We start from the raw sequence: 56815 nt of genomic DNA, 5'->3' as shown, positions 1-56815 counted from the left end.
TCCAGCACCACGTCGGCCTCCTTCGCGTTGTTGAACAGGAAGGGGGTGTCCCAGATCGCCATTTCCTTGGTGATGCCCACCAGCGTGGCGGTGGAGCCCACCATCATCTCCTGCGCACCGCCGACCAGCGCCTGCTGCATCTGCACGTCCGAGCCCAGGGCGGCGGCGCCGATGGCGCGCACCTTCATCTTGCCGCCCGAGGCCTTTTCGACCTCTTCGGCGAACAGCTTGGTGGCACGCCCCTGGTTGGACACTTCGTTGAGGCCGTAGCCAAACCGGATGATGCGCGGCTTGAAGTCCTGCGCGGCGGCCTGGAACGAGCAGGCAAGGGCGGCCACCGACAAGGCGGCCAGAAGGGTGCGGCGGAAAGTTTTCATGGTTGTCTCCATTAGCGGGTGGGAAAGGAAAAAAGAGGGGAGGAAACGGGCGGTCAGCGCAGCCACACCACGGGGGCGGTGACGATCTGTGGAAAGGCGACCAGCAAGGCCAGGATCAGCACGTAGGTGAAGAGGAACGGGTTCACGCCCTTGATCACGCTGTGCATCGATATCCGCCCCACCCCGGCCACCACATTGAGCACCGTGCCCACCGGCGGCGTGATGAGGCCGATCGCGCCGTTGAGCACGAACATCAGGCCGAAATACACCGGGTCGATGCCCGCCTTCACGGCAATGGGCAGCATCACGGGCGCGAAGATCAGGATGGTGGGCGTGAGGTCGAGCGCCGTGCCGATCAGCACCAGCACGATCATCATCACCGCCATCAGGAGGCGGGGGTTCTCCACCAGCGGACCCAGCCAGCTGGTCAGCACATTGGGCAGGTCGGCCAGCGTGATCATGTAGCTGGCCACCTGGGCGCCCGCGCAGAGGAACATCACGATGGAGGTGGTCTTGGCCGCACGCACCAGCACGCCGTAGATTTCCGCGATCTTCATTTCGCGGTGGACGAACAACGCCACCACCAGCGCGTAGAACGCGGCCACCACGGCGGCCTCGGTGGGCGTGAAGACGCCCGACTTCATGCCGCCGATGATGATCAGGGGCATCAGCATGGCCCAGAAGGCACGCACCGTGGCGCGCAGGCGGTCCTTGACGGGCAAGGGTTCGCCCTGCGGCAGGTCCATGCCGCGCAGCACCCAGCGCCAGGCGAAGATGAGGCCCGCGCCCATCATCAGGCCCGGCACGATGCCGGAGACGAACAGCGCAGAGATCGAGGTGTTGGTCGTCACGCCGTAGATGACGAACGGCATGGAGGGCGGGATGATGGGCGCGATGATGCCGCCCGAGGCGATCAGCCCGGCCGACGTGTTCATCGGGTAGCCCTGCTGGCGCATCATGGGCAAGAGGATGGTGGCCAGCGCGGCCGTATCGGCCAGCGCGGAGCCGCTCATGCTGGCCATGAGCACCGCCGCGCCGATGGCCACGTAGCCCAGGCCGCCCCGGATGTGCCCGACCCAGGCCTGCGCCATGTCGATGATGCGGCGGCTGATGCCGCCCGAGTTCATCAGCTCGCCAGCCAGGATGAAGAACGGCACGGCCAGCAGCGGAAAGCTGTCCACCCCCGCCACCAGGTTCTGGGCCAGCAGCTGCGCATCCCAGAAGTCGAGCACCCACGCCATGCCCGCGCCCGTGAGCACGAGGGCCAGGCCCATGTTCATGCCTGTGCCCATGAGCACCAGCATGCCCACGGAGAAAACAATAAAAGCCTGCGCTTCGGGTCCCAGGGACATCATCGGTTACTCCACCTCGGCGCCGTGACCCAGGTCCAGCGGCTTGCGTTGAATCAATTCGATCAGCGCCATGACGCCGATGGCGACAGCGCACAGGAAGGCGGGCAGCGGCAACAGGGCCGCCGGGTAGCCCAGCACCACGGAATGGCTGTCCATGCCGACGATCACCTGGTGCCAGGCGCCCCAGGCCAGCATCGCGCAGGCCGCGATCACCAGCAGCCGGATCAACGCCGTGAGCGCGCCAAATGCCAGGGGACGCTTGGCGAGCAGGCCCGCCAGGCTGGTGAAGGCCATGTGCTCGCCGGCGGGGTAGGCCGCCGCGGCGCCAATGAAAACCATCCACACGAAAAGCAGGCGCGAGAGTTCTTCGCTCGCCACGACGCCACTGCCAAAGCCGTAGCGCAGCACCACATTCACGAACACGGCCACGGCCATCACGGCCAGGCAGGCGGCCATGAGCACCTGGGAGGCGGCGACGTACCGGCTGGGCCGCACGGGGGTGGAGTCTTCCGGGGTGGTCATGCGGCCTCCGTGGCGGCGATCCAGGCCGAGGCCTGCTGTTGAAGAACGGCCAGGGCGGCCAGTGCATCCAGCCGCAGCACTCCCGCCTCGCCCACGGGCGACTCGAGCGTGGCGAACTGGCTGTCCACCAGCGCGCTGGAAAAGAAATGGGTCCCGGCACGGTCGGCCACGCGCTGGCCCGCGCTGGCACGGTCGATCTCCAGGAAAACGAACCGCAGCCCCGGGCAGGCATCGCGCAGGCGGTCCCGGTAGGACTTCTTGAGCGCGGAGCACGTCAGGACCGCGCCATGGGGCTGCGCCTGCAGCAGCTGCCCGAGCGTGGCGAGCCACCCCTCGCGGTCTGCATCGGTCAGCGCGATGCCCTGGCGCATCTTTTCACGGCTCGCCGGGCTGTGGTGGTCGTCTCCCTCGATCAGCGGCAGGCCCTCGGCTTGCGCCAGGGCCGAGCCCAGGCTCGACTTGCCGCAGCCCGCCACGCCCATGACCACCAGAAAAACCGTCGACGGCAAAACACTCATATTGGTAGCGCTATCCAATTGATCCATAAAAAAGGCACCCTGGCTGGATGCCGCAATAACCGTGGCAACTTTTGCAACTTCGTCCAAAATGGGCGTCAATGCCTTGTCCCATCGTTTGGACAGCGCTATCCTAACCACATCCATCCGCACCCCAATGAGGGTTAACCCTTGAACAAACCCGAGACAAGGCGCCGCTCCAGCGGCCGCATGACACTGAGCGACGTGGCCCAGGCCGCCGAGGTCAGCCCCATCACCGCCTCCCGCGCGCTGCGCGGCGAGCGCGGCGTGGCGCAGGAACTGGTGCAGCGCGTGAAAGACGCCGCCCAGCGGCTGGGCTACGTGCCCGACCCCGCCGCCAGGGCCCTCGCCTCCCAGCGCAGCGTGCAGGTACCCGTGCTCGTGCCCCTGCTGTCCAACGCCCTGTTCGTCGACGTGCTGGAAGCCGTGCACCGCGCGCTGTTCCCCCACGGCTACCAGGCGCTGATCGGCGTGACCCACTACGACCCGCAGGAAGAAGAGCAGCTGCTGCGCACCTACCTGGCTCACCGCCCGGCGGGGCTGCTGGTCACCGGCTTCGACCGCACCGAGGCATCGCGCCAGATGATCGCCGCCAGTGGCGTGCCGTGCGTGCACCTGATGGAGATGACCTCCGCGCCCGGCGTGTACTGCGTGGGCTTTTCGCAGCAGGACGGTGGCCACGGCATGACGGCCCATCTGCTGGCCCGGGGCCGTCGCCGCGTGGCGTTTGTCGCGGCCCAGCTCGACCCCCGCACCATGCAGCGCGCCGAAGGCTACCGCCGCTGCCTGAAGGAAGCGGGCCTGTACGACCCGAAGCTGGAACTGCTCAGCCCCCAGCCCTCGTCCATGCGGCTGGGCGGAGAACTGCTGGAGGAACTGCTGCGCACCCGCCCGGGCGTCGATGCCGTGTTCTTCTGCAACGACGACCTGGCGCAGGGCGGCCTGCTGGCAGCGCAGCGGCTGGGCCTGCAGGTGCCCGGCCAGGTCGCCATCGCGGGCTTCAACGATCTGGCCGGCAGCGACCAGATGCTGCCGCCGCTGACCACGGTGCGCACGCCACGCTCGGCCATCGGCGAGGCCAGTGCGCGCATGCTGCTCGCGCTGATGCGCGGCGAGGCGCCCGAGCGGAACTCGGTCGACCTGGGCTTTGAGTTGACCGTGCGGGGGAGCACCTGAAGGGAGGAGCAGCACAGGGGCCGGAAACCCTGGGTTTCTAGCCTTTTTGGCCTCCAGCCCTCATGCACAAAGCGCTAGCCGCTATGGTTTTTGATTTCATCAAGAACCCCGCCGCGCCCCCAGCCCACATCCTCAGCCCGCGCCCATGGCCTCGTGCCAATACCCGACCGTTGCGCCCCGGGCCAGAAGGTGCGCCACGGCCGAGCCAGGAGCCACCCAGCGAATGTAGGGCGTGGGGTCGCCAGCCAGCACCTTGAGGCCCACGGCCGTGCCAGAGGAGCCGGGCACGCAGGGGATGGGATTGGCCAACGTGCCCGGCACCAGTTCGGCGTATTCCGCCAGCGTGTCCTCGTGCTCGCGATAGCCGCGGTAGCGGTCGTATGTTTCGCGGTCCACCCGGGCCCAGCAGATGAAACCCAGCGGCTTGAGGTCATCGGCCTTGAACGGGACCTCCAGCTCACAGCTGATGAAGTACTGCTCGTCGCCGATGCGGCAGGTGAAGTCGTCGTCGAACACGAGTTCATGCTCACGCTCGAGGGCCGGGTCCGGCAGCCGCCACATCATGTAGGGCGAGAGTTCATCGTGGTCCTTGCCGCAGCTCGCGCAGGTGTATGCCATAGGGATCGACTCCTGTGATGTGCGCACTATGCACCGGCGTGGCGTGCCACGGACACCCGCGCGTCCTGGTACGGCAACAGCGGCGTGCCGCTTGGCCACGCCTTCAGCGCACCGGCCCGCACAGGGCGGCTGCCCAGCTTGCCGACGCACTCCAGCCCCCGGCCACGGGCCGATGGAGGTACGGCTGCACCAGGCACCAGCCCTGCGCCGCACAACGGTGCCTGCGTTCTCTTGCAGCAGGCGCGCACGCAGCCATGCAGGCAGGTCGCGATGAATCGTTCGGTGGTTGAAACTGCCATGGTCTCCATCAGCAGGCAGGCACCCGCGCCCTGCCCTGGCCGCGAAGGCTACCGCACACCGCCGGCCGCGGCCACCCTACCGGCGGGGGGCGGGCGTGCAAGAACCCATGTCCCGCGAGGCCGTGGGCCGCCGCCCACGCAACCGGCCGCCCGGCGCCTGTCAGACGGGCGCCAGCGCGCGGCTGGAAGACTTTGCCGCCTGGCCGCCCTTCATCTCCTTGCGCAGCGCCACCGCATCGCGCGTCTGCGCGGGCGCCGAGGCATCGATGCGGAACACCTGCACCGTCTCGGTCATGGTCTGGGCCTGGCCGTTGAGCTGCATGGCCGACGCGGCGTTCTCCTCCACCAGCGCGGCGTTCTGCTGCGTGATGGTGTCGAGCTGGGCCACCGCCGAGTTCACCTGCGAGATGCCGCTGAGCTGTTCGTTGGACGCGCTGTGGATCTCGCCGATCAGCGTGTTCACCCTGCGCACCAGCTCCAGCGATTCGGCCATGGTCTTCTGCGCGGCGTCGGTTTTTTCATGGCCCTCGCTCACCTTGGTGGCGGAGTCGTCGATCAGCTGGCGGATTTCCTTGGCGGCGGACTGCGTGCGGTGCGACAGGCTGCGCACCTCCGACGCCACCACCGCGAACCCCCGCCCCTGCTCGCCCGCGCGCGCGGCCTCCACGGCCGCGTTGAGCGCCAGGATGTTGGTCTGGAACGCGATGGAGTCGATGAGCTGCGTGATCTCGCTGATGCGGCCCGACGCGGCCTGGATCTGCTTCATCGTGCTGGCCACGCCATCCACGGCCTCGCTGCTGCGCTCGGCCACCCCGGTGGCCTGCGTGGCCAGCACCGTGGCCTGGCGCGCCGACTCGGCGGTTTGCTTGACGGTGCCGGTGATCTCCTCCATCGACGCGGCCGTCTGCTGCAGGTTGCCGGCCTGCGCCTCGGTGCGCGCCGACAGGTCCTGGTTGCCCTGCGCGATCTCGCGGGTGGAGACCTGCATGTGCTCGCTCTCCTGGCGCGCGTCGCGCACGATGGACAGCAGGTTCACGTTGAGCTGCGCCAGCGCCTTCTGCAGGTCGCCCACCGTGTCGCTGCGCGTGGCGCTGATCTTCTGCGTCAGGTCGCCTGCCGCCATGCGGTTGGCCCAGCGCAGCATCTGCGCCAGCGGCGCGACCGTGACCTTGTGCAGGTAGGCCGCCATGGCCAGCGCCAGCAGCGCCACGGCCACCCACGCCACCCCGGACGCGAGCGTCACCGCATGCCCGCCCAGCCATGCGGCCCCGAACGAGGCGAGCACCAGCAGCAGCGTGCAGAGCATCATCTTGCCCAGGGGCCCCAGGCGCACCCAGCCGGCGACGCGCCCCCAGGACGTGTTCTTCACCAGCTGGCCCGCGCGCAGCACGTGCACGGACGTGCCGGCCTGCTTCTCAGCCTGCATCTGCCGGTACAGCCGGTCGGCCGCCTGGATCTCTTCGCGCGTGGCCTCGGTGCGCACCGACATGTAGCCCGTGGGCTGGTCGCCCTGCATCAGGGGCGTCACGTTGGCCATCACCCAGTAGAAAGAGCCGTCCTTGCGCCGGTTCTTGACCGCCGCCGACCAGGGTGCGCCGCTGGCGATGGTGTCCCACATGTCGCGAAACGCCTCCTCGGGCATGTCCGGGTGCCGGATCATGTTGTGGGGCTGGCCCAGGAGTTCTTCCTTTTCGTACCCGCTGACCTCGATGAACATCGGGTTGCAGTACAGGATGCGCCCCTTGAGATCGGTGGTGGACACCAGGGTCTGGCCGGCGGGAAACGCATATTCCTGGGTGCTGACGGGCAGATTGACGCGCATGGTGGGTCCCTCATCAAAGAATGGGAATAGGCCGTTGCTCGGTCCACCGCCCCCTGGCACCACGAGACACGCCAGGCACGGATGCAAACCATGCTAATCCAGGAACTTGCAATCCTGAAACAAATTCGGGCCGTGCCGCGCCAAAAATCCCCAAACAGGTGCATCGCGCCCACACCGGGTTGGTGCGTTGCGCTGCACCATTCCAGGCACCCCGCCGGCCGGGCACCCATCCCAGCCGCAGCGAACGCTGGCGCATGACGGCGCCCGGGCTGGGTTCCTTTTGCGCTTTGGCAATGCACCGGCTTGGCACAGCCATTGCTTGAGGAAGCCTGCGGCCAATGCGGGCCGCGTGTCAGCCCGGTGCAACGGCGGATTGGGCGAACAGGACGTTGGCGTCTTCATGGGCAGGCACAGGCTGGGACACAGCCCGAGCAGTCCATGCAGGCGCCTTTTTGTTTTTCTGCCCGGCTGGGGTGTGCTTGCGGCAGGCACCACGGCCCTTTTGCGCAAGATCGCCATGCTTCAATTTCGCGAGTTCCTCAAGTCCGGCCACGCGCCCACGCTGTGGTCGTCCTTTCTGTATTTCGGTTTCTCGTGCGCAATCTGGGTGATCAACGGTGCCATGGCGCCGTTCATCCGCGAGGCCTTCCAGCTCACACCCACGCAGATGGGCATGATGCTGTCCATCCCCATCTTCGCGGGCGCGCTCATGCGTTTTCCGCTGGGCATCCTGGCGCAGTACATCGGCCGCAAGAACGCCACGCTGGTCGAGATGGCCGGCATCTTCCTGGCCATGGGCTTTGGCTACATGTTCGTGCACACCTACAACGACCTGCTGGCCATGGGCATCCTGCTGGGCGTGGCGGGCGCCAGCTTTGGCGTGGCGCTGTCGCTGGGCTCGGGCTCGTTTCCGCCGCGCTACAAGGGCCTGGCCATGGGCATCGTGGGCGCCGGCAACGTGGGTACGGCGGTGGCCGCCCTGCTCGCCCCCGCGCTGGCGCAAAAGTTCGGCTGGCAGGCCGTGTATGGCTTTGCCGCCGTGAGCGTGGCCATCCCCGCGCTGGTGATGGCCGTCTACGCCAAAGAACCTCCAGACCTCGCGGCCCACAGCAGCTTTCGTGAACACATTGCCTGCCTGTTCGAGAAGGACGGCTGGGCCTTCAGCCTGATCTACGCCGTGACGTTTGGCGGCTTCATCGGCCTGACCGCCTTTTTGCCCAGCTACTTCTACGACCAGTTCAGCGTGAGCAAGGTACAGGCGGGCCAGCTCACGATGATGGCGGCCTTTCTGGGCGCGGCCCTGCGCGTGTTCGGCGGCTGGCTGTCGGACCACTGGGGCGGCGTCAACACACTGACGGGCGTGCTCGCCATCACGGCCGTGAGCATGGTGCTGTGTGGCCTGGCAGAGAACTCGCTGCCCATCACCATGCTGCTGTTCCTGGTGTGTTTTGCGGCGCTGGGCGCGGGCAACGGCGCACTGTTCCAGCTGGTGCCGCTGCGCTGGCCGCTGACCACGGCGGTGGCGGGCTCGATGATCGGTGAGATCGGCGCGCTGGGCGGCGGCCTCATCCCCAACGGCATGGGCATCTCGCGCCAGTACACAGGCACTTACCTGTGGGGTTTCGTGGGCATCGCAGTGTGTGCGCTGGCCATGCTGCTGCTGCTGCGCGTGATGCAGATCCGCTGGACGCGGACCTGGGCCGAACGCGGCGGACGGGCCAGGACTTCCTCCTGAGGCGTTGCGGCCTTGCCTTGTGCCTGCCCACGGAGGCGCGGGCACGGGCCGCCCGAAAGGAAAAGCCCCTGCCCGGCATCCCCGCAGGGGCCGGGGCGGCTTCAGAGGCCGCGCACCACCGCGATGTTATCTTGAAGGAAAAACAGGCCCTGGCGCTTTCTCCATCAGCGCCGGCAGCTATGTTTTCAATAGCAATCAACCACCATTGCCGCCCCCTACCGGGGCAGGAACAGCAGCCAGTAGATCAGCAGCAGGTTCACCAGCACGCTCACCGCGAGCGCGATCTTCCACAGGGCCGTGGCATCGCGCTGCATCAGGGGCTGGGGGCCGGGGGCCGACAGGGGCCGCGACGCGCCGCGCTCCAGGGCCAGCAGCAGCTCCTCCGCCGTCTCGAAGCGCTGCGCGCGGTGGCGCGCCACGGCCTTCAGGGCGATCTGGTCGAGCCAGATGGGCACGCCCGGGTTGTGGCGGCTGGGGGCCACGGGGTCGCGGTGGTAGCGGCCCAGCTGGTACTGCACCACCTCGCCATAGGGCAGGCGCCCGTGGCTGAGCAGCTGGTACAGCGTGACGCCCAGCGCGAACAGGTCGCTGCCCGCGTCGGGCAGCTGGCCGGCGGGATCGCCGTTGCGTTCGTAGCCCGGCCACTGCTCGGGGTTCATGTAGCTGGGGGTGCCCGCGTGCAGGCGGCGCGTGGCCTCGGGTTCGCGGCCCGAGAGGGCCACGCCCAGGTCCAGCACGCGCAGCACGCCGTCGTCGCCCAGGTGCAGGTTGTCGGGCTTGATGTCGCGGTGCACCACGCCCTGGCGGTGCAGCCAGCCCAGCACGCGCGCGGCCTGCACGGCCACCGTCACGGCCTGCCCCACGGCCAGGTGCTGGCGGTGGCGCAGGCGCTGCCCCAGCGTGTCGCCGGAATGCCAGTCGTACAGCAGGTAAAACGCGCTGGCCCCCGCGCCGTCGCCCGTGCCGGTGGCGCCCAATGGCCAGTCGTTGAGCCGCGCCAGATGGGCTGCGGCCTGGCCCGACTGCATGCGCCGCGCCACCCAGGCCTCGTGCGCCAGCGTGGCCCGCTCCTGCGCGTCGTGGGCGCGCGCGGGCAGCAGGGTCTTGAGGGCATACAGCCGCTGCGTAGCCCCGTCGCGCACCTGGTAGATGCGGTGGATGCCGCTGTCGGCCACCAGGGCCGTCACCGTGAGGCCATCCACGGTGTCGCCCACCTTGAGCAGGGGCAGCACGGGCAGGTCCTGCGCACGGCGGGATTCATCCTGCAGCGTGGCCTCCAGAACGCCCTGCACCTGCACGATCAGCGCGGTCACGTTGTCGCTGCTGCCTCGGCGCAGCGCGGCCTGCACCAGCCCGTCGCTCAGGGCCTGCGCCGGCCCGCCCTGGCGCAGCAGCTGGCGCAGTTCGCGCACGGGAAGGCTGCCGTGCACGCCATCGGAGAGCAGCACGAACAGGTCGCCGCTGTGCAGTTCGCCCTGGCTGTAGTCCACCACCACATGGTCATCCAGGCCCATGGCGCGGGTGAGCTGGTGGGCGAAGTCGTGCTGCGACATCACGTGGTCGGCGGTCAGCTGCTGCAGCCGGCCGCCGCGCAGCAGGTAGGCCCGCGTGTCGCCCACATGGGCCAGCGTGTACGACTGGCCGCGCAGCACCAGCGCGGTCACGGTGGTCAGCCCCACCGCGGGCTGGCGGCGCCGGTTCATGGACGCGAGCCAGCCGTTGTGGGCGGACAGGATGCGGTCCAGCGCCACCGTGGTATCCCAGGTGTCGGGCGTGGCGAAGTAGTCGTTCACCAGCGTGTTGACCGTGGTCTGGGCGGCCTCGCGGCCGTTGCCGCCCGTGCTCACGCCATCGGCGATGGCGGCGATTGCACCCCGCTCGCGCTCGCGCCCCTGCCCGGACACCAGCGCGGCGAAGTCCTCGTTCAACGCCTTGCGCCCGGCCTGCGAGGTGTAGCCAAAGTCCAGTTCAAAACTCATGCACCAGCTCCATGCAGGTTTCATGCCCAAGGTGGTGCATGCCGCGCCCGCCGGGTGCGCGGGGCGGCACGGGTCCGGCCCCGGCCTGCCCCATTCTCCGGGCCCGGCGCCAGCCCGCGCCCCAGATGCGTGCAGGGCGACTGGCACAAGCATTGCTTAACGTAGGCAACGACCCTGCGGGGTCCCGCAATTCAGCCGTGCAATGGCGCACCGAGGAGTTGTACGGACAAAGGCGTCCCCACATGCCGTTTCGAATCGCATTCGAAGCAGCATCGTGTGGACGCCTTTTTTGTTTTTCGCGCCGCCCCGGCGGCGCAACGGACGGAGTCACGATGAAAAAGCTCAAGCTGGTGATGGTGGGGAACGGCATGGCCGGTGTGCGCACGCTGGAAGAGCTGCTCAAGATTGCCCCCGATCTGTACGACATCACGGTGTTCGGCGCAGAGCCGCACCCCAACTACAACCGCATCCTGCTCTCGCCCGTGCTGGCCGGCGAGCAGACCATCGACGAGATCATTCTGAACGACTGGTCCTGGTATGCCGACAACCACATCACGCTGCACACCGGCTTCACCGTGACCGATGTGGACCGCGTGCGCCGCGTGGTCAGCGCCACCAGCAAGGACGGCACGGTGGTCACCGCCGAATACGACCGCCTGATCCTTGCCACGGGCTCCAACCCCTTCATCCTGCCCATCCCCGGCAAGGACCTCCAAGGCGTGCTGGCCTACCGCGACATCGCCGACACCCAGGCCATGATCGACGCCGCCGCCACCTACAAACACGCCGTGGTCATCGGCGGCGGCCTGCTGGGCCTGGAGGCCGCCAACGGCCTCATGAAGCGCGGCATGCAGGTCACCGTGGTGCACGTGGCGGGCTGGCTCATGGAACGCCAGCTGGACGACGTGGCGGGCAAGATGCTGCAGGATTCGCTGCAGCAGCGCGGCATGCAGTTCCTGATCGGCGCGCAGACGCAGGAACTGGTGGGCAACGCCGATGGCCGCGTGGCAGGCATCAAGTTCAAGGACGGCACCGAGGTGCCCGCCGACCTCGTGGTGATGGCCGTAGGCATCCGCCCCAACACGCAGCTCGCCGAAAAGATGCGCCTGCACGTGAACCGCGGCATCGTGGTGAGCGACACGCTGCAGACCACCACCGACGCGCGCATCTACGCCGTGGGCGAGTGCGCCGCGCACCGGGGCATCGCCTATGGCCTGGTGGCCCCGCTGTTCGAGCAGGGCAAGGTGCTGGCCAACCACCTGGCCGAGTTCGGCATCGGCCGCTACCAGGGCTCGCTCACCTCCACCAAGCTCAAGGTCACCGGCATCGACCTGTTCTCGGCCGGCGACTTCCAGGGCGGCGAAGGCACCGAGGAAATCGTGATGAGCGACCCCTTCGGCGGCGTGTACAAGAAACTGGTGCTCAAGGACGACAAGCTCGTGGGCGCGTGCCTGTACGGCGACACGGTGGACGGCAGCTGGTATTTCAAGCTGCTGCGCGACGGCCGCACGGTGAGCGACATCCGCGACCGGCTCATGTTCGGCGAATCCAACATGGGCGACACGGGCCACCAGGGCCAGAGCAAGGCCGCCGCCATGCAGGACAGCGACGAGGTCTGCGGCTGCAACGGCGTGACCAAGGGCGCCATCTGCAAGGCCATCAAGGAAAAAGGCCTGTTCACGCTGGACGAAGTGCGCAAGCACACCAAGGCCAGCGCATCCTGCGGCTCGTGCACCGGGCTGGTGGAGCAGATCATCATGTTCACGGCGGGCGGCGACTACAGCGCCACGCCCAAGACCAAGGCCATGTGCGGTTGCACCGACCACGGCCACCAGGCCGTGCGCGATGCGATTCGCACAGCCAAGCTGGTGACCATCGCCGACGTGTTCAGGTTCATGGAATGGAAGACGCCCAATGGCTGCGCCAGCTGCCGCCCCGCGGTCAACTACTACCTCATCAGCACCTGGCCCAAGGAGGCCAGGGACGATCCGCAAAGCCGCTTCATCAACGAACGCAGCCACGCCAACATCCAGAAAGACGGCACCTACAGCGTCATCCCGCGCATGTGGGGCGGCGAGACCACGGCCGACGAACTGCGCCGCATCGCCGATGCGGTGGACAAATACAAGATCCCCACCGTCAAGGTCACGGGAGGCCAGCGCATCGATTTGCTGGGCGTGAAGAAGGAAGACCTCGTCAACGTGTGGAAGGACATCGGCATGCCCAGCGGCCACGCCTACGCCAAGGCCCTGCGCACCGTGAAAACCTGCGTGGGCAGCGAGTGGTGCCGCATGGGCACCCAGGACAGCACGCAGATGGGCAAGGACCTGGAGCGCGCCATGTGGCGCATGTACGCCCCGCACAAGGTCAAGTTCGCCGTGAGCGGCTGCCCGCGCAACTGCGCCGAGGCCGGCATCAAGGACGTGGGCATCATCGGCGTGGACTCGGGCTGGGAGATGTACGTGGCCGGCAACGGCGGCATCAAGACCGAGGTGGCGCACTTCTTTACCAAGCTCAAGACGTCGGAAGAAGTGCTGGAGTACACGGGCGCGTTCTGCGAGCTGTACCGCCAGGAGGGCTGGTACCTGGAGCGCACCGTGCACTACGTGGACCGCGTGGGCCTGGACTACGTCAAAAAACGCATCCTCGAAGACCACGAAGGCCGCAAGGCCCTGTGGGAGCAGCTGCAGTTCGCGCTCGACGGCGAGCCCGACCCCTGGTTCGAGTTCGACAAGGCGGCGGTGGACACCCGCCAGTTCGCCCCCCTGGGCGCCTGAGTCCCCACGGAGCACATCCCATGCAACGCAGAACCCTCCTGACCGCCGCGGCCTGCGGCGCCCTGGCCCCGCTGGGCAACGCCCACGCCCAGGTCACCGACCTCAACGACGCCATCAACAAGGCCGGGCGCCAGCGCATGCTGAGCCAGCGCGTGGGCAAGGCCTGGCTGGCCCTGTCCCACAAGGCCGACACGCCCACGGCGCGCCAGGTGCTGGGCCAGTCCATCGCGCTGTTCGAGCGCCAGCTGGCGGAGCTCAAGGCCTTTGCGCCCTCGCCCGCCATCCGCGAGACCTATGTGAAGCTGGAAACCGCCTGGGCCGCCCACAAGGCCACGCTGGCGGCCGAAACCTCGTCCGCCGACAACGCCAGCGCCATGCTGCAGGCCGATGCCAAGGTGCTGGCCCTGGCCCATCAGGGCACCACGCAGTACGAAGCCGCGCTGGGCAAGCCCGTGGGCCAATTGGTCAACGTTGCGGGCCGCCAGCGCATGCTGAGCCAGCGCATGGCCAAGTTCTACCTGGCCGCCATGCTGCCCGTGGACGCGGCCACCGCCACCACCGAGATCGCCAAGGCGCGCGGCGAATTCATCGCCGCCACCGAGCTGCTGCGCAACGCCCCCCAGGCCACCAGCCGCATCCGCCAGGAGCTGCAGCTGGCCGACGGGCAGTGGGTGTTTTTCGACGCCGCGCTGCAGCGCATGCAGGGCGGCGGCAACGTGAACCGCCAGGTGGCCGAGGTGTTCGTGGCCAGCGAGAACCTGCTCTCCAGCATGGACCGCGTGACCGGACTGTACGCCGCGCTTTCCGCCTGAGCCCGGCTGTTCGTCCGGTACCCCGTCCCACGGCCCCCACGCCCCCGCAACACAAAAAATCGAAGGAATCATCGCCATGACCATGACCACGACCACCCCCGCCGACTGGAAGCTGATCTGCCGCGTGGACGACATCCCCGAGCTGGGCTCGCGCCGCGTGGCGCGCCCCCAGGGCCTGGACGTGGCCGTGTTCCGCAACGATGCCGGCGGCGTGTTCGCGCTGCTGGACCGCTGCCCGCACAAGGGCGGCCCGCTGTCGCAGGGCATCGTGTTTGGCACCCACGTGGCGTGCCCGCTGCACAACTGGACCATCGGCCTGTGCGACGGCCAGGCCTCGGCGCCCGACGAAGGCTGCACGCCGCGTTTCGCCGTGAAGGTGGAAGACGGCAGCGTGTACCTGGACGCCACGGAACTGGCCTCGCACGCGCTGGACCTGGCACGGCCGCTGGCCGGGCCCGCGCGGCGCGGCGTGGCGGCGTGAAGAAGAAGCCCCGGAGCCAGCTCCGCGCCAGAAGGCCTGTCGCCCGAAAACGCTAACAAATTCATAGCTTTCAGCGCTTACCACACAAGCGCTGGAGCACAAAAACACCGGAATCCACGCCATGCAAGAAACCAAATCCACCTGCCCCTACTGTGGCGTAGGCTGCGGCGTGATCATCGAAAGCGACGGCCCCCAGATCACCGGCGTGCGGGGCGACCCGGACCACCCCGCCAACTTTGGCCGCCTGTGCACCAAGGGCTCGACCCTGCACCTCACCGCCAGCAGCCCCATCACGCTGCAGACCCGGTTGCTGCAGCCGCAGCAACGTCTGCAGCGCAGCGATGCTCCACGCGCCATCTCATGGGACACGGCCCTGGGCCTGGCCACCGAGAAGTTTGCCCACACCATCCAGCAGCACGGCCCCGACGCCGTGGGCTTCTACGTGAGCGGCCAGTTGCTGACCGAGGACTACTACGTCTTCAACAAACTCGCCAAGGGCCTGATCGGCACCAACAACATCGACACCAACTCGCGCCTGTGCATGAGCAGCGCCGTGGCGGGCTACAAGCAGACGCTGGGCGCCGACGCACCACCCGCCTGCTACGACGACGTGAAACACGCGCAGTGCCTGTTCATCGTGGGCAGCAATGCGGCCTGGGCGCACCCCATCCTGTTCCGCCGCATCGAGGACGCGCGCGCCGCCAACCCCGGCATGAAGGTCATCGTGGCCGACCCGCGCCGCACCGACACGGCCGGCATGGCCGACCTGTTCCTACCCATCCAGCCGGGCAGCGACGTGATGCTGTTCAACGGCATGCTGCACATCATGCTGTGGGAAGGCTGGATCGACGCCGCCTACATCGGCGCGCACACCACGGGCTTCGACGAACTCAAGGCCCTGGTGCGCGACTACACACCCGAACGCGTGGCGCAGACCTGTGGCATTTCGGTGGCCGACCTGACCACCGCCGCCAAGTGGTTTGCGCAGTCCAAAGCCACGCTCAGCCTGTACTGCCAGGGTCTGAACCAGAGCAGCAGCGGCACGGCCAAGAACGCAGCGCTCATCAACCTGCACCTGGCCACCGCGCAGATCGGCAAGCCCGGCGCGGGCCCGTTCAGCCTGACCGGCCAGCCCAACGCCATGGGCGGGCGCGAAGTGGGTGGCCTGGCCAATCTGCTCAGCGCCCACCGCGACCTGGCCAACCCGCAGCACCGCGCCGAAGTGGCCGCGCTGTGGGGCGTGGCCGATGTGCCCAGCAAGCCGGGCAAGACGGCCGTGGAGATGTTCCAGGCCGCCGCCGACGGCGAGATCAAGGCCCTGTGGATCGCCTGCACCAACCCCGCGCAGAGCATGCCCGACCAGGCCACCGTGCGCCGCGCTCTGCAGCGCGCCGAGTTCGTGGTGGTGCAAGAAGCCTTTGCCACTGCCGCCACCTGCGCCTTTGCCGACCTGCTGCTGCCCGCCACCACCTGGGGTGAAAAGACCGGCACGGTGACCAACAGCGAGCGCCGCATCTCGCGCGTGCGCACTGCCGTGCCCGCACCCGGCCTGGCGCGCCACGACTGGGCCATTGCGGTGCAGTTCGCGCACCAGCTAGAGGCCCGCCTGCGCCCCGGCCAGCCCACGCTGTTCCCCTACGCCACTGACGACGCCGACCAAGGCGCCGAAACCGTGTGGAACGAGCACCGCGAAAGCACGCGAGGGCGCGACCTGGACATCACCGGCCTGTCGTGGGAGATGCTCGAATCCCAAGGGCCACAACAGTGGCCGCTGCCCGAGGGCGCCACCACCGGCAAGGCGCGCCTGTACGAAGACGGCGTGTTCCCCACCGCCGACGGCCGCGCACGTTTTGCCCCGCACGCCTGGTTGCCCACGGCCGAACAACGCGAATCGCGCTACCCCTTCAGCCTGACCACGGGCCGCCTGCGCGACCAGTGGCACGGCATGACACGCACCGGCACGCTGGGACGCCTCTTCGGCCACGTGGCCGAGCCCAGCGTGCAGCTGCACCCGCAGGACATGGAGCGGCGCGGCCTGAAGAACGGCGACCTGGTCTATGTGACAAGCAAGCGCGGCACCATCGTGGTGCCCGCGCAGGCCGACACCACGGTGGGCCTGTCGCAGGCCTTCATGGCGATGCACTGGGGCAGCGAGTTCTTGAGCGGCTGCTCGTCCACCGGCGAGCGGCTGGCGGGCGTGAACGCACTCACCACCTCGGCCTACTGCCCCACGTCCAAGCAGCCTGAGCTCAAGCACGCGGCCGTGAAGGTGCTCAAGGCCGAGCTGCCCTGGACGCTGCTGGCCATGGCCTGGCTGCCCGCCAGCAGCGCCCAGGCCACGCGCGAGGCGCTGTCCGCGCTGATGGCGCAGTTTCCGTTTGCCAGCTGCGTGCCCTTCAGCAACAACACGCCGCTGGGCGAACCCGGGCGCGAGCGCGTGGGTGTGCTGCTGCGCGCCGCCGCGCACGAAGCCCCGCCGGACGCCACGGTGGAACACATCGAAGCCCTGATGGGCCTGGCCACCACCGACACGCTGCGCTACGCCGACAAGAAACGCGGCCAGCGCCGCGCCGCGCGGCTGGCACGCCACGGTGACACCACCACGCTCGAAGGCATCGTGCTGGCAGGCGACACCAGCGCCGAGGGCTGGCTCAAGACCCTGCTGCAGGAAGAGCTGCCCGCGCAAACTTATGGCCGCCTGCTGCTGGTCCCCGGCGCCAAGGCACCCGTGGCGGTGCAGTCGCGCGGCAAATCAGTGTGCACCTGCTTCAACGTGACGGACACCGCCATCACCGCCGAGCTGGCGCGCTGCCACGGCACCGACGACGACCGCCTGGCCCAGTTGCAAGGCAAGCTGCGCTGCGGCACCAACTGCGGCTCGTGCCTGCCCGAACTCAAGCGCATGGTGCGCGCCACCGGCCCATTGGCGTCCAAGCCCCTGGCGCAGGCCACCATATAACCAAAAGTTCTCTGGGTTGCAGGAAAATAGCGGCTCAGTTCCCCCTAGAACCCCCACAAGGACTTGTGCAACAGGGCTCCAGCTAGGCATTTTCGGCGCAGACAGTACGCCTGTACGGCAAGCCGAAATAACGACGCTGGAGCCCTGTTTCACAAGTCCCGCAAAAAAACACCATGGGCATCAGTCAGTACATCAAGGAGATCGGGCGCGGCGCGCGCGGCGCCAAGCCGCTCGCGCGCGCGCAGGCCACGGATCTGTTCGGCCAGGTGCTGGATGGGCAGGTGAGCGACCTGGAGATCGGCGCCTTTTGCCTGGCCATGCGCATCAAGGGCGAGACCTCGGAGGAGATGTGCGGCTTTCTCGATGCCACGCACCAGCGCCTGGCCCTGCTGCCCGCCACCGACCGACCGCTCATCGTGCTGCCCAGCTACAACGGTGCGCGCAAGCTGCCCGTGCTGACGCCGCTGCTGGCCCTGCTGCTGGCGCGCGAGGGCCTGCCCGTGCTGCTGCATGGCATGCGCACCGAGGCGCGCCGCATTCTGGCATCGGATGTGCTGCTGGCGCTGGACGTACCTGCGCTGACAGCTCCTGAAAAGATAGCAAATGGCACGGTGCGCCACATCCATACCCAGCACCTGCACGCGGGCCTGGCGCGCCTGCTGGCCGTGCGCGAGGTGGTGGGCCTGCGCAACCCCGGGCACAGCGTGGTCAAGCTGATGAGCCCGTGCGCGGGGCCCTCGGTGGTGGTCACGGCCTACACCCATCCTGAATACTTCGAGATGCTGCAGACCACCTTCCACACGCTGGGCATGAGCGCGCTGCTCTCGCGCGGCCTGGAAGGCGAGGTCGCCACCGACCCCCGCCGCACGCCCCGCTACGACGGTTTCGTGCACGGCGTGCACAAGGTGCTGGAAGCGCAGCAGCCCGGCACGGCCAGCGAAGTGCCGGGCCTGCCGGCCGAGATCGACGTCGCCACGACCGCCACCTACACGCGCCGCGTGCTGGCGGGTGAGTTGCCGGTTCCACCCGCGATTGCGCGCCAGGTGGAACATATCTTGCAACTTGCCGATCAAACAGTTTCGGAGACATCCCCATGAGCCGCCCCACACCCCCCGCCACCCTGCCCCCCTCCAAGCCCCACCTGGGCACCGGCGGCAGCTGCACGCTGGTCGGCGCGGGCCCGGGCGACCCGGAGCTGCTGACGATCAAGGCCCTCAAGGCGATCCAGGCAGCCACCGTGCTGCTGGTGGACGACCTGGTGAGCGATGCCATCGTGGCCCACGCATCTCCCACGGCACGCATCATCTACGTGGGCAAGCGCGGCGGCTGCAAGAGCACGCCGCAGGCCTTCATCGAGAAACTGATGCTGATGGCGGTGAACGAAGGCGAGAACGTGGTGCGCCTCAAGGGTGGCGATCCGTTCATCTTTGGCCGTGGTGGTGAAGAAGTGGAGCACCTGCGCGCCGCCGGTGTGCCCGTCACCGTGGTCAACGGCATCACGGCGGGCCTGGCGGGCCTGACCTCGCTGGGCGCACCGCTCACCCACCGTGAGCATGCCCACGGCGTGGTGTTTGTCACCGGCCACGCCAAGCCCGGCGACGCGGGCACCGACTGGCGCCAGCTGGCCGCCACGGCCCGCGACGCCAGGCTCACGCTGGTGATCTACATGGGCGTGAGTGGCGCTGCCACCATCGAGCAGGAGCTGCTCACCGGCCTGCCGGCCGACACCCCCGTGGCCATCATCCAGCACGCCAGCCTGCCGCACCAGCGGCAGGCCGTGACCACGCTGGGAGCGCTGCATGCCACCATCACCCACGAAGGGCTGGCCAGCCCGTCGGTGATCGTGGTGGGCGATGTGGTGCGCGGCGTGGCCCTGGCATCGCAGGACGCTCCCCTGGCGCGCCGCGCCGTGTAGGCCGCGGACGCCACGCCGCCTCCCCACCGTCCCGGGGCCCCCGCCCCGCCGCACCGTGCGCCCCGCCGCCAACGGCACGCCGCTGGCGGTGCGCCGTGGCCACGCCTCATCCCATCGTTCCCCCGCACGACGACCATCCGGCGGCCACGCGCTGGCCCGGCTATTGCTTGAAGTATGTATCTGAATGCAATGAGCACAAGGACCACCATGGCAGCCTATTCCCTCTCCCCACGCCCGGGCACGTCCGCACCGCCTTCCACCCTGCCCATGCCTTCGCCACCGGCGGCACGCGATGCCGAGATGTCGCTGGTCAACCTCGCCGCCCGCCAGCGCATGCTGTCCCAGCGCATGGTGCTGCAAACCGTGCTGGCCGCCGGCGGCAGCGACCTGCACCTGAAGGCCGCGCGCGGCACCCTGGCCCTGTTCACCGCCAGCCAGGCCCGGCTGGTGGACACGCCCCGCCATTTCAACGCTCCCGACGCCGACCGCATCCGCAAGGTGTATGGGCAGCCCGGAGGCGTGGGCACCGTCATCGATGCCTTTGCCCAGCAGGTCGCCACCGCGCTGGACCTGACGGAGCGCCGCAGCCCACGCGTCGAGGAAGTGCTCGCGCGGCTGGTGGAGACCACCGACGGCGTGCTGGAGGCACTCAACACCGCCACCACGGTGTTCGACCAGGTGGGCAAGGCCCAGTCCGAAACCCTCATGACGGAACTGGCGGGCATCGTGGAGTCCATCCAGACGGTGGCCCGCGAGGCCAAGGTGGTCAGTTTCAATGCGCAGGTCATGGCGGCGCGCGCGGGCCAGCACGGGCGGGAATTTGCCGTGGTGGCGAACGTGCTTTCGGGCATCACCCATGAAATCGACGGCCTTTCGCTGCAGGCCGTGTCGCTGGCAGGCCGCACCCGCAACGCGGCCTGACCCCCATTCCGCAAAGATGGCGCGAACGTCCCGGAAGACCGCGAACAGCCTCTTACAATTGGCATCCATGGAAACGCCGCCGGTGCGCGGGGCGCCCACACTGCGAGAGCGCAGGCCCGCCCGCCAGGGGCCTTCCCGCTGACTGCCAGACACAACACCATTTTCGGGAGATGCGCGAGCCATGAAGATCACCACCCTGTGCAAGAGCCTGGCGTTGGCCGGCTGCCTGCTGGCCAGCGCTAGCGCGGCCTGGAGCTACGAAATCAACGCCGGCAAGGTGCTGGACGGTGCGGGCAAGGCCATCCAGCTGCGCGGCGTGAACTGGTTTGGCTTCGAGACCAACAACCATGTGGTGCACGGCCTGTGGGCACGCAACTGGACCGACATGATCACGCAGATGCAGGCGCAGGGCTTCAACGCCGTGCGCCTGCCCTTCTGCCCCGCCACCTTGCATGGCTCCGCCACGCCCAGCAGCATCGACTACGGCCGCAATGCCGACCTGCAGGGCCTGTCGGCCATCCAGGTGATGGACAAGGTCGTCGGCGAGCTGAGCAACCGCGGCATGTATGTGCTGCTGGACCACCACACCCCCGATTGCCAGACCATCAGCGAGCTCTGGTACACCCCGGGCTACAGCGAGCAGCAGTGGATCAGCGACCTGACCTTTGTGGCGCAGCGCTATGCGGGCGTGCCCGGCGTGATCGGCATCGACATCAAGAACGAACCCCACGGCGCGGCCACCTGGGGCACCGGCAACAACGCCACCGACTGGAACCGCGCGGCCGAGCGCGCCGCGGCGGCCGTGCTGCAGGTGGCGCCCCAGTGGCTGATCGCGGTGGAAGGCATCGGCGAAAACCCCAGCTGCTCGGGTGGCAACGCGCACTTCTGGGGCGGCAATCTGGAACCCCTGGCCTGCACGCCGCTGAACATCCCGGCCAACCGCCTGCTGCTGGCGCCGCACACCTACGGGCCGGATGTCTACGTGCAGCCCTACTTCAACGCCTCCAACTTCCCGAGCAACATGCCGGCCATCTGGGACCAGCATTTCGGCCAATTCGTGCAGGCGGGCTATGCCGTGATGCTGGGCGAGTTCGGCGGCAAGTTGGGCCGTGGCGATGCGCGCGACGTGCTGTGGCAGAACGCGCTGGTGGACTACATGGTCGGCAAGGGCATGCGCAGCGGCTTCTACTGGTCGTGGAACCCCAACAGTGGCGACACCGGCGGCATTCTCGATGACGACTGGACCACCGTGCGCGCCGACAAGGTCCAGTTGCTGCAACGGCTGTGGGGCGATGCAACCACCCCGGCGCCCACACCAACCCCTACGCCGACTCCGACCCCCACCCCGACGCCAACGCCCACCCCGGCCGCGAACTTCTCCGTCCTGCAGACGACGGACAGCGACTGGGGTTCCGGCTATTGCCAGCGGGTCCAGATCGTGAACACGGGCACCACCCAGGGCAACTGGGCCATCACCGTCCCGGTGAGCGGCACCGTCAACAACCTGTGGAACGCCACCTGGTCCCAGGCGGGCAGCAACCTCAACGCCTCTGGCGTGGACTGGAACAAGACGCTCTCTCCCGGAGCGGCGGCCGAATTCGGCTTCTGCGCCGTCCGCTGATCATCACCCCGCGCCGCCGTCGCGCGGCGGCGCGCATACCGCCAGCCAGCCCGTCCATCAAGCCGTCAGGTGCCCGCCGACTCGCGCACCTGCTGGAAGCGTTGCGCCAGCTCTTTGCGCAGCGCCTTGCGCAGCAGGGCCGCTTCCCAGCGGCGGCGTTCGTCGGCCGTGGACGGCGACAGCGCCGGCACCGTCACCGGCTTGCGCGATTCATCCACCGCCACCATGGTGAAGAAGCAGCTGTTCACATGGCGCACCACCTGCGAGCGGATGTCCTCGGCCACCACCTTGATGCCGATCTCCATGGACGATGACCCCGTGTAGTTCACGCTGGCCAGGAAGGTCACCAGCTCACCGACATGGATGGGCTGCAGGAACATCACCTGGTCCACGCTGAGCGTGACCACGTAACACGCCGAATACCGGCTGGCGCACGAATAGGCCACCTGGTCCAGCAGCTTGAGAATGGCGCCACCGTGCACATTGCCCGAGAAATTGGCCATGTCGGGCGACATGAGCACGGTCATGCTGAGTTGGTGGGAAGGGATGTTCATGCCGCGATTCTAGGGGCCGCACCGTCTCGGCGGCACAACGCCACGGCCGCTACACTCCCGCCACACAAGCCAGTTCAAGGCACCTGGTGCCGGAGGGAAAACATGCTCGAAATCGACAAGCTCAATGAATTCACCGAAAGCCACGGCGCGCTGCGCACGGGGCGCGGACTGGTGTCGGGCGTGATCGCGCTCACGCTCGCGATCCTGTGCTTCCTGGGCGTGCTGGCCTTCCACTTCCCCGAATACCTGACCACGCCACAGCTGCGCAAGAGCTACGACGTGACGGTGATCCGCACCATCATGCTGGCGGCCATGGCGATCGCGGGCGGCATCTCGCTGGTCAACATCCTGTTCAACCGCTCGCGCTGGCTGGCCACGTTTGCCTTCGCCATGGTGGCGCTGGCCGCCTTCCTGGGCGGCCACAAGGTGGAGGTGGACCCGAACTTTCCCGACAACACGCCCTACATCGGCCTGGACTGGTTCATCCTCGACCTGCTGGGCAGCTCGCTGATCTTCATCTTCATCGAGAAGCTGTTCGCGCTGCGCAAGGACCAGCCCATCTTCCGCGCCGAGTGGCAGACCGATTTCCACCACTTCATCGTGAACCACATGGTGGTGGGCTTCGTGCTGCTGGCCACCAACCTGCTGGTGCACAAGTTCTTCGGCTGGGCCGCCAACGACGGCATCCGCGGCTGGGTGCAGGGCCTGAACTTCTGGGTGGCGCTGTTCCTCATCGTGCTCGTGGCCGATCTCGTGCAGTACTGGACACACCGCGCCTACCACGAGGTGCCGCTGCTGTGGCGCCTGCACGCCGTGCACCACAGCGTGAAAAGCATGGACTGGATGGCCGGCTCGCGCCAGCACATCCTGGAGCTGCTGATCACGCGCACCCTGGTGCTCGCGCCCATCTACGTGCTGGGCTTTTCCAAGGAAGTGATCGACGCCTATATCGTGGTCGTCGGCTTCCAGGCGGTGTTCAACCACGCCAACGTGAGCGTGCGCCTGGGGCCGCTGCGCTACGTGCTGGTCACGCCCAACTTCCACCACTGGCACCACAGCCAGGACCAGGAGGCGCTGGACAAGAACTACGCGGCGCACTTTGCTTTTCTCGACTACCTGTTCGGCACCGCCGTGAAAAGCACCAAGCTCTGGCCCGAGCACTATGGCGTGCTGGGCGACTACGTGCCCAACGGGTTCGTCAAGCAGTTCAAGTTCCCGTTCACCTGGAAAGGGTGAGGCGGGTTCGTCCGACGCACTACGGCTTGCCGAGCTCGGCTTCGAGCGACTTCAGCTGGTTGCGCAGCTCGTTGGTTCGCGCCTCGCACGCGGCCTTGTCCTTGTCGGCACCGGCGGCGCGCTCCTGCGCGAACTGGGAGCCTGAGGCCAGGGTGCTGCGCCGCAGCGGGCCGGCGTGGGCCACGGCGGTATCCGGCGCCGTGGCCGCACATTCCTGCTGGCTGCGCTCGACGGCCGCGCGCGCCTGGGGCACGCCCTGGTTCTGCAGATAGTGCTTGCGCTGCCAGGTCGCGCCGAAAGCGCCTTCCTTCGCGGTGGAAGGGGCAGGCTGCACGGGGGTGGCGCCCTGCATGGCGGGCCGCACCTCGACCTTCTCGCCCTGGCCCGGGCAGGGCCCGTCCTGGAACGACACCTTGCCATCGGCGTCCGTGCATTTGTTGATGGCCCAGGCCGGGGCCAGAAAGCCCAGCAGCAGCAGGGCGCAGGCGGCATAGCGGATCGGATTCATGGAACAGTCCTTGGCGGATGGATGGCGCATGCTAACGCCCCGCGCGGCCAGTCCCCCGGGCGACGGTGCTTGCGGGGAAACCCCGTGGCCGCCCGCGCGGCAACCTTCCTACCATGGGCTCCCCCTGCCGCCCCTGGAGACCCCATGCCCGTTGTGCCGCCCTCCGACGCCCGCCTCGCCCTTGCCGCCAGCGCCGCCCGCGCCCCCTTCGGCCCATGCCGCCGCACCCTGCTGTGCTGGGCCGCCGCCGCGCTGTCGCCACTGCCGGCCATGGCCCAGGCGCAGCCCCGCGCAGACGTGAGGGGCGACATCCTGATCGGCAGGTCCACCGCGCTGTCGGGCGGCATGGCACCGTTTCTGCAGCCCATCCATGAAGGCCAGGATGCCGCCATCGAGGACGCCAACGCCAAGGGCGGCATCGGGGGACGCAAGATCCGCCTGGTGACCATGGACGATGGCTTCGACCCGCGCCGCACGCTGGAAAACGCCGTGCAGCTGAGTGAAAAAGAAGGCGTGGTGGCCCTGTTCGGCGTGTCGGGCACCTCGCAGGTCATCGGGCTGCTGCCCTACCTCGCGCAGGCCAGGCTGCCGCTGATCTCCGTGTACACCGGCAGCCCGGCGGTGCGCGCGCAGCAGCACCCGTACCTGTTCACCACGCGCGCCAGCTATGCCGATGAGCTGGTCAGGATCGTGCGCAACCTGGTGGCGGTGCAGACCCTGCGCATTGCCGTCGCCTACGAGAACAACGATTTCGGCAAGCTGCTGCTGCCGCTGGTTGAAAAAACGATCGCGGCCGAAGGCGCCACCATGGCGGGCTCGCACGCGCTGGACCCCAAAGGCCAGGACGCCGCCGATGCCGCCAAGGCGCTGGCCGCGCACAAGCCACAGGCCGTGCTGCTGGTGGCGGCGGGCCCTCCGGTGGTGGCGTACGTGCGCGCCAACCGCGCACACCTGGGCGTGCCGGTGTATACCTTGTCGCTGGGCGCGGGCTCGGCGGTGCTGCGGGCGCTGGGCGAAGACGCGCGCGGCCTGGCCGTGGCACGCACGGGCCCCTCGCCCAGCCGGCCGACCATCGCGCTCACGCGGGACTTCCAGGCGTCGATGAAGCGCCACGACAAGCCCGTGGACTACGACCGCTACACCGGCTACATGGATGCGCGCGTGCTCATCGAGGGCCTGCGCGCAGCGGGGCCCGGCGTGACGCGCGCGAGTCTGGTGCAGGCCATGCAGGGGCTGGGCAACCTGGACCTGGGCGGCTACGGCTACCAGTTCAGCGCACAGAACCACCACGGCTCGAACTTCGTGGACATCGCGGTGGTGGGCTCGGGTGGCGTGTACCGGCAATAGGCACCGGTTCGAGGGGCCTACCCGCCCCGTGCGAACGCTGCGGCGACAATGGCGGCCCGCCAACGCCGCCTTCGCCCCACCGTGCCCCACGCTTCCTCCCCTCCATTCGACGTAGTCATCATCGGCGCCGGCGCCGCCGGCCTGTTCTGCGCCGCCCAGGCGGGCCAGCGGGGCCTGAAGGTGCTGCTGATCGACCATGCCGAGAAGGTGGCCGAGAAGATCCGCATCTCGGGCGGCGGGCGCTGCAACTTCACCAACCGCGACCTCGATCCCGCCGCGCCCCACAAGCACTTCGTGGGGCAGAACCCGCAATTTTGCCGCTCGGCGCTCTCGCGCTACACCCCCGCCGACTTCATCGCGCTGGTACAAAAACACGGCATCGCGTTCCACGAAAAACACAAGGGCCAGCTGTTCGCCGACCGCTCGGCCGAGGACATCATCGCCATGCTGCTGGCCGAGTGCGCGGCGGGCCAGGTGACGCACTGGCAGCCTTGTGCGGTCAAGAATATAGTGTTTTCAGCCCCTGGCGCTGATCCATCAAGCGCTGGCAGCTATCAAATTGATACCGACCGGGGCCCGGTGCGGGCGCGCTCGCTGGTGATCGCCACGGGCGGGCTGTCCATTCCCAAGATCGGCGCGACCGATTTCGGCTACCGGCTGGCGCAGCAGTTCAACATCCCGCTCATCGAACGCCGCCCGGGTCTGGTGCCGCTGACCTTTGATGGCGCGGGCTGGGCGCCGTATGCGCAACTCGCGGGCTTGGCGCTTCCGGTGCAAATCAGCACCGGTGCCAAGAAAGCCCGTATGGCCTTCGACGAAGACCTGCTGTTCACCCACCGCGGCCTCTCGGGCCCGGCCGTGCTGCAGATCTCCAGCTACTGGCAGGAGGGCACGCCGCTGGTCATCGACCTCGCGCCCACGGTGGATCTGCCCGCCGCGCTGGCGCAGGGCAAGGCCCGTTCGCGCAAGCTGATCGCCAACGAGCTGGCCGCCCTCGTCCCGGGCCGCCTGGCGGACGCCTGGGCCCAGCGCGAGGCCGACTGGCAGCGCCCCATCAACGAGGCCAGCGACAAGGCCCTGGCGCGGCTGGCCGAACAGCTGGCGCGCTGGGAGCTCACGCCCACCGGCACCGAGGGCTACAAGAAAGCCGAGGTCACGCTCGGCGGCGTGGACACGCGCGTGCTGTCGCAGCAGACCATGGAGTGCAAGACGCAGCCGGGCCTGTACTTCATTGGCGAAGTGGTGGACGTGACGGGCTGGCTGGGCGGCTACAACTTCCAGTGGGCCTGGGCCAGCGCCCATGCCTGCGCGCAGGCGCTGCCGCTGGCGGCGCATTGAGGCGGCGGAGGACGCCTGTGCAGGTGGCTCCCCGGGGATGGCTCCTGCACTCCGGTCAGACACACAAACAAACGCTTTACCAGCCATGGGGAGCCTCGGCATGGACGGATTCGAACGCGCGGAGAGGTGGCAAGCGGCTGCCACGGCCACGGGCGCGCTGATCGCCCTTGTACCGGCCGCAAGCATGGCCGGGAATATCTTCATCGCGATCCTTGCGGCACTGGGCATGGGGTCGCTGGCCGGGGGCGCGGTGATGGTGCGGTGGCTGCTCACCGAAGAAGGTGACGCCTACCTGCGGGCCGACTCGCGCATTTCGGGCCGTTCGACCTCTCGCCTCTCCCTGTGTCTGGGCAATTTCTCGCCAGGCGCCCTCCTGGTCGGGCTCGCCGTTGCGCTGCACATCCGGCTCGCATGATGGGGACCACGGCGGCATTGAGGAGACATCATCCGGCCAGCGAGGCTGGCTGAATGCACTCGGAAGCCAGCCCGCGCACTGGCGCGCCATGGAGCACGCAGTGCTGCAATGCCCAGGCGAGCAGGGCCTCGGGCGGCAGCGGGCGGCTGAAGTGGTAGCCCTGCAGCTCCTCGCAGTCCAGCGCACTCAGCACCTGGGCCGTGGCCAGGTCTTCCACGCCCTCGGCCACGATGCGCAGCCCCAGCGTGTGGCCCAGGGCGATGATGGCCCGCGTGATCGCCATGTCGGCGGGGTTGCTCAGCATGTCGTGCACGAAGGACTTGTCGACCTTGAGCCGGTCGATGTCAAAGCGCTTCAGATAGGCCAGGCTGGAGTAGCCGGTTCCGAAATCGTCGATGGACAGCTGCACGCCCAGCGACTTGAGCGCGGCCAGCTGCTGCTCGGCCGCGTGGGCGTTGTCCATGAGCTGCGACTCGGTGATTTCCAGTTCGAGCCGGTGGGCGGGCATGCCGGTGCGGGCCAGCAGCGCCTCGATGTCGGCCACCAGTTGCGGGTCCGCCAGTTGCGCGGCCGAGAGGTTGACCGAGATGGAGACGTCCGACAGCGGGTGGGCCGGCGCACGCCCGGCGGGATGGCCGGCGGGCGGTGCCTGCCAGCGCGCCCACTGCTCGCAGGCCTGCTGCAGCACCCAGCCGCCCATCGCGCGGATCATGCCGGTCTCCTCGGCGATGGGGATGAACTCGCTGGGCGGGATGGCGCCCAGCGTGGGGCTGTTCCAGCGCAGCAGGGCCTCCACCCCCAGCAGGCCGCCGCTCTTGGCGCTCACCCGGGGCTGGTAGTGCAGGCTCAGCTCATGGCGCTCCAGCGCGCGGCGCAGGTGCTGTTCCATGGACTGGCGGGCCAGCGCGCGCTGGTCCGTTTCGGCCGAATAGAACAGCGCCATGTCGCGGCCCGTGGTCTTGGCCTCGTACATCGCCGCATCGGCGCGGCGCATCAGCTCGTCGATGTCGCCGCCGTCCTCGGGGTACACGGCGATGCCCACGCTGCATGACACATTGAGTTCATGCCCCTCCACCGGGTGGCTCTGGCGGATGAGGGGGATGAGGCGCCGCTCCACGAGCTGCTGCACGTCCTCGCGCCCGGCCACGTCGCGCATCACCACCACGAACTCATCGCCGCCCAGGCGGCTGACGGTGTCGCGGCTGCGCACGGCCTGCGTGAGGCGCCCGGCCACCGAGCGCAGCAGCCCGTCGCCGATGTGGTGGCCCAGCGTGTCGTTGATGGCCTTGAAGCGGTCCAGGTCGATGAACAACACGGCGACCTTCTCGCCGGTGACGCTGGACTGCGCCAGCGCCAGCTGCAGGCGCTGCACGCACAGCGAGCGGTTGGGCAGCTCGGTGAGCACGTCGTGGTGCGCAAGGAACTGGATGCGTTCCTCGCTGCGCTTGCGGTCCGTGATGTCGATGGCGATGCCGATGTGGTTGGCCACGGCGCCGCCGCCCTTGCCCTCGCGCACGGCCGACACCATGAGCCAGGCCGGGTAGGTTTCGCCCGAACGGCGGCGAAACCGCACCTCGCCCTGCCAGGACTCCTTGTCGAGCATGGTGCGGCGGATCTGGGTGGACAGGGGCTCGCCGCCGGACTCCTCCAGCAGGAAGCCCAGATCTTCGCCCAGCACCTCGTAGAAGTCGTAGTGCGTGCTGCGGCAGAACGCCTTGTTCACGCTGATGATCTGCTGGTCGGCATTCATGATGATGATGCCCTCGGACGACGCCTCGAACACCTTGGCCCACAGCTCCAGGCGCTGCTCCATGACCTTGAGCACGTTGATGGGCGTGAAGGCCGTGAGCACCGAGTCGCGCCCCTGGAACTGCAGCCGCCGCGCCGACAGCACCGCCCAGGAGGGCTCGGGGCTGCCCTTCCAGCGCACCTCGAACTCGTCCACCGAGCCCTGGTCCGCCAGGCGCTGGAAGAAGCGCGCGCGCACGCCCGGCTCCAGCCCTGCGGCCCAGGGGTCGGTCTTGCGGTCATTGAGCCAGTGGGCGGCGGGGGCGTTGGAATGCAGCACCTCGTGCTCGGGGATGGAGGTGACGACCATGGGGATGGGGAAGGCCTCCACCAGCTCGCGCTGGGCCTCGGCCGCGCGGGCGCTGGCCGCCAGCTCCTGCTGCAGCAGGCGTTCGCGGTCCAGCTGGGCCAGCATGTCGTTGAAGGCCGTGACCAGCCGGCCGATCTCGTCGCTGCTGCTCCAGTGGGCCCGCAGGGTGTGGTCGCCGCTCTTGCGCACCTCATCGGCCACGCGCGCCAGTTGCTGCAGCGGCTTGGCGATCTGCCGGGCCACCAGCGTCACCAGAGAGAGGATGCAGCCCAGCAGCACGAGCGCGGTGCCCAGGTGCAGCCACATGCGCGCGTACAGCCCGTCCACCCGGCGGTTGAGCAACCGCTCCAGGTCGACGATGCCCACCGCCCAGGCATCGCGCAGGGCGCCCAGCACCTGCGCCTGCTGCGCCCCCACCTGGGCCAGGGTCAGGCGCGATTCGCCCGCCGCCACGCCCTGCAGCAGCGCCTGGAAGCTCTCCAGCGAGGCCTTGAGCGCCTCGCGCTGGCCCATCAGGGCCGTGCGCATCTCGGGAGAGCCCGCGATGAAGGCCTGGTTGTAGTCCGACTCGATGCCCTGCATCACCGCGTCGAGCCGGCCCACCAGCGTGAGCAGCTCGGAAGACCACTGCGGCCCGCGCCCCGCGGGCGCGGCATGGAGAAACACCACGGTGTCGTGCACCGCCTGCAGCAGCTCGGGGAAGCGCAGCACCACCAGCGACATGCCGTAGTAGCTGTCCAGGTCCGGGTCCAGGATCAGGTTGGACTGGTTGCCCACGGTGGTGAGCAGTTCTCGGCCGTCGCGCAGCAGCTGGCTGCGCAGCCGGGTGAGGGACGGCGCATCGGTGGCCGCCGGCGGGTGGGCGGCCAGCTGCTGCAGCACCCCGCTGAAGCGCTCGCCCTGCTCCTCGGTATGCAGCTGCTCGTCGTGGGCCGCACGCACGCCCGCCAGCCGCGCAAGAACGTCCGCCACGAGCGGCGGCTGCTGCGATGCATCGAGGAACTGCCCCATGAGCCCGTCGCGCAGCACCGCCGCATAGGTGGTGCCCACGATTTCCTTGCGCGTGAAATCGATGGCCACGTACTTTTCGTGGATCAGGATGCTGGAGACATAGATCACCGCCGACAGGTCGAGCAGATAGATGAGCATGAGCTTGCGGCCCACACTGAGGCGGCCCAGCCAGCCCGATACGCGGTGCATGAATGCCATGGTGTCTGCGGCGAAGGCCTGCCCGGGCGGATGACCCGGGCAGCCCACCGACGGTGGAAGATGAGTGTTACAACATGAAGCAATTTCCACGCCATTTCGCCGATCCGCCTGCGATGCGCCCGATTCGCCGACGCCGCGCCCCCCGGAAAGTCGGCGCGGCCCTGCCAGGGAGCCCGTGCCGGGCGATTGGCGGAGCCCAGCCGCCCGTGCCGCGAGAGGGGGGAAGCACGAAGCACCCCAAGGCGGAACCCGCTTCAGCTATAATCTCCGGCTTTGCTGGCAATGCCCCGTCGGCCAAATACTAGTTACAGACGGGGAAACCGCCACGCACGGTCTTGAGGCCCGATCTCCCCAAGACCCTCTGCGGGCAACATTTTGGAAACCATTAGCTAATGACTACGATCCGCGTAAAAGAAAACGAACCCTTTGACGTCGCCCTGCGCCGCTTCAAGCGCACCATTGAAAAGCTCGGCCTGCTGACCGACCTGCGCGCCCGTGAGTTCTACGAAAAGCCCACCGCCGAGCGCAAGCGCAAGAAGGCAGCCGCCGTGAAGCGCCACTACAAGCGCGTTCGCAGCATGCAACTGCCCAAGAAGATGTACTGATGGATCTTCGGCCCCAAGCCTTCTTGCTTGGGTCCCAGAACCCGCGCTAGGGACGCCAAGCGCGGGTTTTTGCTTTTCCGGGCTTGCACAAAGCCCCTCTGGCGTCGTTGCAGCGCCTTGCCGTAGCAAGAAGACTACTGCCTGCGGCGCTGCGCCTGGCCAGAGGGGCTTTGTGCAAACCCTCCGTCCCTGTCTGAAACCCCATAAAAAGGAAGCCATCATGAGCCTCAAGGACCAGATCACCGAAGACATGAAGACCGCCATGCGCGCCAAGGACAGCGAGCGCCTGGGCACCATCCGCCTGTTGCAGGCCGCGATGAAGCAAAGGGAAGTGGACGAGCGCATCGTGCTGGACGATGCGGCCGTGGTCGCCATCGTGGACAAGCTCATCAAGCAGCGCAAGGACTCGATCACCGCCTTCGAGGGCGCGGGCCGCCAGGACCTGGCCGACAAGGAGAAGGCAGAGATGGCCGTGCTGCAGGCCTACCTGCCCGAGCGCATGTCGGCCGACGAGACCCTGGCCGCCGTCAAGGCCATCGTGGCCGAGCTGGGCGCGGCGGGCCCGGGCGACATGGGCAAGGTCATGGGCGTGGTCAAGACCCGCCTGGCCGGCAAGGCCGACATGGGCCAGGTGTCCGCCGCCGTCAAGGCCGCGCTCGCCGGCTGACCGCCCGCCTCGCCACCCGGCGATTTACTATCAATTCAATAGCTGCCAGCGCTTGATCGACAAGCGCCGGTGGCTATTTTTACTTGAAATATCGCATCCACGCGCTCCTTGGCGCACCCGCTCAGAAGCGCACCACCACCTTGCCGAACGCGCCGCACTGCAGGTGCGCGAAAGCAGCCGGCACTTCGTCGGCGCCATACTCGCCCGCGATCACCGGCTGCAGCCCGGTGGCATCCACTGCGCGCACCAGGTCCTCCAGCGCGCGGCGGTGGCCCACACCGATGCCCTGCACAGTGGCCCGCCCCAGCAGGAAGCTGTAGACCGACGCACTCACCGTGTCGCCGGCCAGGGTGCCGATGACCGACACGCGCCCGCCGTGGCGCAGCGCCTGCATCGACCGGCCCAGGTTGGGGCCGCCCACCGTCTCCAGCACATGGTCGGCGCCCTGCCCCCCGGTCAGCGCCCGCACCTGCGCGGGCCAGTCGGCCTCGCGCGCCAGCGCATGGGCGGCGCCCAGGGCGAGCACCTGTTCGCGCTTGCCCGCATCGCCCGAGACCACGATGGGCACGGCCCCGTGCTGGCGCGCGATCTGCACGCCGAACAGCGCCACGCCGCCGGTGCCATGGATGAGCACGGCCTGCCCGGCGCGCACGTGGCCGGTCTCCACCAGCGCGAACCAGGCCGTGAGCCCGGCGATGGGCAGGGTGCTCGCGGCGGCGGCGCCCAGCGTGGCCGGCGCGGCCACCGCCCAGTCCGCCTCCAGCAGCACGTGCGAGGCCAGCATGCCCGGCCCCGGCGCGCCCAGGGCCACGGCAGCAGCGGGGCGCTCGCCCTCCAGCCAGCCGCCCCAGAAGGTGCTCAGCACCCGGTCGCCGGGGCGCCAGCGGGTGATGCCCGCGCCCACGGCCAACACCGTGCCGGCCAGGTCCGAGGCGGGGGTGAACGGAAACTCCAGCGGCATGCCCATGCCGTCCTGCGCCATCAGCAGGTCGCGGTAGTTGAGGGCCACGGCCTCGGTGCGCACCAGGATCTGGCTCGGCCCGGGCGCGGGCATGGGCGCCTCGGTGCGTTCCAGATGGGCGAGGCCGAAGCGGGGCAGTTGCCAGCGCTGGAGGGTGGCGGGTGTGTCGTGCATCGTCGAGTTCCAGGGAAAGAAAGGGATTTCGATGCTATTGGCGCTTCATGGATGCCAGTGGTTCTTGTTTTTCCCATGGCTGGATAGCAAAATTCTCCAATGAACGAACGTTTGCAGGGAATCGAGGCCTTCGTGGCGGCCGTGGAGGCCGGCAGCTTCGCGCTGGCGGCGGCGCGGCTGCACCGCACCCGCTCGGCGGTGGGCAAGGGCATCGCGCGGCTGGAACAGCGGCTCGGGGTGCGGCTGTTCCACCGCACCACACGCAGCCAGAGCCTGACCGACGACGGACAGGCTTACTACGAACGCTGCCGCCGCGCGCTGGCCGAACTCGACGCGGCCGATGCCGCCGTGGAGGCCGGCCGCCACGAGCCCGTGGGCACCCTGCGCATGAGCATGCCGGCGCTGTTCGGCCGCGCCTGCGTCGCGCCCGTGCTGCTGGGCCTGGCGCGCGAGCACGCCGGCCTGCGGCTGGACCTGCACTTCAGCGACCGGCGGGTGGACCTGGTGGAAGAGCGGATCGATCTGGCCATCCGCAGCGGGGTGCTGGACGACAGCAGCACGCTCGCGGCCCGCCCGCTCGGGCACCAATGGATGGGCCTGTATGCCGCGCCGGACTACCTGGCGCGGCACGGCCGGCCGGCAAGCTGGGCGGCGCTGCAGGCCGAGGCGCCCCGCCACGCCTTCGCCAGCTACGGACGCGACGACGGGCTCAAGCCCTGGCACTACCGCGATGACGCCACGGGCGAGCCGCGCACGTTCGCGGTGCCCGCGCGCGTGCGCTGCGACAGCCTGGAAGTGGTGGCCGCCACGGCGGCGGCGGGGCTGGGCATCGCGCGGCTGCCCGAGTGGCTGGCGGCCGAGCCGGTGGCCGCCGGCACGCTGGTGAAGGTGTTCGACGAGGCGCGCCCCTTCGGCTACGAGCTGCACGCCGTCTGGCCCCAGGCGCGCGCCCTGCCACGGCGCACGCGCGTCGTCATCGACGCGCTGGCCGCGCAGCTGCCCGCGCTGCTCGGGACCCGCTGAACGGCGGGCGCGGGCCGCCCTGGGGCGGCACTGGCAGCGGCGCCCGGGCCGCGCCGGTCCATGGCAACCCCGGCCGGCCTCAGGCAGTCCCGGGCATGCCCTGCAGGCGCCCCGCTTCCTGGCGGAAGTACACCTCCAGGAACTCCACGCACACCCGCACCTTGGCCGAGCGGTCCAGCCGCGTGGGGTACACGGCCCACACGTTGGCCTCCTGCCGCCAGTCGGGCAGCACCTGCACCAGCCTTCCCGCACGCAGGTGCGCCCCCACGTCCCACAGCGAGCGCAGCACGATGCCGCGCCCGTCCACAGCCCACTGGACCGCCATCTCGCCGTTGTTGGCCGACAGCGGGCCGCGCACCTTCACCGTCTCGTCCACCGCGCCGCTGCGCAGCCGCCACACGCCGAACGGGTGGTCGCGCTCCTTGATCACCAGGCAGTCGTGGCTGGACAGCTCCGCCAGCGCGCGCGGCGTGCCGTGGCGCGCCAGGTAGGCGGGCGCCGCGCACAGCACGCGGTGGTTGTCCGCCAGGCGGCGGGCGATCAGGTGCGGCGCGATCTCGTCGCCCACGCGCACGTCCAGGTCGAACCCTTCGCCGGCCACGTCCACCAGCCGGTCGAACACTTCCAGCCGCACCTGCAGGCCGGGGTGCTGCTCCACCAGCCGCGACAGCGCGGGCGCCACGATCTGGCGGCCAAAGCCAAAGCTGCTGCTCACCCGCAGCTGACCACGCGGCTCGCGCCGGGTGATGGCCACCTCCTGCAGCAACTGATCCATGTCGTCCAGGATGCGCTGCGCCCAGTGGAAGACACGCTCGCCCTCCTCCGTCACGGCCACGCGCCGCGTGGTGCGGTGCAGGAGCTTCACGGCCAGCTCCTGCTCCAGCAGGCGGATGCGCTTGCTCACGTACGCGGGCGAGGTGCCCAGCTCCGCCGCCGCGTCGCCAAAACTCGATTTGCGCACCACCACGGTGAACACGCGCAGGTCGTCGGTGGCCGGATTTTTATGCACGATGTGTGAAGAATATGAGCACAGTTGCCGGATTGTATTTTTTGCCGCACTGCCAAACAATCCCTGCTGATTCCCCCTGGCTTTCTTTCCCTTCTTTCTCTTCCCCAGGCACCAAGGACCCCGAATGAGCACCAACACCCCCTACAAGATCGCCGTCATCCCCGGCGACGGCATTGGCAAGGAAGTCATGCCCGAAGGCCTGCGCGTGGTGCAAGCCGCCGCCGCCCGCTTTGGCTTCGAACTCGAATGCCACACCATCGACTGGGCCAGCTGCGACTACTACGCCGCCCACGGAAAAATGATGCCCGACGACTGGAAAGCCCAGCTCTCGGGCATGGACGCCATCTTCTTCGGCGCCGTCGGCTGGCCCGCCACCGTGCCCGACCACGTCTCGCTATGGGGGTCGCTGCTCAAGTTCCGCCGCGAATTCGACCAGTACATCAACCTGCGCCCCGTGCGCCTGTTCGAGGGCGTGCCCTGCCCGCTGGCGGGCAGGAAGCCCGGCGACATCGACTACTACGTGGTGCGCGAGAACACCGAGGGCGAGTACACCTCGCTCGGCGGCATCATGTACGAAGGCACCGACCGCGAGATCGTGATCCAGGAATCGGTCTACTCGCGCCATGGCGCCAACCGCCTGCTGAAGTTCGCGTTCGACCTGGCCCAGAGCCGCCCGCGCAAGCACGTGACCCTGGCCACCAAGAGCAACGGCATCGCCATCAGCATGCCCTGGTGGGACCAGCGCGCCGAGGAAGTCGCCAAGGCCTACCCCGAGATCACGCTGGACAAGCAGCACATCGACATCCTCACCGCGCGCTTCGTGCTGCAGCCCGGGCGCTTCGACGTGGTGGCCGCCACCAACCTGTTCGGCGACATCCTCTCCGACCTGGGCCCCGCCACCACGGGCACCATCGGCCTGGCGCCCTCGGCCAACCTGAACCCCGAGCGCACGTTCCCCAGCCTGTTCGAGCCCGTGCACGGCTCGGCGCCGGACATCTACGGCAAGAACATCGCCAACCCCATCGCGATGATCTGGTCGGGCGCGCTGATGCTGGACTTCCTCACCCAGGGCCAGGGCGCGGGGCGGCAGGCGCACGATGCCATCGTGGCGGCCATCGAGGAGGTCCTGCGCAGCGGGCCGCGCACGCCGGACCTGGGCGGCTCGGCCGACACCACGCAGGTGGGCGCGGCCATCGCGGCGCTGGTTTCCAAGGGGTAGGCCCTCGCACCGCGCTCCCAGGGCGCGTGCCCGCGCACGGCATTTGCGCCGGGCCGCGCGCAGTGCCGGCGTGGGTTCACACGGGCGGCGGACCCTGCCGTGCCCCTGCAGAAGAAGACCACCACGCCCCGAACCGCTGGAGGCCGGGCTGCGCCAGCAGGTACAGCCCTGTCAGCAGCAGCAGGCCCAGAGGGGGCAGCGGCGCATAGGTCACCCAGGGCGGCGGGCTGCCCTCCCGCAGGGCCATCGCCGCGAAATTCGCGACGACGGCCAGCGTGAAGGCCATCGACACCCAGCGGTGAAACCGCCGCACGCCCTGGCCCCGGCTCATTGCGGGCCTCCCGCGGCCTGGATCATCTTCCAGCCGTTGCCCGCCGGGTCGCGGAACCCCGCATCCACCTGGCCGAACCGGTCCACCGGCTCCTGGGTGAACTCCACGCCCTGGGCGCGCATGTGCGCGTATGCGGCGCGGCAGTCGCGCACATGCAGGACCAGCGGCGGCATCGCCCCCTTGGCCACCATGGCGCGCAACGCCTGGGCCGTGGCCTCGTCGTGCATCGGCGGCCCCGGCGTGAACAGCCCGAGCTGAAACGCCGGCTGCTCGGGGTGCTGCACCGTCAGCCACCGGTAGGCACCATTGCGCACGTCCGTGTGGACGCGGAATCCGAGCTTGTCGACATAGAACGCCAGGGCTTCGTCCTGGTCGTTGACATACACACCCACCACACCGATACCTTGGCTCATCACATCTCCTTGGTTGAGGGCCGGTTTGTACCCTCCGCCAGGCGGCGGCGCTTCTCCGAAACTGCGGTGGCAAGGTCCGGGCGCTGCGCGGCCTTCAGAAAACAGGCGGGCACGCTGCCCAGCTGCTGCGCCTCGCGCCGGACGTCGATGCGCAGGGTGCTCGGGCTTTTTCCGGTGACGTCCCGGAACGTGCGGCCGAAAGTGCCCAGGCTTTCCCAGCCGGTGGCATAGGCGATCTCCGTGATGGGAAGGTCCGTGTCCCGCAGCAGCGTGGTCGCCTGCTCGATGCGCCGGGTGAGCAAATAGCGGTGCGGCGGAATGCCGAAGGCCTGCCGGAACGAGCGCGCGAAATGGGCGTCGGAGACGCCGCTGACCCGGGCCAGCCGCTTCACCGGCCACGCTTCGTGCGAGGCGGCGTCCATGTGGTCCTTCGCCCGCAGCAGGCGGCGCAGCAGGGCCGGGTCCTGCTGCGCGCCGGTCCCGTCCGGCGTGGACGGCAGGCCGGCGGGGTCTTCGCGCGGGGGAATGAGATCCGGAGTCACGGGCGGCATGAGGACAGCATATCGCCTTCACCGCGGCCGCCGCGTTCCCTTTCCCTGGATGCCCGCAGCCACCTCCCGCAGGCATTCCACCAGCAATCCCGTGGTGGGTGTGGGCCTTTGCCCGCGCAGCGTGATCAGCCCCACGGGAGGCAGGTCCACCGGCACGGGCAGCGCAAGCACGGCCACCAGCCCCTGCGCGGCGTAATGCCGGCCCACCGTGCGCGCCATGAAGGCCACGGCGCCGCGCTGCTGGACGAAGCTGATCTGCGACAGGAAGGACGCCGATTCGATGATGTCCTGCGGCGGGTGCAGGCCGTGCGCGAAGAACTGCTGTTCCAGCTTCACCCGCAGCGACGCCCAGGGTGGGGGCAGCACGCACGGCTGCGCGGCCACCTCGGCCCACCCGACCTTGCGCTTGCGGGCCAGGGGGTGCGTGGGGTGCGCCACGGCCACCATGGGGTCGCCATACAGGGCCTCGGTCTCCAGGTCGGGCGAGGCATAGCCGGGCTCCAGGCGGCCCACGAACAGGTCCAGCTCGCCCAGGCGCAGCTTGGGCAGCAGGCGCGTGAGGTCCCCTTCGTCGATCAGCACCGTGGTGCGGCGGGACCGCGCCTTGAGCAGCTCCACCGCCTGCGCCAGCAGCACCGGCGTGGCCGCCACCATGGCCCCCACGCTGGTGCGGCCCACGGCACCACTGGCCTCGGCGGCGATTTCGTCGCGCGTGCGGTCATACCCCGCCAGCACCGAACGGGCGAAGCGCACCACGCTCGCGCCCGCGGCCGTGGGCTCGGTGCCGCGCGTGGAGCGCTCGAACAGCGGCAGGCCGAACATGCGCTCGATCTCGGCCAGCGTCTTGGAGACCGCCGGCTGCGTGACCGACAGGAACTCCGCCGCGCGGCCCAGGTGGCGGAACTGGTCGAGCGCCACGAGCATCTGCAGGTGGCGCAGCTTGAGGTTGGAGCGCAGTACGCGGTCGATCTTGGCCATCGTGGTCTTCTTTCTGGCGGGCTCGATACATTACTTCAAGGCAATGAAGCCAGTCCATATCTTCATTGGATTGTTATGCACCGGTTCTGAACAATGGCGGCTCCCGACCCCACAAACAACAGGAGACAGGCATGCACAACACCCCCCGCATCGCAAGGCGCCAGTTCGTGCTGGGCGCATTGAGCGCCAGCGCACTGACGGCCACCCCGTCCGGCAGCCTTTTCGCCCAGGCCTGGCCCGAGCGCCCCCTCACCTTCATCTGCCCCTGGCCCGCGGGCGGCACGGCCGACCAGTCGATGCGCGCGCTGTGCGCGGTGGCGGGCCGGGTGCTGGGCCAGAGCATCGCGGTGGAAAACAAGGTGGGCGCGTCCGGCATGATCGGCGCCAAGGCGCTGGCCTCGGCCAGGCCCGACGGCTACACCGTCGGCCAGATCCCGATCTCGGTCACGCGCTTCTCGCAGCTGGGCACGCTGCAGGCCGACCCGCGCAAGGACTTCACCTACCTCGCGCGCACCTCGGGCCAGACCTTCGGCATCGCCGTGCCCGCCAGCTCGCCGTTCAAGACGCTCAAGGACTTCGTGCAGCACGCCAAGGCCCACCCCGGCAAGGTGACCTATGCCCACGCCGGCGTGGGCGGCGCCACGCATGTGGGCATGGAGGAGTTCGCGGGCGCCGCGGGCATCCAGCTCAACCACGTGCCCTACAAGGGCGGCGCCGAGGCGCTGCAGGGCGTGCTGGGCGGCCACGTGGACGCGCTCGCCGACTCCAGCTCGTGGGCGCCGCATGTGGAGGCCGGCAAGCTGCGCCTGCTGGCCACCTGGGGCGAGCAGCGCACGGCCCGCTTCAAGGAGGTCCCGACGCTGCGCGAATCCGGTTATGACGTGGTGGTGGACGCTCCCAACGGCATCGGCGCGCCCAGGGGCCTGGACCCCGCCATCGCCGCCCGGCTGCGTGAAGCCTTCAAGCAGGCCGTGGCCAGCCCCGAATTCAAGGCCGTGGCCGACAAGCTCGACGCGCCGCTGCTGTACCTGGACGGCCCTGACTACGAAAAGTACGTGAACACGGTCTACGCCAAGGAGACCGTGCTCATCGAAAAACTCAAGCTGCGAGAGCTGATGCGCAGTTGAGCCCCGCAGCCACCAGAATCACACCCCCACCACAAGGCCCACGATGAACGCCCCCACGGCCCCCGGCCTGCTCGCAAGCCCGCTGCTGCACCTGCACCCCCACGACAACGTGCTCGTCGCCAAGACGGCGCTGGCGCTGGGGCAGGAAATTCCCGAACTCGGCGTGCGCACGCGCGCCCAGGTGCCCGCGGGCCACAAGATCGCCGCGCGCCGCATCGCCGAGGGCGAGCAGGTCAAGAAGTACGACACCGTGATCGGCGTCGCCACGCGCGACCTGGAGCCCGGCGACTACGTGCACAGCCACAACCTGCGGCTGGTGGACCACTACCGCGACCCGGCGTTTGGCGCCGACGTGCGGCCCGTGGCGTATGTGCCCGAGGGCGAGCGCGCCACCTTCCAGGGCTTCGTGCGCGCGGACGGCGGCGTGGGAACGCGCAACTTCATCGGCATCCTGTCGTCGGTGAACTGCTCGGCCACCGTGATCAAGAACATCGCCGCGCACTTCACGCCCGAGCGCCTGGCCGACTTTCCGCATGTGGACGGCGTGGCCGCCTTCGCGCAGACCAGCGGCTGCGGCATGTCCTCGCCCAGCGAGCACTTCGACGTGCTGCGCCGCACGCTGGCGGGCTATGCGCGCCACCCCAACCTGGCGGGCGTGCTCATCGTGGGCCTGGGCTGCGAGCGCAACCAGGTCGCCTCCCTGGTGGAGTCGCAAGGGCTGCAGGAAGGCAAGCTCATGCGCACGCTGGTGATGCAGGACGTGGGCGGCACGCGCGCCACCATCGCGGCGGGCATCGCGGCCATCGAGGAGATGCTGCCCATCGCCAACCAGGCGCGGCGCAGCACCGTGAGCGCGAGCCACCTCAAGATCGGACTGGAATGCGGCGGCTCGGACGGTTTCTCGGGCATCACCGCCAACCCCGCGCTGGGCGCGGCCATGGACATCCTGGTGCGCCACGGCGGCACGGCCATCCTGTCGGAAACGCCCGAGATCCACGGCGTGGAGTTCATGCTCACGCGCCGCGCCATCAGCCCCGCCGTGGGCCAGAAGCTGCTGGACCGCCTGGCCTGGTGGGAACGCTACACCGCGGGCCAGAACGCCCAGTTCAACGGCGTGGTGGGCCATGGCAACCAGGCCGGCGGCCTGGCCAACATCTTCGAGAAGTCGCTGGGCTCGGCCATGAAGGGCGGCACCACGCCGCTGCGCGCGGTGTACGAATACGCCGAGTCCATCACCGAGCATGGCTTCGTGTTCATGGACTCGCCCGGCTACGACCCCGTGGCCTCCACCGGCCAGATCGCCAGCGGCGCGCAGCTCATCTGCTTCACCACGGGGCGCGGCTCCATGTTCGGCAGCAAGCCCGCGCCCACCATCAAGCTGGCCAGCAACACGCCCATGTACCAGCGCCTCGAAGAGGACATGGACATCAACTGCGGCGTGATCGTGGACGGCGAATGCAGCGTGCCCGAGATGGGCCGGAAGATCTTCGAGCAGATCCTGCGCCACGCGAGCGGCGAGGCCACCAAGAGCGAGGCCCTGGGCCTGGGCGACCACGAGTTCGTGCCCTGGCACCTGGGCATCGTGTCCTGAGAATTTGCTCCCAAAAACATAGCACACTGCGCTTGTTGAACAAGCGCTTTCGGCCTATTTCATTGAAAACCATGCCCCTGACCCTCACCCGCCCCGCGCTGATCCGCAGCGCCAACTTCATCGGTGGCGAATGGACCGTGGCCACCGGCGCCCGACTTGACGTGACCGACCCCGCCACCGGCGACACCATCGCTTGCGTGCCGGACTCCGGCGCTGGCGAGGCGCTGGCGGCCCTGGACGCGGCCCACGCCGCATTTCCCGCCTGGCGCAAGCTGCCCGCCAAGCAGCGCGCCGCCATCATCAAGCGCTGGAACGACCTCGTGCTGGCCCACCAGGACGACCTGGGCAAGCTCATCTCGCGCGAGCAGGGCAAGCCCCTGGCCGAGGGCAAGGGCGAAGTGGCCTACGCCGCCAGCTACATCGAATGGTTCGCCGAAGAGGCCACGCGCATGAACGGCGAGGTCATCCCCGCGCCTGTGCCGGGCCGGCGCATGTTCGCCCTGCGCGAGCCCGTGGGCGTGGTGGCCGCCATCACGCCGTGGAACTTCCCGGCCGCGATGATCGCGCGCAAGATCGCCCCGGCCCTGGCCGCCGGCTGCACCGTGGTGTGCAAGCCCGCCGAGGACACGCCGCTGACCTCTCTGGCCCTGGTGCTGCTCGCGCACGAGGCCGGCGTGCCGCCGGGGGTGCTCAACATCGTCACCGCCTCGCGCGAGAAGACTCCCGAGGTGGTGGACGTGTGGCTCGACGACAGCCGCGTGCGCAAGATCACCTTCACGGGCTCCACCCCCGTGGGCAAGCACCTGGCGCGGCGCAGCGCGGAGACGCTCAAGAAACTCTCTCTCGAACTCGGCGGCAACGCGCCCTTCATCGTGTTCGAGGACGCCGACGTCGGCGCCGCCGTGGACGGCTTCATGGCGGCCAAGTTCAGGAACGGCGGCCAGACCTGCGTGTGCCCCAACCGCGTGTTCGTGCAGCGCCGCGTGTTCGAGGCGTTCGCCCACCAGCTCGCGGCGCGCGTGGCGGCGCTGCAGGTCGGCCCGGCCAGCGACCCGGCCTCGCAGATCGGCCCCATGATCAACGGCCGCGCCGTGCAGAAGATCGAGCGCCACGTGAATGACGCGGTGGCCAAGGGGGCGAGGGTGCTCACGGGCGGCAGGCGCCTGGCCGAGCTGGGCGCCACCTACTACGCGCCCACCGTGCTCACCGGCGCCGACGCCACCATGGCCTGCGCCTGCGAAGAGACCTTCGGCCCCGTGGCGCCGCTGACCGTGTTCGACACCGAAGAGGAAGTGATCGCCGCCGCCAACGACACGCCCTTCGGGCTGGCCGCGTACTTCTACAGCCAGGACGTGCGCCGCATCTGGCGCGTGGCCGATGCGCTGGAGACGGGCATCGTGGGCGTCAACGAAGGGGCGCTGGCGGCGGAGGCCGCGCCGTTTGGCGGCGTGAAGGAGTCGGGCTACGGCCGCGAGGGCTCCACGCACGGCCTCGACGACTACCTGCACACCAAGTACGTCTGCCAGGGCGGGCTCGATTGACCCGCAGCTTTCGCGCGGCGCCGCATGCGGCGCCCAGCTCCCCTCCCACAAGGAATCCCATGCCCGCACACAACCCCTTCAAGGCCGCGCTCGCCGGCCGCCACCCGCAAATCGGCCTGTGGCTCTCCATGGCCGACCCGTACCTGGCGGAAGCCGCCGCCACCTGTGGCTACGACTGGCTCTTGATCGACGGCGAGCACGCGCCCAATGACGTGCGCAGCACCCTGGCCGCGCTGCAGTCGGTGGCCGCCCACGCGTCGCAGCCGGTGGTGCGCGTGGTGGAAGGCAGCACGGCCCTGATCAAGCAGATGCTGGACATCGGCGCCACGACCCTGCTCGTGCCCATGGTGGACACCGCCGAACAGGCACGGGGCATCGTGGCGGCCACGCGCTACCCGCCGCTGGGCATCCGGGGCGTGGGCAGCGCCGTGGGCCGCGCGTCGCAGTGGAGCGCCCGCACCGACTACCTGAACATCGCGGACGACGAAGTGTGCCTGCTGGTGCAGGCCGAGACCACCACGGCGCTGGCCAACCTCGGCGCCATCTGCGCCGTGGATGGCGTGCATGGCGTGTTCATCGGCCCGGCCGACCTCGCCGCCTCCATGGGCCACCGGGGCAACCCCGGCCACCCCGAGGTGCAGGCGGCCATCGAAGGCGCCATGCGAACCATCATCGCCAGCGGCAAGGCCGCGGGCACCCTCACCTCCGACCCCACGCTGGCGCAGCGCTACCTCGACCTGGGCTGCACCTTCGTGGCCGTGGGCGTGGATGTGCTGATGTTCGCCAACGCGGCACGCAGGCTGCGGGCCCACTTCGGCGGCAGCGGGCCGAAGGCGCCGCCCGGCGGCGGCGCGGCGGCCGCCTATTGAGCCCGGCCTGTCTTCGCCTCAGCGCGGCAGCGCGTCGCCGAAGACCTCCAGGGCCCGGCCGTGCAGCGAGCGCAGCGTGTCCGCAGGGTCCACGGCCTGCCCCAGGGCCAGCGCTCCGCTGCGCTGGAACGACGGTGCCATCAGGCGCTGCGCCGCCTCGATCACCAGGGGCGCCGTCACGGCATAGATGTCCTGCCCGCGCACGCCCGCCGTGCGGGCCTGCCCGTTCTGCACAAGCCGCACCGCCAGCTCGAAGCGCTGCGCCGACCGGCCGCTGCCGTCCACCGCCGTGGGCGGCGGCGTCGCCGCATCGCGGATGTCCGCGAGCGCCGAGCGGTTCAGGAACGAACGGATCGTGTCGGCCCGCAGATGGTGCGCGAGCGTGATCGTTTCGCTGAACGGCAGCTCCACCATCGGATACGTCCCGAGCGGCGGCGCGAAGGTCCAGTCCGGCACATCGGACGACGGGACCAGGGGCACCAGGGCACCGCCCTGGACCACCTGGCGCGGCGCCTTGTTGCGCTCGCCCGTCTCGCGGGTGCCCGCGGTGGGCCACCAGCGGTCCAGCCCCATGGCCACCGTGATCTCGTCAATGCGCCCCGCCGAGGCCAGCGCGCTGGCCAGCAGATCGGCCAGCCCTCCATAGAAGCCGGCGGCCGGCATCACCACCCGCCTGGCGGCCCGCGCTGGCGCATCCAGGTCGGCAAAGCTCGCCTGCGCGCTGGGCTGCTCCGCCGTGACGTCGATGTAGTGGCAGCCGGCCCGCAGCGCGGCCCGCGCCACCGGGGGCGCGGTGTCGAGGAAAGGACCCGCGCAGTTGATGACCACCGCGCAGCCCGCGAAGGCCTGCCCGAGCGCGCCGGGGTCGTCCAGGCCCGCCACGCGGCAGGCGACGCCGGAGGGAAACAACGCGCCAAGCCGGGCGGCACTGCGCCCCACCGCCACCACGGGCAGGCCGCGCAGCCGGGCCTCGCGAACGACAAACTGGCCGGTGTGGCCCGTGGCGCCATAGACGGCGATGGACTGGAGAGGGGAATGCATGGTGACCTTTCAAAAGATAGATACAGACCTGTATGTTCTTAATACTACATACAGGTCTGTATCATGTCAACATGCAATGATGCCGGCGTGTGTCCCGTCGATGGAGGCGCACGGCCGCGCGGCCCGGTGCGGCCCGGTGTTCAGGGGCCGAATGCAAAAAGGCCCTCGCCATGGCGAGGGCCCTTGTTTGCCGGAAGTTGCCCTGAACGGGCCCGTCCGCCGTCCGCTCAGCTGCCTGCGACCTTCATGCGGTTCACGAGGATGGAGCCCACGGTCTTGGCGCCATAGTTGTAGGCATCGGCGCCCACGGCCTCGATGCCCTTGAGCATGTCCTTGAGGTTGCCCGCGATGGTGATCTCGTGCACGGGGTAGGCAATCTTGCCGTTCTCGACCCAGAAACCGCTCGCACCGCGCGAGTAGTCGCCCGTCACGTAGTTCACGCCCTGGCCCATGAGCTCGACCACGAAGAGGCCCGTGCCCAGCTTCTGCAGCATGGCGTCCAGGTTGTCGCTGGCCTGGGTGAGGCGCGATGTCATCACCAGGTTGTGCGAGCCGCCCGCGTTGCCCGTGGTCTTCATGCCCAGCTTGCGCGCCGAGTAGCTGGACAGGAAATAGCCCTGCACGCGCCCGCCCTGCACCACCTTGCGCGGCGCCACGCGCACGCCCTCCTCGTCGAACGGCGAGCTGCCCTTGCCGCGCAGGATGAAGGGATCTTCCAGAATGTCGATGTGCTTGGGAAACACCATCTTGCCCAGCGAGTCGAGCAGGAAGCTGCTCTTGCGGTACAGCGAGCCGCCGCTCACGGCCTGCACGAAGCCGCCCAGCAGGCCAGCGGCCAGGGTGGATTCGAACAGCACGGGGCATTGGGTGGTGGGGATCTTGCGTGACCCGAGACGGCTCAACGCGCGCTGCGCGGCGTACCGGCCCACGGCCTCGGGCGAGGCCAGTTCGGTGGCGTCGCGCATGGAGCTGTACCAGGCGTCGCGCTGCATCTCTGCGTTGCGGCCGGGCAGCGAGGCGATGGGCGCCACCGAGAAGCTGTGGCGCGAGCTGGCATAGCCGCCGCGAAAGCCGCGTGTGTGGGCGCTGAAGAAATGGCTTTGCTGCGCCGACACGCCCGCGCCTTCGCTGTTGGTGATGCGGCGGTGGGTCTTGAGCGCGGCGGCCTCGCAGGCCTTGGCGATTTCAGCGGCCTCTTCGCTCGTGAGGGCCCAGGGGTGGAACAGGTCCAGGTCGCGGTGTGTGTCCGCGGGGGCGATGTCGTCGGCATCGGGCAAACCCGCCACGGGGTCTTCGGCCGTGAAGCGGGCGATGTCATACGCGGCCTGCACGGTCTGCTCGATCGCCCTGCTGGAGAAATCGGATGTGCTGGCGTTGCCGCGGCGGTTGCCGATGTAGACCGTCACGCCCAGCGACTTGTCGCGGTTGCGCTCCACGTTCTCCAGTTCGCCCTTGCGCACGCTGACCGACAGGCCGCAGCCCTCGGACGCCTCGGCGCCCGCGTCGGTGGCGCCGAGCTTTTTGGCATGGGCCAGGGCGCGGTCGACCAGTTCCTCGAAGAAGGGGCGGCTGTAGCTGAAACCGCTGTCAGGGGTGGCGCGGGAAGTGGCAGGGGCTTGCGCGGCGGGCGGGGCGCTTTGGAGGCGCGCGGCGCGGGTGGAGGGTTTATTCATAGCGGAAGCTATGATACTTGCCGCTGTGGCGCGCTCTGCGCCGCTTCTCTTTTTGCCCCCACCCATGTCACGCAAACCCAAAAAAGGCTACTTTGTGCGAGGCCAGTTCGTTGCCGAAGGCAGCGAAATGGACATTCAGCTCAAGGCCGAACTCAAAGGCACGCCCGATGCCAGCCGCACCGACCTCAAGCGCGAAAGCGACGAACTGCAGGAGCTGGGCAAGGAACTGCTGACGCTGCGCGCCGACCTGTTCGACGCCGTGGGCCTGCCCGACAAGCTGGTGGACGCACTGGCCGAGGCCAAGCGCATCACCAATTTCGAGGGCAAGCGCCGCCAGATGCAGTACGTGGGCAAGATCATGCGCAAGCTCGAACCCGAGCTGGTGCAGGCGGCCCGCCAGGCGCTGCAGGAGCAGCACAAGGGCTCGGCCACCGAAAAGATGCAGCTGCACCTGGCCGAACACTGGCGCGACCGCCTGATCGCCGACGACGAGGCGCTGGCCCCCTGGATGGCCGAACACCCCGGCACCGACACCCAGCAGCTGCGCGCGCTGATCCGCCAGGCGCGCAAGGATGCGCCCCCCGCCGACAAGGCCGCCGTGTCGCAAGGCCTGGCCCCACGCAAGGGCCGCGCCTACCGCGAACTGTTCCAGCTGGTGCGCGAGCACCTGGGCGGCACGGGCACGGATGATGCCAGCGGCATCGACGAGGACGACGGCGATGAGTGAGGCCCGACACGACCCGGTGAAGGTCGGCATCGTCTCCATCAGCGACCGCGCCAGCTCCGGGGTCTATGAAGACAAGGGCCTGCCCGCGCTGCAGGACTGGCTCGCGCGCGCCCTGCTCAACCCCATCGCCTTTGAATCGCGCCTGATCCCCGACGAGCAGGACGGCATCAGCGCCGCGCTGATCGAGCTGGTCAACGCAGGCTGTTGCCTGGTGCTGACCACCGGCGGCACCGGCCCCGCCCCGCGCGACGTGACGCCCGAGGCCACGCTGGCCGTGGCGCACAAGGAGATGCCGGGCTTTGGCGAGCAGATGCGCCAGATCAGCCTGAAGTTCGTGCCCACCGCCATCCTGTCGCGCCAGGTGGCCGTGGTGCGCGACCAGAGCCTCATCATCAACCTGCCCGGCCAGCCCAAGGCGATTGCCGAGACGCTGGAAGGCCTGAAGGACGCCGACGGCAAGCAGATCGTGCCCGGCATCTTTGCCGCCGTGCCGTACTGCGTGGACCTGATTGGCGGCCCGTATCTGGAAACGCGCGACGAAGTCTGCAAGGCGTTCCGGCCCAAGAACGCGGTGCGAGCGCCTCGCCCGGCCTGATTTCTCACGGTTCAAAGAAAAAATAGCTGCCAGCGCTTATTCAACAAGCGCTGGCAGCTATAATTTTTATAGCATTCTGATTCTTGAATGCAGCGCAGGCAAGCCGCTACTTGCCCACCAGCTCGTTGAGCTTGCCCGCCTCGAACTGCTCCTTGAGCGCCGCATCACACGGCACGCAGTCCTTGTTCTGCGGGTTGGCGGACAGTTTCTCGATGGCCTGCCACAGCAGCGCGATCTGGTGCTCCTGCGACGAGGCGTTGTCGATCAGCCCGCGCATGGCCTGCGAGAGGGGGTCGTCCTCCTGCGTGATGCCATAGGCCGTGAACTTGCGGGCCTGCTGGGGTTCGGTCACGTCGGCGCTTTCGCCCGCCTTGGACGGAATGATGCGCGCCGGGATGCCCACCGCCGTGGCGCCCGGGGGCACCGGCTTGATGACCACGGCGTTGCTGCCGATCTTGGCGCCGTCACCCACCTCGAAGCCGCCGAGCACCTTGGCCCCCGCGCTCACCACCACGTCCTTGCCCAGCGTGGGATGGCGCTTGGCGCCCTTGTAGAGCGAGGTGCCGCCCAGCGTGACGCCCTGGTAGATGGTGCAGCCGTCGCCGATCTCGGCGGTCTCGCCCACCACCACGCCCATGGCGTGGTCGAAGAACACGCGCTCGCCGATCCTGGCCCCGGGGTGGATCTCGATGCCGGTGAACCAGCGCGCGAAGTGCGAGATGAAGCGCCCGAACCATTTCAGGCCGTGGTGCCAGCACCAGTGCGCCGGCCGGTGCAGCCAGATCGCGTGCAGGCCCGGATAACAGGTGACCACCTCCCACGTGCTGCGCGCGGCAGGATCGCGGTCGAGGATGCACTGGATATCGGAGCGCAGGCGGGCGAGCATCGGTTCTTTTCGTTATGTGTTTATGGGCTGCACAGTCTATCGTTTTGACTGGCTCGCCTCGATCATGGCCTTGGCGACACCTCGCAGGATGTGGATTTCCTCGGGGCTGAGCTGCGCGCGGTTGAAAAGCTGGTTAAGGCGGGGCATGAGCTTCTTGGGCGCGGCGGGGTCCAGGAAGCCGATGGTGGTGAGCGCCTGCTCCCAATGGCCCAGCATGCCCGCCACCTGGGTGGCGTCGGCCAGGGCGCGGGCGGGCGTGGCATCCTGCACCGGGAACCCGCCCAGCGCCATGCGCCATTCGTAGGCAATCACCTGAATGGCCGCGCCCAGATTGAGCGAGCCAAAGCCGGGATTGGTGGGGATGGACAGCGCCACGTGGCAGCGGTAGACGTCTTCGTTGGCCATGCCAAAACGCTCGGAGCCAAACAGAAAGGCCACGCCTGCCTGGCGGCCCGCCACCGATGCGGTGGGTGCCGATTCCTCAATGTTGTGGGTGTTTTTGGCCTCCAGCGCCTGTCCTTCAAGCGCTGATAGCTCATTTTTTAATAGCAAATCGAAATGCGCACGGGGTGCTGCCGTGGGCGGCCCGAAGTCGCGCGGGGTCATGGCCGTGGCGCACAGGTGGCTCATGCCGTCCAGGGCCTCGTCCAGCGTGGCGACGATGCGGGCGTTCTCCAGCACGTCCAGGGCGCCGCTGGCGCGCTGTATGGTCTCCTCGCGCCGCAGCACGTTGGCCCAGCGCGGGGCCACCAGCACCAGGTCGTCAAAACCCATGGTTTTCATGGCGCGGGCGGCGGCGCCCACATTGCCGGCGTGGCTGGTGTTGATCAGGACAAAACGGGTCTTCATGGCAGCGGAAAAGGAGGGTGTGCGGGGCACGAACAGGACAGGCGAAGCGTGGAAGCGGTGCGGACAAAGGCCCGCGGGTTAGGCAAAAAATGGCACTGCGGGTAAAATCCCGCCCTCATTGTCGCCGCCCGCATCGCCGGGACGGATCGCACCGCTCCTGATTCGCAGGTTGCCCCTTCGGCGGGCGCCCTGCCCACCACCACAATCTATGTCGTCCAATCTGCACCCCATGCTCAACGTGGCCATCAAGGCCGCACGCGCCGCCGGCGCCATCATCAACCGCGCGGCCCTGGACGTGGAATCGGTGCGGATCTCGCAAAAGCAGATCAACGACTTCGTGACCGAAGTGGACCATGCGTCCGAGAAGATCATCATCGAGACGCTGCTCACGGCCTACCCCGGTCACGGCATCCTGGCCGAAGAGTCGGGCAGCGAATACGGCGCCAAGGATTCGGAATTCGTCTGGATCATCGACCCGCTGGACGGCACCACCAACTTCATCCACGGCTTTCCCGTGTACTGCGTCAGCATCGCGCTGGCTGTGCGCGGCAAGGTCGAGCAGGCGGTCATCTACGACCCCTCGCGCAACGACCTGTTCACGGCCACCAAGGGCCGCGGCGCCTACCTGAACGAGCGCCGCATCCGCGTCTCCAAGCGCACCCAGCTCAAGGACTGCCTGATCTCCACGGGCTTCCCCTTCCGCCCGGGCGACAACTTCAAGAGCTACCTGAACATGATGGCCGACGTGATGCAGCGCACCGCCGGCCTGCGCCGCCCCGGCGCCGCCGCCCTGGACCTGGCCTACGTGGCCGCGGGCTTCACGGATGGCTTCTTCGAGACCGGCCTGTCGATCTGGGACGTGGCCGCCGGCTCGCTGCTGGTGACCGAGGCCGGCGGCCTGGTGGGCAACTTCACGGGCGAAGCCGACTTCCTGGAGCAACGCGAATGCCTGGCCGGCAACCCCCGCATCTACGGCCAGCTGGTGCCCATCCTGGGCAAGTACAGCAAGTTTGCGAGCGCGGGCGACAAGGCGGCCGTGCGCCAGGCGGCTGCGGCAGACGCACCCGCCAGCGCTGAAGCCGAGACTGCAGCCGATGTGGAGTCCGACACCACGGGTACCGCCCCACAGGCCGACGCCCCCAAGAGCGAAGACGCGCCGTTCTGATGTATGCCTGAGCACCGTCCCCTATCGGGACTGTGCTCAGTTCGGGTCGGGGTATTTCTGGGCAATGCTGCGGAAATCTTCCGCAATGTCCACGAACGCATCCACCATGTCGGGGTCGAAATGCGTGCCCTTGCCCCGCACGATGGTGTTGCACGCCTGGTCGTGCGAGAACGCGGGCTTGTAGACCCGTTTGCTGATGAGCGCGTCGTACACGTCGGCCACGGCCATGAGGCGCGCCGACACCGGAATGGCATCCCCCGCCAGCCCCTGCGGGTAGCCCGAGCCATCCCACTTTTCCTGGTGGCAGTAGGCGATCTCCTTGGACACGCTCAGAAAAGCCACCCGCATGCCCAGGCGCCGCTCGGCCTCCTCAATCGCGTTGCGGCCCAGCGTGGTGTGGGTCTTCATGATCTCGAACTCTTCCACGGTGAGCTTGCCCGGCTTCAGGAGGATGCTGTCGGGGATGCCGATCTTGCCGATGTCGTGCAGCGGCGCCGACTTGTAGAGCAGCTCGATCATCCGGTCGTTGAGCACCGGCTCGAACCGCGGGTGGTGGCGCAGCCGCTCGGCCAGCGTCTTCACGTACAGCTGGGTGCGGCGGATGTGGTTGCCGGTTTCGTTGTCGCGCGTCTCGGCCAGCGAGGTCATGGCCATGATGGTCACGTCCTGGATGGCCTGCACCTCCAGCGTGCGCATGGCGACCTCGCGCTCCAGGTAGGAGCTCTTGTCGCGCAGGAAATCCGCCGTGGCCTTGAGCGCCAGATGGGTGTTCACGCGCGCGAGCAGGATGGGCGGACTGATGGGCTTGGTGATGTAGTCCACCGCGCCCAGCGCCAAGCCCATGCGTTCGTCATCGGGGTCGGAGCGCGCGGTGAGGAAGATCACCGGGATGTCGCGCGTGGCGGACGCGGCCTTCAGGCGCCGGCAGACCTCGTAGCCGTCCATCTCGGGCATCATGATGTCCAGCAGGATCAGGTCGGGCGGCGTGCCCGACTGCGCGATCTTCAGGGCCTTTTCCCCATGGTTGGCCACTTTCACCAGGAAATGCTCGCGCAGCAGGCTGCCCATCAGGGTGAGGTTGTCGGGCGTGTCATCCACCACCAGCACCGTGGCGATCGGTTTTTCAACGAGAACGGCCTGCGGGGAGGCAAAGGGCGCGTTGTCCATGGAATTTCCTGCGTGTTGTGCCGCTCAGGGGGTGTGGGCGGCAGGGTGTTCGGAGCCTGGCGCATCGGCCATGGCCCCCAGGGCCTGCTCGAAATCAAAATTCAGGGTGTGCATCTCGACCACCGTGAAGGCGCTCCCCAGAACGGGCTTCAGCACAGGGGCATTGTGTTGGAAAAACTCTGGCGCTGCAGGATCGTCCTGCTCCAGCAGGCCGCGCAGGTGCTGCAGGGCACCTGCGCCGTCCAGCCCCTCGTGGCCCGCACCCGCGCCAGCCACGCTGTCCGGCGCCGCCGGCCGGTGCCGCTGCATCCACGCCTGCAGGCCGTCCAGGAGGGGCTGCAGCGCAGAGTCCACGGCCCCCAGAAGGGCCGCGGCGGCACCCGCCTCCTGCCCGCTGCGCAGGGCGTGCTCCAGCGCCTGGGCATGGGAGGACACCTCCTCGGCCCCGATGTTGGCCGCCACGGAACGCAGCGTGTGCGCCAGGCGCTCGGCGAGCACCGTGTCGCCGCCGGCGCTGGCCTGCTCCATGTCGGCAAGCACCCGTGACTGCCCCTGCACGAACCGGCGCAGCATCTCGGCGTACAGGGCCGGCTTGCCCAGCGCGCGCTGCAGGCCCAGGGCCGTGTCCAGCCCCGCCACCGTGGGCAAGGACAGGCCGGACGCCGCCTCGCCATCCGGCGGAGCCGTGGCGGGCAGGCCCGGCGCGGGCGGCTTGCCCAGGCCTGGCCGGGGCCGGATCCAGCGGCCCAAGGCGCTCCAGAGCGCCGCGGGCTCGATGGGCTTGGCCACATGGTCGTTCATGCCCGCGGCAAAGCAGCGCTGGCGGTCGGCCTCCATCGCGTTGGCCGTCATGGCCACGATGGGCAGCTGGGCATACCGCGGGTCGCTGCGCAGCCGCCGCGTGGCGGTTTCTCCGTCCATGACGGGCATCTGCATGTCCATCAGCACCACGTCATAGGGCTTGCGCTCGATGCGCTCGATCGCAATCTGGCCGTTTTCGGCCACATCGACGGAAAAACCGGCTTCCCGCAACAGCTCGACCGCCACCATCTGGTTGAGTTCGTTGTCTTCCACCAGCAGCACGGACGCGCCCCGGATCGCGAGCGGCAGCTCGTCCGCCGCAGGCGCCGGGGTGACCACGCGGCGCGGGCTGTAGGTGGAGTGTTCCAGCGGCTGCATCAGCGTGTCGAACAGCAGCGACGCGTTGACGGGCTTGATCAGCACCGTGTCGATGCCCTGCGCGCGCGCGGCGCGCATCACATCCTCTCGCCCGTAGGCCGTGACCATGAGCATCTTGGGCACCTGCGCCATCCCGAGCCCCCGGATGTGGCCCGCCAGCTGGATGCCATCCATGCCCGGCATGTGCCAGTCGAGCAGCAGCAGGCCGAAAGGCTGGTGCCGCGCCATGGATTCGCGCAGCCTGTCGAGCGCTTCCAGCCCGGAATAGGCCTGTTCCACCTCGAAGCCCATGGCGTGCAGCATGTCGGAGAGCACCGTGGCCGCCGTGTGGTTGTCGTCCACCACCAGCACCCTGCGCCCCCGCAGGTCCGGCGGCGGCAGCAGCATCCGCGCGGGTGCCCCGCGCTCGAGCGGCACGGCGACCCAGAAGGTGGAGCCTTGGCCATGGATGCTCTGCACGCCGACCTCGCCGCCCATCAGTTCCGCCAGGCTCTTGCAGATGGCCAGCCCCAGCCCCGTGCCGCCGTAGCGGCGCGTGGTGGACGTGTCCGCCTGCTGGAAGCTCTGGAACAGCCGCCCCATCTGGTCCACGGTGAGCCCGATGCCCGTGTCGCGCACCTCGAAGCGCAGCAGCACGCGGTTGCCCGCCTCCTCCACCAGCCGCACGGCAATGCTGATCTCGCCGGTGTCGGTGAACTTGATGGCGTTGTTGGCGAAGTTGATGAGGATCTGCCCCAGCCGCAGCGAGTCCCCCACCAGGTTCGGGGGCACGTCGGCCCCCACGTCGCAGACCAGCTCCAGCCCCTTGGCACCGGCCTTGTAGCCCACCACGTCGGACACGCTCTCCAGCATGCGGTCGAGCACGAAGGGCTGCTTCTCGACCGTGAGCTTGCCCGCCTCGATCTTGGAAAAATCGAGGATGTCGTTGATCACGCCCAGCAGGTGCTGGCCCGCCTGCTGGATCTTGCTCACGTAGTCGTGCTGGCGCGCCGAAAGGCCCGACTTGAGCGCCAGGTGCGACATGCCGATGATCGCGTTCATGGGCGTGCGGATCTCGTGGCTCATGTTGGCCAGGAAGTTCGACTTGAGCGCGGTGGACTCCTCGGCCAGCTCCTTGGCGCGGCGCAGGTCCTGCTCGGCGCGCTGCCGGTCGGTGATGTCCACAAACGTGCCGATGGCGCCCCCGGGCGAGCCGTCGGGCCGCGAGAACCCGTGCAGCCAGAACAGGGTGTGGTGGACCATTCCGTCGGCATACGGCAGGTCCACCTCCTTGTGCACCGACTGGACCCCGTTCAGGGCTTCCTCGGCATCCGCGTCGAAGCGCTCCCGCTCGGCCTCGGGCAGGAAGGCCAGGTCCAGCACCGTCTTGCCGATCAGCGCCTCGCGCTGCACGCCAAAGGCCTGCTCGTAGGCGCGGTTGAAGCCGATGTAGCGGCCATCCGCTCCCTTGTAGAACAGGGGCACGGGAATGGCGTCGATCAGCGCCTGCTGAAAGTCCAGCTGCTCGGCCACGCGGGCCTCGAGCAGCTTCTGGTCGTGGACGTCCACGTTGACGCCCACCACGCGCACCGCCTTGCCCCTGCCGTCGCGAAAGATGCGGGCGGCCGACAGGAACCAGCGCTCCTCGCCCTGTGGCCGCACGATGCGCCACGAATCACGCAGATGCATCTCGCCCCCCGCCAGCGCACCGGCAAACGCGGCGGCGGCCCGGTCGCGGTCCTCGGGGTGCAGGCGCTCCATCCAGTCCTGCTGCGTACGCTCCCCGGTGCCGGGCGGCAGGCCGAACATGGCCAGGAGCTTTTCGCTCCACAACACCTGGCCGGTGGCCAGGTCGATGTCGAACACACCGATCTTGCCGGCCTCCTGCGCCAGTTCCAGCCGCTCCTTGGCCTGCTGCATCGCGATCTCGGCGCGCCGCTGTTCGCTGACATCCTCGATCACCCAGATGGATGCGGTCCTGCAGCCGTCCATCTGCAGGCTTCGGCCCGCCAGCCGCGCCTCGAACCGGCTGCCGTCCAGGCGGCACAGGGACGTGGTCTCGCGCACGGCCTCGCCAGCCGCCAGGTCCCCCCCCACGCGCGCGTTGAACCGGTCCGAACCGGCCGCGCCGCCGAACAGCGCCGACACGCCCTGCCCCAGCAACTGGGACGCGGTGCCCCCCATCAGCTCCATGAACGCCGGGTTGAACTGGCGGACCTGCCCATCGCACAGCAAGACGATGGGAGGCGCGTTGTCGAAGATCGCGGTCTGCTGCTCCAGCAGCTCATTGAGCAGGCGCTCGCGCCGCTCCAGCTCCTGCTGGGCCTGGATGCGCTCGGACACATCGGCGTGCAGGCCGACGATGGCGATGCGCTTGCCGCGTTCATCGAACACCGGAGACAGCGTGGCCTCGTCGTGGTAGATGGTTCCGTCCTTGCGGCGATTCACGAACTGGCCCCGCCAGGAACGGCCCGACAGCAATGTGGACCACATGTCCTGGTAGGTCCGTGCGGGGGTCTGGCCGCTGGCGACCATCGATGGCTTCTTGCCCCGGACCTCTTCCAGCGTGTACCCGGTGTTGCGCTCGTACTGCGGGTTGACCCAGTCGATGCGGCCATCCCCGTCCGTGATCACCACCGAGGCGGGGCTGCTTTCGAGCGCGGCCCCCAGCACGCTGAAACGCTCGAGCGCGGCGGCCATCCGCGCGCGGCTGCGCAGCAGATCCAGCAGCAGCAGGCCCAGCAGGCACAGCAGCACGAACGCCCCGCCCCCCACCTGCAGGCGCTCGGTGGCGGGCATGAGCGCGCTCACATCGTCCAGCATCGCCAGCTGCCACTGGCCGCCCGGGTCGCCCCAGTCAACGCGGCGGCGCTCCACCGCATAGGCCACTCCGTTGAGGACGACCTCGCCCGCATCCGGCGCAAAAGGCAGTGCGGACGCCAGGCCCTTGTCGAAATGATTGCCGAACTGGCGCGATGCGCGGATCGCGTCAATGCGCGCCTGGGTGAGCGGCGGCGCCACGGCGAACAGCCATTCGGGCCGTGTGGACGCAAACACGACACCGTGAGGAGACAACAGCACGGTCGGCATTTCGGTGCGCCGCAGCACTTCGTCGAACGACTCGAAGCCCACCTTGAACATCACCACGCCGATGATCGTGCTCGACGGCGTGTCGCTTTCGTACAGCGGCGCGGCGTAGTACAGGCCCCGCTCCTGCGAGTTGCTGCCGATCGCGGCATACACGCTGATGGCGCCCTTGATGGCCTGCTGGAAATAGGGCCGGAACGCAAGGTTCAGGCCGGTGGAACGGGTGCCCGGCGTCTCGTGCGCCACCACGGTGCCGTCGCCGGACATCACGTAGACCCCGCTCACCAGGAACCGGCCGCGCGCCACCCCCAGGCGCGCCAGGGCCTCGGGATCGTCCGGCGGCAGCTCGCCCCGGGCCATCGCCTTGAGCAGCGGCTCGCTCAGGCCCAGCAGCGACACCGCCCCCAGCATGCCACCGCCGGTGATGCGGTTTTGCAGCACGTCGACGGTCTGCTGCAGCAGCTTCGCGCGCTCGGCGGCGCGTTCCGCGCCCTGCCAGTGCATCGCGGCCAGCACCACCAGCCACGCACCCGCCAGCGCCGCCACCACCACCAGCACAAAGCCCCGCGCGCCCGGGGCATTGCGGTCCAGCACCTTGTCCAGGAACACTCCCACGCCTGCGCCAACCCGCGTCACGCCCCACCCCCGGCCGTGCCTGGACCGTGCCCCGGGCGGGGCCTACCGTGCGGGATACAGCAAGGCATCGATATCTCCCACCGGTCCGGGCCGCCCGAAAAGAAACCCCTGGAACCCCTCGCAGCCATGCAGCCGCAGGAACGACAGCTGCCCCGTCGTCTCCAC

The 56815-nt window shown here is 68.8% G+C and carries 48 protein-coding genes (1 of these 48 cut by a window edge); 25 read left to right on the top strand and 23 right to left on the bottom strand.

The annotated features are described in order from the left end of the window. The 4 genes in view from AC07OC_RS05115 to AC07OC_RS05100 are tightly spaced (at most 53 nt apart) and all read right to left on the bottom strand, a layout consistent with a single transcriptional unit that may run on beyond the window. Positions 1-377, bottom strand: partial view of a TRAP transporter substrate-binding protein gene (locus AC07OC_RS05115; RefSeq protein WP_218340632.1) — the 5' portion only. Its footprint begins 643 nt before the window's first position; the window shows 377 of its 1020 coding nt (coding positions 1-377); its start codon is at positions 375-377; the stop codon falls past the left edge of the window. A 53-nt stretch (positions 378-430) separates the two neighbouring features. Then, positions 431-1729: a TRAP transporter large permease gene (locus tag AC07OC_RS05110; protein ID WP_218293874.1), complete on the bottom strand. Its 1299-nt coding sequence runs from the start codon at positions 1727-1729 to the stop codon at positions 431-433. 6 nt (positions 1730-1735) lie between these two features. Continuing rightward, complete coding sequence (locus AC07OC_RS05105; RefSeq protein ID WP_218293873.1) at positions 1736-2251, bottom strand: TRAP transporter small permease subunit; 516 nt, start codon at positions 2249-2251, stop codon at positions 1736-1738. Then, positions 2248-2733, bottom strand: coding sequence for a gluconokinase (locus tag AC07OC_RS05100; protein ID WP_218294444.1), 486 nt, complete (start codon positions 2731-2733; stop codon positions 2248-2250). The genes AC07OC_RS05105 and AC07OC_RS05100 overlap by 4 nt, the downstream gene beginning before the upstream one ends. A gap of 204 nt (positions 2734-2937) precedes the next feature. Between AC07OC_RS05100 and gntR the strand changes: the two genes are divergently transcribed. Further along, positions 2938-3963: an HTH-type transcriptional regulator GntR gene (gntR, locus tag AC07OC_RS05095; RefSeq protein WP_492245540.1), complete on the top strand. Its 1026-nt coding sequence runs from the start codon at positions 2938-2940 to the stop codon at positions 3961-3963. Between the two features lie 132 nt (positions 3964-4095). Here the strand turns inward: gntR and AC07OC_RS05090 are convergent, their stop codons facing one another. The 3 genes from AC07OC_RS05090 to AC07OC_RS05080 form a co-directional block, all read right to left on the bottom strand. After that, positions 4096-4581 (bottom strand): DUF2199 domain-containing protein, encoded by a 486-nt coding sequence (locus tag AC07OC_RS05090; protein ID WP_494600465.1) that lies wholly within the window; start codon positions 4579-4581, stop codon positions 4096-4098. A gap of 26 nt (positions 4582-4607) precedes the next feature. Beyond that, positions 4608-4880, bottom strand: a complete 273-nt coding sequence (locus AC07OC_RS05085) for a hypothetical protein (protein ID WP_218340629.1) — start codon at positions 4878-4880, stop codon at positions 4608-4610. 160 nt (positions 4881-5040) lie between these two features. Next, entirely contained in the window at positions 5041-6702 is a 1662-nt protein-coding gene (locus AC07OC_RS05080; protein ID WP_218293871.1) for a methyl-accepting chemotaxis protein, read from the bottom strand. Positions 6703-7219: 517 nt separating this feature from the next. On the opposite strand from AC07OC_RS05080, the gene AC07OC_RS05075 reads away from it, so the two are divergent. After that, positions 7220-8437, top strand: coding sequence for an MFS transporter (locus AC07OC_RS05075; RefSeq protein WP_218340628.1), 1218 nt, complete (start codon positions 7220-7222; stop codon positions 8435-8437). A 215-nt stretch (positions 8438-8652) separates the two neighbouring features. On the opposite strand, the gene AC07OC_RS05070 is transcribed toward AC07OC_RS05075, so the two are convergent. After that, positions 8653-10416 carry a bifunctional protein-serine/threonine kinase/phosphatase gene (locus tag AC07OC_RS05070; protein WP_218340627.1) on the bottom strand — a complete coding sequence of 588 codons (1764 nt, stop codon included), beginning with the start codon at positions 10414-10416 and terminating at the stop codon, positions 8653-8655. A gap of 332 nt (positions 10417-10748) precedes the next feature. On the opposite strand from AC07OC_RS05070, the gene nirB reads away from it, so the two are divergent. The 8 genes from nirB to AC07OC_RS05030 all read left to right on the top strand — a co-directional run bounded on the left by nirB (position 10749) and on the right by AC07OC_RS05030 (position 21902). Continuing rightward, positions 10749-13193 (top strand): nitrite reductase large subunit NirB, encoded by a 2445-nt coding sequence (gene nirB, locus AC07OC_RS05065; protein ID WP_218340626.1) that lies wholly within the window; start codon positions 10749-10751, stop codon positions 13191-13193. Positions 13194-13213: 20 nt separating this feature from the next. Next, positions 13214-14005: a type IV pili methyl-accepting chemotaxis transducer N-terminal domain-containing protein gene (locus AC07OC_RS05060; protein ID WP_218340625.1), complete on the top strand. Its 792-nt coding sequence runs from the start codon at positions 13214-13216 to the stop codon at positions 14003-14005. A gap of 82 nt (positions 14006-14087) precedes the next feature. Next, on the top strand, positions 14088-14486 hold the full coding sequence (gene nirD, locus AC07OC_RS05055; protein ID WP_218294442.1) for a nitrite reductase small subunit NirD: 399 nt from the start codon (positions 14088-14090) through the stop codon (positions 14484-14486). A 121-nt stretch (positions 14487-14607) separates the two neighbouring features. Next, positions 14608-17445 carry a nitrate reductase gene (locus AC07OC_RS05050; RefSeq protein WP_218340624.1) on the top strand — a complete coding sequence of 946 codons (2838 nt, stop codon included), beginning with the start codon at positions 14608-14610 and terminating at the stop codon, positions 17443-17445. 173 nt (positions 17446-17618) lie between these two features. Further along, a complete protein-coding gene (gene ybiB, locus AC07OC_RS05045) occupies positions 17619-18542 on the top strand; it encodes a DNA-binding protein YbiB (protein ID WP_218340623.1) in 924 nt (307 codons plus the stop codon). Next, the gene (gene cobA, locus AC07OC_RS05040; RefSeq protein WP_218293864.1) at positions 18539-19360 is read left to right on the top strand and encodes a uroporphyrinogen-III C-methyltransferase; all 822 of its coding nucleotides are present in this window, start codon (positions 18539-18541) and stop codon (positions 19358-19360) included. Before ybiB ends, cobA begins: the two co-directional genes overlap by 4 nt. A gap of 207 nt (positions 19361-19567) precedes the next feature. Next, positions 19568-20281 carry a methyl-accepting chemotaxis protein gene (locus tag AC07OC_RS05035; protein ID WP_494600464.1) on the top strand — a complete coding sequence of 238 codons (714 nt, stop codon included), beginning with the start codon at positions 19568-19570 and terminating at the stop codon, positions 20279-20281. 181 nt (positions 20282-20462) lie between these two features. After that, on the top strand, positions 20463-21902 hold the full coding sequence (locus AC07OC_RS05030) for a cellulase family glycosylhydrolase (RefSeq protein WP_218340622.1): 1440 nt from the start codon (positions 20463-20465) through the stop codon (positions 21900-21902). A gap of 65 nt (positions 21903-21967) precedes the next feature. Here the strand turns inward: AC07OC_RS05030 and AC07OC_RS05025 are convergent, their stop codons facing one another. Further along, entirely contained in the window at positions 21968-22456 is a 489-nt protein-coding gene (locus AC07OC_RS05025) for an acyl-CoA thioesterase (RefSeq protein ID WP_218293861.1), read from the bottom strand. 102 nt (positions 22457-22558) lie between these two features. Between AC07OC_RS05025 and AC07OC_RS05020 the strand changes: the two genes are divergently transcribed. Next, entirely contained in the window at positions 22559-23692 is a 1134-nt protein-coding gene (locus AC07OC_RS05020) for a sterol desaturase family protein (RefSeq protein ID WP_218293860.1), read from the top strand. A gap of 19 nt (positions 23693-23711) precedes the next feature. On the opposite strand, the gene AC07OC_RS05015 is transcribed toward AC07OC_RS05020, so the two are convergent. Further along, positions 23712-24200, bottom strand: coding sequence for a DUF4124 domain-containing protein (locus AC07OC_RS05015; protein ID WP_218340621.1), 489 nt, complete (start codon positions 24198-24200; stop codon positions 23712-23714). A gap of 144 nt (positions 24201-24344) precedes the next feature. Here AC07OC_RS05015 and AC07OC_RS05010 point away from each other — a divergent pair, with 144 nt between their 5' ends. The 3 genes from AC07OC_RS05010 (at position 24345) to AC07OC_RS05000 (ending at position 27300) form a co-directional block, all read left to right on the top strand. Then, a complete protein-coding gene (locus tag AC07OC_RS05010; protein WP_218293858.1) occupies positions 24345-25547 on the top strand; it encodes an ABC transporter substrate-binding protein in 1203 nt (400 codons plus the stop codon). 81 nt (positions 25548-25628) lie between these two features. Beyond that, positions 25629-26885 (top strand): BaiN/RdsA family NAD(P)/FAD-dependent oxidoreductase, encoded by a 1257-nt coding sequence (locus tag AC07OC_RS05005; RefSeq protein WP_370627819.1) that lies wholly within the window; start codon positions 25629-25631, stop codon positions 26883-26885. 100 nt (positions 26886-26985) lie between these two features. Next, positions 26986-27300: a hypothetical protein gene (locus AC07OC_RS05000; RefSeq protein WP_218340619.1), complete on the top strand. Its 315-nt coding sequence runs from the start codon at positions 26986-26988 to the stop codon at positions 27298-27300. A gap of 28 nt (positions 27301-27328) precedes the next feature. Here AC07OC_RS05000 and AC07OC_RS04995 read toward each other — a convergent pair whose 3' ends face one another. Beyond that, on the bottom strand, positions 27329-30607 hold the full coding sequence (locus tag AC07OC_RS04995) for an EAL domain-containing protein (protein ID WP_218340618.1): 3279 nt from the start codon (positions 30605-30607) through the stop codon (positions 27329-27331). 392 nt (positions 30608-30999) lie between these two features. On the opposite strand from AC07OC_RS04995, the gene rpsU reads away from it, so the two are divergent. Together rpsU and AC07OC_RS04985 are read left to right on the top strand one after the other, a co-directional pair. Next, entirely contained in the window at positions 31000-31212 is a 213-nt protein-coding gene (rpsU, locus tag AC07OC_RS04990; RefSeq protein ID WP_005799779.1) for a 30S ribosomal protein S21, read from the top strand. Positions 31213-31432: 220 nt separating this feature from the next. Next, positions 31433-31879 carry a GatB/YqeY domain-containing protein gene (locus AC07OC_RS04985; protein ID WP_218293854.1) on the top strand — a complete coding sequence of 149 codons (447 nt, stop codon included), beginning with the start codon at positions 31433-31435 and terminating at the stop codon, positions 31877-31879. A gap of 121 nt (positions 31880-32000) precedes the next feature. Here AC07OC_RS04985 and AC07OC_RS04980 read toward each other — a convergent pair whose 3' ends face one another. After that, entirely contained in the window at positions 32001-33014 is a 1014-nt protein-coding gene (locus AC07OC_RS04980) for a zinc-dependent alcohol dehydrogenase family protein (RefSeq protein ID WP_218340617.1), read from the bottom strand. Between the two features lie 99 nt (positions 33015-33113). Between AC07OC_RS04980 and AC07OC_RS04975 the strand changes: the two genes are divergently transcribed. Further along, positions 33114-34037 carry a LysR substrate-binding domain-containing protein gene (locus tag AC07OC_RS04975; protein WP_218340616.1) on the top strand — a complete coding sequence of 308 codons (924 nt, stop codon included), beginning with the start codon at positions 33114-33116 and terminating at the stop codon, positions 34035-34037. A gap of 79 nt (positions 34038-34116) precedes the next feature. Here the strand turns inward: AC07OC_RS04975 and AC07OC_RS04970 are convergent, their stop codons facing one another. Beyond that, the gene (locus tag AC07OC_RS04970) at positions 34117-35046 is read right to left on the bottom strand and encodes a LysR substrate-binding domain-containing protein (RefSeq protein ID WP_218293851.1); all 930 of its coding nucleotides are present in this window, start codon (positions 35044-35046) and stop codon (positions 34117-34119) included. 124 nt (positions 35047-35170) lie between these two features. Between AC07OC_RS04970 and AC07OC_RS04965 the strand changes: the two genes are divergently transcribed. Next, the gene (locus AC07OC_RS04965) at positions 35171-36265 is read left to right on the top strand and encodes a tartrate dehydrogenase (RefSeq protein WP_494600463.1); all 1095 of its coding nucleotides are present in this window, start codon (positions 35171-35173) and stop codon (positions 36263-36265) included. A gap of 76 nt (positions 36266-36341) precedes the next feature. Here the strand turns inward: AC07OC_RS04965 and AC07OC_RS04960 are convergent, their stop codons facing one another. The 4 genes from AC07OC_RS04960 to AC07OC_RS04945 are packed head-to-tail and all read right to left on the bottom strand — an operon-like array spanning position 36342 to position 38538. After that, a complete protein-coding gene (locus AC07OC_RS04960; protein WP_218341907.1) occupies positions 36342-36596 on the bottom strand; it encodes a hypothetical protein in 255 nt (84 codons plus the stop codon). Continuing rightward, positions 36593-37009 (bottom strand): VOC family protein, encoded by a 417-nt coding sequence (locus AC07OC_RS04955; RefSeq protein ID WP_218341908.1) that lies wholly within the window; start codon positions 37007-37009, stop codon positions 36593-36595. The genes AC07OC_RS04960 and AC07OC_RS04955 overlap by 4 nt, the downstream gene beginning before the upstream one ends. Then, complete coding sequence (locus AC07OC_RS04950) at positions 37009-37560, bottom strand: helix-turn-helix transcriptional regulator (RefSeq protein ID WP_494600462.1); 552 nt, start codon at positions 37558-37560, stop codon at positions 37009-37011. Before AC07OC_RS04950 ends, AC07OC_RS04955 begins: the two co-directional genes overlap by 1 nt. 18 nt (positions 37561-37578) lie before the next feature. Further along, positions 37579-38538: a LysR substrate-binding domain-containing protein gene (locus tag AC07OC_RS04945; RefSeq protein WP_369641877.1), complete on the bottom strand. Its 960-nt coding sequence runs from the start codon at positions 38536-38538 to the stop codon at positions 37579-37581. A gap of 131 nt (positions 38539-38669) precedes the next feature. On the opposite strand from AC07OC_RS04945, the gene AC07OC_RS04940 reads away from it, so the two are divergent. From AC07OC_RS04940 to AC07OC_RS04925, 4 genes are all read left to right on the top strand, one after another. Continuing rightward, positions 38670-39665 (top strand): Bug family tripartite tricarboxylate transporter substrate binding protein, encoded by a 996-nt coding sequence (locus AC07OC_RS04940; RefSeq protein ID WP_218341911.1) that lies wholly within the window; start codon positions 38670-38672, stop codon positions 39663-39665. 43 nt (positions 39666-39708) lie between these two features. Then, positions 39709-41256, top strand: a complete 1548-nt coding sequence (locus AC07OC_RS04935; protein WP_494600461.1) for a UxaA family hydrolase — start codon at positions 39709-39711, stop codon at positions 41254-41256. Between the two features lie 71 nt (positions 41257-41327). Then, a complete protein-coding gene (locus AC07OC_RS04930) occupies positions 41328-42797 on the top strand; it encodes an NAD-dependent succinate-semialdehyde dehydrogenase (RefSeq protein WP_494600460.1) in 1470 nt (489 codons plus the stop codon). A 59-nt stretch (positions 42798-42856) separates the two neighbouring features. Next, complete coding sequence (locus tag AC07OC_RS04925) at positions 42857-43666, top strand: aldolase/citrate lyase family protein (RefSeq protein ID WP_494600459.1); 810 nt, start codon at positions 42857-42859, stop codon at positions 43664-43666. 18 nt (positions 43667-43684) lie between these two features. Here AC07OC_RS04925 and AC07OC_RS04920 read toward each other — a convergent pair whose 3' ends face one another. Beyond that, complete coding sequence (locus AC07OC_RS04920; RefSeq protein WP_494600458.1) at positions 43685-44707, bottom strand: saccharopine dehydrogenase NADP-binding domain-containing protein; 1023 nt, start codon at positions 44705-44707, stop codon at positions 43685-43687. A gap of 227 nt (positions 44708-44934) precedes the next feature. After that, entirely contained in the window at positions 44935-46380 is a 1446-nt protein-coding gene (gene pmbA, locus AC07OC_RS04915) for a metalloprotease PmbA (RefSeq protein ID WP_218293841.1), read from the bottom strand. 64 nt (positions 46381-46444) lie between these two features. Here pmbA and yjgA point away from each other — a divergent pair, with 64 nt between their 5' ends. Beyond that, a complete protein-coding gene (yjgA, locus tag AC07OC_RS04910; protein ID WP_218293840.1) occupies positions 46445-47107 on the top strand; it encodes a ribosome biogenesis factor YjgA in 663 nt (220 codons plus the stop codon). Next, the gene (gene mog, locus AC07OC_RS04905) at positions 47100-47702 is read left to right on the top strand and encodes a molybdopterin adenylyltransferase (RefSeq protein ID WP_218293839.1); all 603 of its coding nucleotides are present in this window, start codon (positions 47100-47102) and stop codon (positions 47700-47702) included. Before yjgA ends, mog begins: the two co-directional genes overlap by 8 nt. A 106-nt stretch (positions 47703-47808) precedes the next feature. Here the strand turns inward: mog and cysE are convergent, their stop codons facing one another. Continuing rightward, a complete protein-coding gene (cysE, locus tag AC07OC_RS04900) occupies positions 47809-48588 on the bottom strand; it encodes a serine O-acetyltransferase (RefSeq protein ID WP_218341902.1) in 780 nt (259 codons plus the stop codon). A gap of 36 nt (positions 48589-48624) precedes the next feature. Next, positions 48625-49437 carry an RNA methyltransferase gene (locus AC07OC_RS04895; RefSeq protein ID WP_218341903.1) on the bottom strand — a complete coding sequence of 271 codons (813 nt, stop codon included), beginning with the start codon at positions 49435-49437 and terminating at the stop codon, positions 48625-48627. Between the two features lie 208 nt (positions 49438-49645). Between AC07OC_RS04895 and AC07OC_RS04890 the strand changes: the two genes are divergently transcribed. After that, complete coding sequence (locus AC07OC_RS04890) at positions 49646-50602, top strand: inositol monophosphatase family protein (RefSeq protein ID WP_218341904.1); 957 nt, start codon at positions 49646-49648, stop codon at positions 50600-50602. Positions 50603-50638: 36 nt separating this feature from the next. On the opposite strand, the gene AC07OC_RS04885 is transcribed toward AC07OC_RS04890, so the two are convergent. Both AC07OC_RS04885 and AC07OC_RS04880 read right to left on the bottom strand, forming a co-directional pair. Next, the gene (locus AC07OC_RS04885; protein ID WP_218293835.1) at positions 50639-51769 is read right to left on the bottom strand and encodes a response regulator; all 1131 of its coding nucleotides are present in this window, start codon (positions 51767-51769) and stop codon (positions 50639-50641) included. A 24-nt stretch (positions 51770-51793) separates the two neighbouring features. Then, entirely contained in the window at positions 51794-56650 is a 4857-nt protein-coding gene (locus AC07OC_RS04880) for a PAS domain S-box protein (protein WP_494600457.1), read from the bottom strand. Positions 56651-56815 lie beyond the last annotated feature (165 nt).

The organism is Acidovorax sp. GW821-FHT10E04 (assembly GCF_059415185.1).
Note: the sequence above shows the minus strand (reverse complement) of the source record. Positions and strands in the feature narration are given on the sequence as shown.

Bases quoted from the DNA above. Each gene is read 5' to 3' on its own strand.
- AC07OC_RS05110 (WP_218293874.1), bottom strand. From the start codon at position 1,729: ATGTCCCTGGGACCCGAAGCGCAGGCTTTTATTGTTTTCTCCGTGGGC.
- AC07OC_RS05105 (WP_218293873.1), bottom strand. From the start codon at position 2,251: ATGACCACCCCGGAAGACTCCACCCCCGTGCGGCCCAGCCGGTACGTC.
- AC07OC_RS05100 (WP_218294444.1), bottom strand. From the start codon at position 2,733: ATGGGCGTGGCGGGCTGCGGCAAGTCGAGCCTGGGCTCGGCCCTGGCG.
- AC07OC_RS05090 (WP_494600465.1), bottom strand. From the start codon at position 4,581: ATGGCATACACCTGCGCGAGCTGCGGCAAGGACCACGATGAACTCTCG.
- AC07OC_RS05085 (WP_218340629.1), bottom strand. From the start codon at position 4,880: ATGGCAGTTTCAACCACCGAACGATTCATCGCGACCTGCCTGCATGGC.
- AC07OC_RS05080 (WP_218293871.1), bottom strand. From the start codon at position 6,702: ATGCGCGTCAATCTGCCCGTCAGCACCCAGGAATATGCGTTTCCCGCC.
- AC07OC_RS05075 (WP_218340628.1), top strand. From the start codon at position 7,220: ATGCTTCAATTTCGCGAGTTCCTCAAGTCCGGCCACGCGCCCACGCTG.
- AC07OC_RS05070 (WP_218340627.1), bottom strand. From the start codon at position 10,416: ATGAGTTTTGAACTGGACTTTGGCTACACCTCGCAGGCCGGGCGCAAG.
- nirB (WP_218340626.1), top strand. From the start codon at position 10,749: ATGAAAAAGCTCAAGCTGGTGATGGTGGGGAACGGCATGGCCGGTGTG.
- AC07OC_RS05060 (WP_218340625.1), top strand. From the start codon at position 13,214: ATGCAACGCAGAACCCTCCTGACCGCCGCGGCCTGCGGCGCCCTGGCC.
- nirD (WP_218294442.1), top strand. From the start codon at position 14,088: ATGACCACGACCACCCCCGCCGACTGGAAGCTGATCTGCCGCGTGGAC.
- AC07OC_RS05050 (WP_218340624.1), top strand. From the start codon at position 14,608: ATGCAAGAAACCAAATCCACCTGCCCCTACTGTGGCGTAGGCTGCGGC.
- ybiB (WP_218340623.1), top strand. From the start codon at position 17,619: ATGGGCATCAGTCAGTACATCAAGGAGATCGGGCGCGGCGCGCGCGGC.
- cobA (WP_218293864.1), top strand. From the start codon at position 18,539: ATGAGCCGCCCCACACCCCCCGCCACCCTGCCCCCCTCCAAGCCCCAC.
- AC07OC_RS05035 (WP_494600464.1), top strand. From the start codon at position 19,568: ATGGCAGCCTATTCCCTCTCCCCACGCCCGGGCACGTCCGCACCGCCT.
- AC07OC_RS05030 (WP_218340622.1), top strand. From the start codon at position 20,463: ATGAAGATCACCACCCTGTGCAAGAGCCTGGCGTTGGCCGGCTGCCTG.
- AC07OC_RS05025 (WP_218293861.1), bottom strand. From the start codon at position 22,456: ATGAACATCCCTTCCCACCAACTCAGCATGACCGTGCTCATGTCGCCC.
- AC07OC_RS05020 (WP_218293860.1), top strand. From the start codon at position 22,559: ATGCTCGAAATCGACAAGCTCAATGAATTCACCGAAAGCCACGGCGCG.
- AC07OC_RS05015 (WP_218340621.1), bottom strand. From the start codon at position 24,200: ATGAATCCGATCCGCTATGCCGCCTGCGCCCTGCTGCTGCTGGGCTTT.
- AC07OC_RS05010 (WP_218293858.1), top strand. From the start codon at position 24,345: ATGCCCGTTGTGCCGCCCTCCGACGCCCGCCTCGCCCTTGCCGCCAGC.
- AC07OC_RS05000 (WP_218340619.1), top strand. From the start codon at position 26,986: ATGGACGGATTCGAACGCGCGGAGAGGTGGCAAGCGGCTGCCACGGCC.
- AC07OC_RS04995 (WP_218340618.1), bottom strand. From the start codon at position 30,607: ATGGCATTCATGCACCGCGTATCGGGCTGGCTGGGCCGCCTCAGTGTG.
- rpsU (WP_005799779.1), top strand. From the start codon at position 31,000: ATGACTACGATCCGCGTAAAAGAAAACGAACCCTTTGACGTCGCCCTG.
- AC07OC_RS04985 (WP_218293854.1), top strand. From the start codon at position 31,433: ATGAGCCTCAAGGACCAGATCACCGAAGACATGAAGACCGCCATGCGC.
- AC07OC_RS04980 (WP_218340617.1), bottom strand. From the start codon at position 33,014: ATGCACGACACACCCGCCACCCTCCAGCGCTGGCAACTGCCCCGCTTC.
- AC07OC_RS04975 (WP_218340616.1), top strand. From the start codon at position 33,114: ATGAACGAACGTTTGCAGGGAATCGAGGCCTTCGTGGCGGCCGTGGAG.
- AC07OC_RS04965 (WP_494600463.1), top strand. From the start codon at position 35,171: ATGAGCACCAACACCCCCTACAAGATCGCCGTCATCCCCGGCGACGGC.
- AC07OC_RS04960 (WP_218341907.1), bottom strand. From the start codon at position 36,596: ATGAGCCGGGGCCAGGGCGTGCGGCGGTTTCACCGCTGGGTGTCGATG.
- AC07OC_RS04955 (WP_218341908.1), bottom strand. From the start codon at position 37,009: ATGAGCCAAGGTATCGGTGTGGTGGGTGTGTATGTCAACGACCAGGAC.
- AC07OC_RS04950 (WP_494600462.1), bottom strand. From the start codon at position 37,560: ATGCCGCCCGTGACTCCGGATCTCATTCCCCCGCGCGAAGACCCCGCC.
- AC07OC_RS04945 (WP_369641877.1), bottom strand. From the start codon at position 38,538: ATGGCCAAGATCGACCGCGTACTGCGCTCCAACCTCAAGCTGCGCCAC.
- AC07OC_RS04940 (WP_218341911.1), top strand. From the start codon at position 38,670: ATGCACAACACCCCCCGCATCGCAAGGCGCCAGTTCGTGCTGGGCGCA.
- AC07OC_RS04935 (WP_494600461.1), top strand. From the start codon at position 39,709: ATGAACGCCCCCACGGCCCCCGGCCTGCTCGCAAGCCCGCTGCTGCAC.
- AC07OC_RS04930 (WP_494600460.1), top strand. From the start codon at position 41,328: ATGCCCCTGACCCTCACCCGCCCCGCGCTGATCCGCAGCGCCAACTTC.
- AC07OC_RS04925 (WP_494600459.1), top strand. From the start codon at position 42,857: ATGCCCGCACACAACCCCTTCAAGGCCGCGCTCGCCGGCCGCCACCCG.
- AC07OC_RS04920 (WP_494600458.1), bottom strand. From the start codon at position 44,707: ATGCATTCCCCTCTCCAGTCCATCGCCGTCTATGGCGCCACGGGCCAC.
- pmbA (WP_218293841.1), bottom strand. From the start codon at position 46,380: ATGAATAAACCCTCCACCCGCGCCGCGCGCCTCCAAAGCGCCCCGCCC.
- yjgA (WP_218293840.1), top strand. From the start codon at position 46,445: ATGTCACGCAAACCCAAAAAAGGCTACTTTGTGCGAGGCCAGTTCGTT.
- mog (WP_218293839.1), top strand. From the start codon at position 47,100: ATGAGTGAGGCCCGACACGACCCGGTGAAGGTCGGCATCGTCTCCATC.
- cysE (WP_218341902.1), bottom strand. From the start codon at position 48,588: ATGCTCGCCCGCCTGCGCTCCGATATCCAGTGCATCCTCGACCGCGAT.
- AC07OC_RS04895 (WP_218341903.1), bottom strand. From the start codon at position 49,437: ATGAAGACCCGTTTTGTCCTGATCAACACCAGCCACGCCGGCAATGTG.
- AC07OC_RS04890 (WP_218341904.1), top strand. From the start codon at position 49,646: ATGTCGTCCAATCTGCACCCCATGCTCAACGTGGCCATCAAGGCCGCA.
- AC07OC_RS04885 (WP_218293835.1), bottom strand. From the start codon at position 51,769: ATGGACAACGCGCCCTTTGCCTCCCCGCAGGCCGTTCTCGTTGAAAAA.